Source organism: Virgibacillus xinjiangensis, from assembly GCF_042643145.1.
Taxonomy (GTDB): Bacteria; Bacillota; Bacilli; order Bacillales; family Amphibacillaceae; genus Virgibacillus_O; species Virgibacillus_O xinjiangensis.
In genome coordinates this window covers 1-55,875 of record NZ_JBHRSA010000057.1, presented here as the reverse complement: position 1 = coordinate 55,875, position 55,875 = coordinate 1, and the positions used below count along the sequence as shown (strand labels likewise).

The window sequence follows — 55,875 nt, the reverse complement described above, 5'->3', positions numbered from 1 at the left end:
ACGGTATCTGCGCGCCCAGATAGTTGGTGGAACCCGCAACATGCTTTGTTTCTAGTGATGATCGGATTGGTTTATGACAATTCGATTCTGGCCCTGGGGAGAGTCCTTGAGGAAGGCACCTTGTTGGAGAATCTAAGTTATGCAAGATACTGGATCCATGCTTTACTTACTCCGACACTTGTTCTCTATGGATGGAAAACACTCGAAAGAGCTGGTTTCTCCTGGGCATATAAGAGCTGGGTGGCCATGGTTGTTCCTTGGTACAGCTGCTATGTCTGCAGGAAGTGCAATCCGTCTGCCATTGGAGAGTGGGGCGGCAACGAATGCATTCGAGTTATTGTTCATCACGTCCCTTTTAGCAACGAAGGCCTTCCAGGACGGGAAGGTGGGTCCTCCTGGGAGCAGCAGTTGAGGAAACGAATAAGAAGATATCATTGGGTAAATTTGCTATACTTGAAAATAGCAGAAGTGATAGGAGGAGCAAACAACGATGAAGGAAGCTCAATTACAAAAAGAAGCCATGCGGGTTCTTAAAGAGACCAGCAGAACATTTTATATTCCTATTAAACTGTTGCAGCCGACACTGAAGCGGACAGTCGGGTCTGCTTATTTATGTATGCGTGCGATTGATGAAATAGAGGACCATGAACAGCTGAGTTCCGAGGTGAAACAGCATTTGCTCAGAACCGTCAGCCGTCTGCTTAAAAAAGATCGGTTCGACGACACAGTTTACCAGGAACTCATCCATCCATACAGAGCAATCCTTCCTGAGGTTACGCTGAGACTTGAGGATTGGATTGATTTCTGCCCGGAGGGAATTGTTCATAAAGTGAAGGAATCGACCGGCATTATGGCTGAAGGTATGGCAGACTGGGCCGAAAAAGAGTGGCAGGTGGAAACAAAAGAGGATTTAGATGATTACACCTATTATGTTGCTGGCTTGGTTGGTGTCATGCTATCTGATATTTGGGAATGGCATGATGGTACAAAAACAGACCGGCAACTGGCAATAGGGTATGGAAGAGGCTTGCAGGCAGTCAATATTTTAAGGAATCAGGAAGAAGATGCCGAGCGCGGTGTCAGGTTTGTGCCAAAAGGCTGGAGCCGTGACGACTTATTTTCCTATGCGAACGAAAACCTTAGACAAGCAGATCTGTATATAAAGGAGATCCGTGCCCGGAATATCCTGGTATTCTGCAGGATTCCATTGGAACTGGCCAAAAAGACGTTGCGGGCGATGGAGAAAGGCAGAGAAAAGATGTCCCGTGGCGAGGTGGAAGCTACCGTAGATAATATCCTGAAAGATTAGGGTCATACGAACCCATCGGTCATGGAGCAGATGAATCAAAGCAAAAGGGTTATTGATTGAATTGGGCAAGACAGATTGGCGGAGGGAAGCAGATGATAAATGAAGAGATGGAACAAATCGGAAAGCAATTAGAAGCTGTTCGAAATGAACTGTTGGAAAGGCTGTCGGTTGAGCCTGAAATAATGGGAGATGCTGGGAAGTTCCTGGATATTTTGGCTGATGCTTTGCAAGGAAAAGATGTATCGTCCAATGAACGCTCCCTTCTTTATGGAAAAAATACCGGGGAATTGGCATTGCGTAATGAAAAACATCTTGATGACTCCATTAAGCAACTGGCAGCAGCCAGAAGAGAGACCTGGCAGCAGCTGAAAGAGATCATGCTGGAATTGAAAGCTTCCGCTGTCGTCGCCTTGGAAACGGCAGATATCTTTGATGCTCTTTTTGACCAAGTCATTTCTTCATTTACAAAAGCATATATCGATTCATACGACGAACGCATGAAACAGGCAGAAGACGAATTTTTGCGTCTATCTGCGCCGGTGATCACTATTTTCAACGAAGTTGCAGTACTCCCGATCATTGGGGGCATTAATGAAAACCGGGCAGAACTTCTGATGAAAACAGCACTCGATGAGGCTAGCAAGAAGGATCTGAGCCATCTATTCATCGATCTCTCGGGTGTGAAACTGGTGGACACCATGGTTGCGTATAATATATATAAGATTATCCAATCACTGGAGTTGATTGGGGTAGAAACCATAATTGCCGGCATTCGACCGGAAGTATCCCAAACGATGGTGAGTCTGGGTGTGGACTTTTCCACCATCCAAACCTACAGTTCCTTGAAGCAGGCGTTGGATAGCCATATGCATATTTCTGTGCAGAAGTGAGGAACCCCACCTTTGTTGACTATTACATAAAACCTGCCTATAATAGTAAACTAATATAGAATCAGGGCAAGTTGATGGAGTCTGTACATGGTGCCTATGCCGGTGTTCATTCAGGCCACCTGCTCTCCATTCAACGGTCTTTATGACATGGCAGTATAGTTTTAGACACTTGCTTGTGAATCAACTTAGGAGGAAAAGTGTGGAATCAGAAAGTAAAAAGAAGAAGAATCGATTGGATTGGCCAGTATTCATTATAAGCGGCAGTTTTTTAATTATATTTATTGTCCTTTCCCTGATCAGCAATGAAAGGGTAGGAGAAACGGTCAACACATTGTTTGCCTATTCGTCTGACTTGTTCGGAGCATATTGGCAGCTCTTGCTGCTTGGTAATTTCTTAGTTGGACTGGGGCTGGCTGTCTCTAAATATGGAAAGGTCCGTCTCGGTAATCAAACAGAACCAAAGTATAATTACTTCCGTTGGGTTGCTATGATCCTTGTAACCCTTTTGGCGAGTGGAGGCGTATTCTGGGCTGCTTCCGAGCCGATGTATCACTACATGGATACACCCCCGTTGTTTGGAGGGGGAGAATTCAACAACCCTCAAGCAGCCTTTGCACAAGCTTTTTTGCACTGGGGATTCACGGCGTGGGCTATCTTAGGGACTCTTGCTGTAATCGTCATGATGTATGTGCATTACAGTAAAGGTTATCCCCTTAAGCCCAGAGGTCTTTTATTCCCTCTTTTCGGGGAGAAGATCTACCATAAGAACGCTTTGGGCTCCGCAGCAGATATATTTTCGATTATAGCTACGGTTGCGGGCACGCTTGGACCACTCGGATTCCTGGGTCTGCAGATATCCTATGGTCTGAACCATATGTTCGGTGTGCCGAATACCTTGACGGTAAGTATCCTGGTTGTCTTCGCCCTTGTCCTTATAGCGGCTGTGTCCGCAGCGACGGGTGTAGACCGAGGGATCTTAACGCTGAGCCGCTATAATGTCGGCTTCACCATCTTTTTGGCAGTAGTCGTACTGATTATTGGCCCTACCATGTTTATTATTGATGCTTTTGTTGGCGGCACCGGGTTTCATATCCAGAACTTCTTCACGATGAGCATGTATCGAGGAGATGAAGGATGGCTGTCATTTTGGACGATCTTTTTCTGGGGTTGGTTTATCGGCTATGCTCCGATGCTGATCGTTTTTATCAGCCGGATTTCCCGCGGCCGGACCATCCGGGAACTGATAATTGCTGTGTCCATCGTGGCGCCTATTGTCAATAACTTTTGGTTCTCCGTTGTAGGCGGGACCGGCGTGCATTTTGAGATGCAGAACCCCGGTTCAGTGTCCAATGCATTGAATGAGGGCGGTATGCCTGCTGCAGTAATGGCCATTACGGATCAACTGCCGATGGGCACTGTTATGGGACTAGGCTTTCTTTTGGTTTCCATCATATTTGTGGCAACTACTACGGACACTATGTCCTATACGGTAGCAGCGACCCTGACTGGGAATGACCATCCGAAACGCTGGCTTCGTGTCTTCTGGGCATTGATTTTCGGGGCAACTACGATGGTTATATTGACCATAGGAGAAGACAGCATTGCTTCTATCCAGAATTCAATCGTTATAACGGCTGTACCAGTTTCCTTGCTGTTGTTGCCGCCTTTATGGACGGCCCCTCGGATTGCGAAAAGGATGGCACTGGAACAAGGTTTGATCTGGCAGAGGGAAATTCATAAGAAAATGGATAAATAAGAACTTGAAAAGCCCTGGCTGCTCTTATGCAGCCAGGGCTTTTGATTGTTCCGCTCGTTTCATGTCAGTTAATAACACTGGAAGGATTCGATTCGGTCGAGGTCGATTCCGAAGTATACCCATCGGCGCCCCTGCCATCGGTAACCAGCGATGGAGTTTCGTCCGACAAAGGTGGGATAAAACCAAAAAGAGTCTGTCCTTAACCATATATAGGTAAAGCGGTACAGGCACCCTCGAATTCCCCCAGGGTCGACTGCATACAGCTGGAATTGAGGCTGTTCTGGAGTGAAAGGCGGTGGCGGAGTGCTTGGAGCACTAGCAGGCTGCCCTCCTGGCCCACCTGGAAACCCTCCTGGCCCAGGGGGACCGAAACCTGCCCCTCCCTGCCCGAATAACTGGTTCCAGATAAACTGCGGTAAATTGAATTGCCTCTCCTCATCTGAGGGCGGCCATGGACGATGATTCATAAAAGGTCCTCCCCTAAAATGTTCTCTTTATACTATATGGGAGGATGCTCCAGGTTGGGAGCGAAATCATCAAAATGGGCCGATGTGGGATCTTTAGCCTATCTATTTATAATTTCTCTACAACGGACTGGATATCGGCTGCCTGAGTGATTGCAGAGATCACGGAAATTCCATCTGCTCCTGCATGGATGACTGTATGTGCGTTCTCTGCAGTAATTCCTCCAATCCCTACAATGGGTAATGCAGGATGCTTAGTTCGTAGAGTTTTGATCCACTCGATCCCTACAGGGTTCTTTGCATCTGCTTTCGTACGGGTAGAGAAAACAGGACCTGCACCCACATAGTCAACAACAGAGAGAGGGCTGCCTGCTAACTCTGTGTCATTGGATACGGAAAGACCGAGAATTTTGTTTGGAAACATTCTCCTAACCTCTTCTGCCGATTTGTCATCTTGCCCGACATGAATGCCATCCGCGTCCAATTCTTCAGCCAGGGAGAGGTCATCATTTATGATGAAAGGAATGTGATGGGTTCGACAAATATCTCTCAGTTCCAGACCTAGAATCCTTTTTTTATCTCCTTTTAGGGAGCCAGCCCCTTTTTCACGGAACTGAAAGGCGGTTATACCTGCCGCAATTGCATCACGCAAGATCTCATCTGGAGGGCGCTGACAGTCTTGGCTGCCCATAATCAAGTATTTTCTGAGTGCGTGCCGGATTGGTTCACTCATTTGTGTTCCTCCTTATATGAAAGTCAGCTGGATGCTTGTGGAGTGCATCTATGAATAGAGGCATAAAAGTGCCAGGTCTATCCGTTCCTGAAATTTCTGCTGCATATTCGGCTGCTGTGCCATAGAATTCCGTAGCGGCAAGTGCCTGTTGTTGGATTGGATGGCTGGTTGTTAAGCAAGCCGTCAAAATGGATCCCAGTAAACAGCCAGCTCCGGTTATTTTTGCGAGAAGGGGATGTCCCGTATTATTTTCGGAATTTCTGTTGCCAGTACAAATAATATCCTTTGCACCGGTAACAATCGCAGTCGTTTCATAAGTTCTTGCGACTTGGGCGGCGATATGCTCTGCATCACCTCCTATAGAGTCGACACCTTTTGTTTCCCAAGGAAGTCCCACCAAATGGGCCATTTCTCCGGCATTTCCTTTAATGGCCGTCGGCTGCACTTCAGCTAGTAACTGTTCAACAGCATTGCGCCGGAAGGAGGTAGCCGCAACCCCGACAGGATCCAGGACTACCGGGATGCCTTTCTGGTTGGCGGTCCTCCCTGCAAAGATCATCGCTTTTAAGTCGGATGCTGTAAGGGTTCCTATATTTATAAGCAGCCCGTCGGCATGGGCAGCCATTTCTGCAGCCTCTTCCTCAGCTTTGGCCATTACGGGGGAAGCCCCAAAAGAGAGCAAGCCATTTGCTGAGAAATTCATGACCACCTGGTTGGTTAAATGGTGAATCAACGGTTGCTGCTTTCTGACTTCTGTAATAATAGCTTCTTTCATTGTTTCACTCCCTCTTCTCTGAGAGCCCAATGGTTTGTCGGCCCATTTCCCTCCCCAAGTCCGGATGCATGTTGGATGGCAGCTGTTATAAACTTTTTCGCAATCTTTACAGACTCTACCAAAGGAATTCCTTGACTGAGAGATGCAGTGATTGCTGCTGAATAGGTGCACCCTGTTCCATGTGTGCTGGTTGTGTGAATTCTTTCGGCCGAAAAAGCATACATATCGTGGCCATCATACAAGAAGTCTGTGGCATCTCCTTCGATATGCCCTCCTTTAATTAGAGCGGCTCCGGCTCCATACGTATGGACAAGTTCCTTAGCTGCCGACTTCATATCCTGTGTGCTATCAATCCCTTTGTCTATGAGAAATTCAGCCTCTGGTATATTCGGTGTAATCAGTGACGTCAATGGAACAAGATGTTTACGAAGAAAAGCTCTGGCCTCCCTTTCTATAAGTGCATCCCCGCTGGTCGCAACCATCACTGGATCCATAACATAAGGGATGCGGAGCGCGGCCATCTTCTGTTCAATCACTTCCATCATGGGAATATTGCTGATCATGCCGGTTTTATAGGCATCTACCGGCATATCTGATAGAACAGATTCAAGCTGACTGGCAATCATGTCTGGTGGTATGTCTTGGACAGCCTGCACTCCTGTCGTGTTTTGTGCAACTACCGAAGTGATGACAGACATGCCGTAGCTTTTTAATTCCTGGAAAGTTTTTAAGTCAGCCTGGATTCCCGCTCCACCACTGGGGTCCGTGCCGGCAATCGTTAAGGCGCATGGTATATGTTTCATTATGAGTTCCTCCCTGTAAGCTCTAAGGCATTATTGGTGGATAGCTTCGTAACGATAAACCATCCGATGATTGCTCCAGTACTGCTGCTAACGACAAATGGCGGGATAAACGCCAGGGCACCGGCAGAGCTGCCCATCAAGATATTGGCAAAGGGAACGGCAAATAAAGCCCCGACAATGCCGCTGCCAACTGCTTCTCCTGCAGCAGCCCAAATTTTCCGACCCAACCAGCGGTATAGAATTCCTGCCAAGAATGCGCCCACCATCGCTCCAGGAAAGGCAAGTAGTGTACCAAGCCCCAGCATATTCCTTAAAAGGCTGATCATAAAAGCGATGACTATTGCCGGCCCCGGGCCGAGGATCACAGCGGCCATAACATTGATCGCATGCTGTACTGGATAAGCTTTTGCTATGCCGGCAGGAAACCAGAGCAACTGGGAAGTTATTGTCCCAATTGCAATGAAAACAGCCATTACTGTAAGTAAATGTGTACGGTTCACATCTTTCTCCCCTTTTGGGGCACCAAAAAAGCCAGATCCCATATAGGACCTGGCTTGAACAAGCTGAAAATAGATGACATTTTGTCTGACTACTTCCCTCCGCTGGTATGATCCAGATCAGGTCCATAAGGGTCGGAAAATTCATCTTTCCTCTCAGCCTGTGTTTCGGCACCCCTAGTAGTTTTACGTTTATTGAGTTTTCTGTTTTATCATAACAAAGAAGTGAGCGTTTGTCAGTAGAATCTTCCCATTTACAAAAGGATAAGTTGGATAGGTGTAAGAAAAGAATCTAAAAAAAGAGAAGCTTCCTTATCATATAAGGAAGCTTCTCTTTTTTTGATGGAGCATAGCGGGCTCGAACCGCTGACCTCTTCGCTGCCAGCGAAGCGCTCTCCCAGCTGAGCTAATGCCCCATATTGGCTATCACAAATATAAATTATAAAGGGTTACCAACTATTTTTCAAGGGTTTTTTACAAAAAATCTATATCTTTTACAGAGACCGGGAGGTTCAGCATGAATAAGATGGCTGACAATTGAATGAATTTACGACATAACTACACTATCATACCCACTGAAAGAAGGAAAACGTGCAAACATGCAAGGATATTAGATATACTTATGGCATAAGTACAGGATATTTACAGATAAAACTTGATAGGTTATATTCGAAAGAATAGTATAACTTTTTAGAAATGGGGGATGAAAAGTGTCCAGCAAGTCGGAAGGGAAGGATGAGCGGTTTAAGGTAGCCAATAGGGAAGCTCTTATCGGAGTGGCCTTGGTTATTTTCAATTTTATCTGGTGGTATGGGTTTGCCTATGGGCTTGGCAGCAAGGACCCGGAAGATTATTCCTATGTTTTTGGGTTTCCCGCTTGGTTCTTTTACAGTTGTGTGCTGGGGTTTATTGTCATGGCGGTTCTGGTGACGGTGATCGTCAAAAAGTTTTTTGTCGAAGTTTCATTGGATGATGAGGGAGAAGAGACATGAACTGGCAGGCATTGATTCCGTTAATTGTATTCTTAGTTTTAATGTTCGCAGTCGGCATTTGGTCGAGTAGGAGTGTGAAATCGTCTGAGACATTCCTGGAGTCCTACTTTCTGGGGGACCGGAGTATGGGCGGATTTATCTTAGCAATGACCATGACTGCTACATACGGTAGTGCAAGCAGTTTCATAGGTGGTCCTGGTACTGCATATACAGAAGGGTTGGGCTGGGTCCTATTGGCGATGACTCAGGTGGTGACCGGCTATTTTGTCCTAACGGTTTTGGGAAAAAAATTTGCCATCGTTACCAGGAAATATAAAGCAGTAACAATGGTAGATTTCCTGAAGGAACGCTATCAGTCAAAATGGGTGGTGCTGTTTTCCGCTTTAAGCATCATTATTTTCCTATTCTCTGCCATGGCAGCACAATGGATCGGTGGAGCCCGCCTGATTGAGTCATTGACAGGCTTGCCATATACCACGGCATTGTTCATCTTTGCTTTATCTGTCCTGGTTTATGTTGTTATTGGCGGTTTCCGGGCAGTGGCATTGACGGACGCCATCCAGGGAAGTGTGATGTTCGTCGGTACGTTGATCCTCCTAATAGCAACTATTTTTGCAGGGGGAGGAATTACGGCCATTATGGAGGATCTAGCCAATGAAAATATCAATCTGGTTACACCTTATGGAGCGGAAGGGACATTGACCCCAACATTTGTATCCTCTTTCTGGATTCTTGTCGGGGTCGGAGTCGTCGCACTTCCTCAAGTTACCGTACGCGCTATGTCCTATAAGAATTCAAAGTCGATGCACCGGGCACTGATTATAGGGACCATCGTCGTCGGGTTCATTATGCTGAACATGCATTTGATTGGTGTATTTGCCCGGCCGATTTTACCTGGTATTGAGATTGCCGACCAAGTAATGCCGCTGATCGCTTTGGAGGTACTGCCGGCATGGGTAGCGGGCTTGGTGCTCGCCGCTCCGATGGCTGCCATCATGTCAACGGTGGACTCCCTGCTGTTGCTTGTCAGCTCGACCATTGTGAAGGACGTCTATTTGAATTACATAGAACCAAAGGCATCCCAGCAGAAAGTGATGAAGTTGAGCATGGGGGTGACCGCTATCCTAGGAATTGGGGTGTTCCTGCTATCGTTGGATCCCCCAGATTTGATCATCTGGCTCAACTTGTTCGCTTTCGGCGGATTGGAAGCAGCGTTTATTTGGCCAATCATATTGGGTCTCTATTGGAAGAGGGGAAACAAATATGGGGCGATCGCTTCCATGGTTACCGGGGTAGGGCTGTACATATTGTCAGACAGCTTTTTTCCGCAGCCGTTGGGGCTTCATTCCGTAGTCTTGCCTGTTGTATTTTCCCTAGTGGCCTATATACTGTTCAGCTTAGGAACACAACATAAACAAACCGCTGTACCGGAAATCTGACAAGGAGTTGCCCAGTGTGTCTGTACTTCTTGGATGGCCAGTAAGAATGAAAAAAGACAGCCTTCGCGCGAGGGCTGTCTTTTCCTGTATTATTTTTTCTTCATCTTCTTTGCAAACTCGATAAAGTATTGCAATGATTCTTTGTTGCGCAATGAACCTAAATTGACCACTTTTTCTGATGGCTGCCCCATCAATATCTTCTTGACCGGTATTTCCAGTTTCTTGCCATTCAGTGTCTTCGGAATATCGTCCACTTCATGGATTTCCGTGGGTGCATGGCGTGGGGAGCATTGCTGTCTGATATGCTGTACTATTTTCTTTCTGATTTCATCTGTCAGTGTTGCTCCGTCCTTCATCACAATAAAGAGCGGGGTAGAGGAACTGCCTTCTCCATCTGGGATATCTACAATCAAGCTGTCCTCCACTTCATTCACTTGATCTACTGCCCGGTAGATTTCACTGGAGCCGATACGTATGCCGCCGCGGTTGATCGTGGCATCAGACCGTCCATATATAACCCCGGTGCCGCGTTCGGTAATCTTCAGATAATCACCATGGCACCAGATGCCAGGGAAAACATCAAAATAGCTATGGTACAGACGAGTGCCGTCAGGGTCATTCCAGAAATAGATCGGCATGGAAGGGAAGGGTTCTGTCAACACCAGTTCTCCCACTTCCTCGATCCTGGGTGTCCCCTGTTCACTGTAGCTCTCCAGTTTTGCGCCCAACCCCCTGCATTGCAGTTCTCCAGCATAGACGGGAAGCGTAGGGGCTCCCAGTATGAAAGCTGTGCAGACATCAGTCCCGCCGCTTACCGAAGCAATCCAAAGATCTTCTTTCACGTTTTCGTAGCACCACTGGAAGCCTTCCGGCGGCAATGGGGAACCAGTGGAGCCGATGCTCTTCAGGTGGAACAAATCATAGGTGTTCCCTGGCTCCAATTCATCTTTCATGCATCCTGTAATATAACTTGCACTGGTACCGAAAACGGTCATTTGTGTTTCTTCTGCGAACTTCCAAAGCATCTGTTTATCAGGGTAGGCAGGACTGCCATCGTATAGGATAACCGAACTGCCTGTGAGAAGCCCGCTTACCAGGAAATTCCACATCATCCATCCGGTGGTAGTGTACCAGAAAAAACGGTCTTCTTCTCCGAGGTCCTGGTGAAAGGTGAGTGCCTTCAAATGCTCCAGAAGTATTCCGCCCTGGCTGTGTACAATAGGCTTGGGTTTACCCGTTGTTCCAGAAGAATATAGTACCCACAGAGGGTCATTGAAGGAAACATGCTCGTAGTGGAGTTCACCGTTTCCACTTCTGTCCACAGCTTCTTCCCATGTTGCTGCATCTATTAGGTTGCTGAAATCTGTGTTGCTGTTCAGATAGGGAACACCAATCGTTTTTTCCAGTGTCGGTAATTCTTTCTGGATTTCCTCTGCAACCTCCATGCGATCGAAATCCTTCCCTCCATATCTGTATCCATCTATAGTGAACATAAGCTTTGGTTCAATTTGCTTGAATCGGTCGATGACACTTTGTGTACCGAAGTCAGGAGATGCACTGGACCAGATGGCTCCAAGGCTTGCTGTTGCCAGAAAAGCCACAATGGTTTCATATATATTCGGCAGATATGCCGCTACGCGGTCTCCTTTTTGAATGCCGTAATCCTTTAGTGCCTGCTGTAAAGAGGCGGTATCTCGATAGAGCTTTGCCCAAGATACTTCCGTTTTATCCCTCAATTCAGAAGCATGTATGATGGCTGTCTTATTTTCCTTCCGTCCTCTGAATATATGTTCAGTATAGTTGATCTCAGCTCCTTGGAACCATTTGGTTCCAGGCATCTTACGGGGAGATAAGATGGTATGGTAAGGTTTCTTTGATTGTATGTCAAAATATTCCCATTGTGTCTCCCAAAACGCTTCCAACTCATGGACAGACCAGTCCCAGAGGGAAGCATAGTCCTCAAATCTCAAGTTTTTATGTTCCTTCAGCCAGTTTCTATAATCAGTAAGATTAGCTTTCTTCTTTCGGGACGCATCTGGTTCCCATAATAACGTACCTTCTTCCACCCGACTCATCCTATCCCCTCCCGAATTTTACGATAATTACCACTATTATATGAAGTCGGTTCCCGTATGTAAAGCTTGCTTCTGTGGAACGGAAAAAAACCCCCTTGATGAAGGGGGAGTCTCCTATTGACCTGCCAGTTTGTCTATGAACGCCTTCATATAGGATGGCAAATCCGGCGGTCGGCGGCTCGACACAATATGGCCATCGATGATTACTGGCTCGTCATGCCAGTCAGCACCAGCATTCTTCATATCATCCTTGATTCCAGGGGTGCTTGTCACGTTTCTCCCATTTAAGATGTCTGCTGAGATGAGTACCCAACCGGCATGGCAGATCTGTCCAATGGGCTTGCGTGCTTTATCCATATCCTTTACCAGGTCAATGACCTCTGGATAGCGTCGCAACTTGTCCGGCGCCCAGCCACCTGGTACAAGGATAGCATCATAGTCATCTGCTTTTATATCTTTCAGAGCGACAGAAGATGTCGCAGGTACTCCATATTTACCTGTGTAGACTTTTTCGGCTTCTTTTCCGGTTATGTCCACCGTCGCACCCTCCTCCTGCAGACGGAGGACAGGGTACCAGTGCTCCAAGTCTTCGAAGTCATCTTCTATAAGGGCAATGACTTTTGAATCCACTAGCCGCATACAGATCCCTCCTATTCATGATATGCCAATTGTAACAGAGGGCGCCCGCTGAGGCGAACCATCTGCAGACGGATCAATCTTGACGCTGTTGGTATTCTGCAAATTTTATAAAGCTCTGTTCATCTTCAATCAGACCACAGGCACCACATTGTATCTTGTGGACGGGACCGGTGTATAGAGTGTGAAAGACTTCAGGAGATTCATTGGTGTAGGCGATGATGGTTTCTCCTGTCATCGGATCGAGCTTTACGGGGGTGGCCTTCTGCTCTATAATGTTAAATCGTGTGCTATTTGTCTTGCAATTGGGACAGCGGTAAGGCTGCGTCATACATACACCTCCTAGAAGGTATTATCTCCATCTTTCTCTGGTCGATGAACTTATGCAATATCCATTTTGTGTAAATCTGATCCACATAGAAAAAGCTAAGTTAAAGGAGAGTTTTTATGAAGAATGTGACAAGCGTTTTTTGGTATTCTATTGCTATTTGTTTGGCTGTAGTCATATGGGGCTCTGTAGCACCTGTTCATCTGGAGGACATCTCTGCTGCAGTGACCACCTTTATTTCTGTTCGTTTCGGGTGGTATTATCTGCTAATTGTTGTACTTATGCTAGCTTTCTGTATCTATATCAGTTTTTCCAGGTACGGTAAGGTGAAGCTAGGAAAGGAACATGATAAGCCGGAATTCAGCCTTCCTACTTGGTTCGCTATGCTTTTCAGTGCAGGTATGGGGATGGGGCTAGTATTCTGGACGACGGCTGAACCTGTTTCCCATGCGTTTATCAGCACGCCTACCGCGGAACCAGGGTCTGATGAAGCAATCAGGGAAGGCCTGCAGTACTCGTTCTTCCACTGGGGTGTCCATGCATGGGCCGTTTATGGAATTGTGGCGTTGGTATTGGCCTATTTCAAATATCACAAAGATGCACCAGGCTTGATTAGTTGCGACATTAGTGTCGGTCTTTGGGGAAAAGAGCATGGGAGGCATACCCGGGAAGTTGATCGATACCCTGGCGGTCTTTGCGACGGTGGTTGGTGTGGCTGCCACGCTGGGTTTCGGTTCTGCACAAATTACAGGAGGGTTATCCTTCCTATTCAATACACCGGAAAACTTTACGATCCAACTGCTGGTACTGGTGATAGCCACCGCATTGTTCATTTTTTCTGCTTGGTCCGGAATTGGCCGGGGAATCAAGTATCTCAGTAACGTCAATATGGGTTTGGCCACCGTTCTCGTGCTGATGCTCTTCATTGTCGGGCCGACGCTTTATATATTGAACATGTTCACCAGCACGCTGGGGAGCTACCTATCGGATTTCTTTGATATGAGCTTCCGTCTAGCTCCACTTAATGAGGAAAATCGCGGGTGGATTAATGCTTGGACTGTCTTTTACTGGGCATGGTGGATTTCCTGGGCTCCATTTCTAGGTATCTTTATCGCAAGGATCTCCAAAGGCCGCACAGTAAAAGAATTTATGCTGGGTGTGCTGCTGATTCGGCTACGTTTGTGCTGGGAATGCTGAGTACCAATGGATTGCTTAACCCGAAGAATTCCGTGAAGATTACATGGGGGCTGACACAATCAGCTGTGGCAGCAATTATTGTATATTTCGGAGGAACCCAAGGTTTGCAGAATATGCTGATTATCGCTGCACTCCCATTTTCCTTGGTCATTCTCTTGATGGGGGGATCTTTTTATAAAGCAGTACGGTCTGAATATGGGCCTAAAAAGTAAGGTTATGAAGTGCTTCAACAAAGCCCCGACCAAGACTATGGAAGCTTGGCGGGGCTTTCTCCTTTGTTGGCTAACTAAAAGTGGGTGAGTCAATATCCGTTCATTACGAAAACCATTTTTTCAGTCTGGATAGTAAGGAAGGGGATTCTTTTGAATCGCTTTTCTGCTCGTCTGATTCCTCATCCATGAATATATGTTCTTTGTCGATTGCGTAATCGTAAGTAAGGACTGCTCCAATATCGGTATCATTTTCTTCATCCGTCAGGGTGGTATAATGTATATTATATTTCTTGGCAAGTTCCTTTTCTTCCTTGAGAAAGCGATGGGAAACATGGCCATTGATCAAAAGACTTGCTTCAGGGTTGGCCTTCATTTCACTCTCCAGAGCCTTCAAGCCTGAATCGCTCATAACCTGCCCTTTGGTCAGGGCAAGCACAATTCTTTCTCTTAAGGTTCCAAGGTATTTCTTCCTTTCCTCATCCTTCGGCAGCCTGACCCCATACATACCCTCTGTTAAATAATCGTCCACATTCTTTTTACTCATTGAAAATTCCTCACTTTTCACGCATTTTTGCCCATTTTAACAGAAATAACAAAAGGCATAAAAGGGTATCTCCTTTATGAGATACCCTCCCTTTTTCAGTGGAAAACTATTTTCGCTTCGCTCGACGGTCAGCTTCCCTGCTCCTTTGCTGGGCAACCTTGTCGGCTGTATCGGCAAACTCTTCAGCGAACTCAATATCACGGCCGTCTGACACTTGGTTTTTCGGTGTCTGCGCCAAAAAGTTATTTTTCTTTTTATTATGCTCATCTCTGCCCATCATGATCACCCCTGTTAAGTGGTTACATCTGTAGTATGGCTTTTATCATGGGGGCCATCCCTGCCATTATTTTCTGTCTCCGCCTAATATATCAAATAAGCCGCCAGCAATGCTTCCTTCTCCTTGCTTACTATTCGATCCATCCCGTTGTGGGGTGGCAGCAAAAATTCTGCTCGCAAGTCTACTGAAAGGCAGGGACTGGACCCATACCGTTCCTGGACCTCTCAAAGTGGCAAAATATAGACCTTCGCCTCCAAACAGAGCCGTCTTTATTCCCCCTATATACTCGATATTGTAATCAACCTGCTCTGTCATGGCGACTAGACATCCAGTATCCACACGAAGTGTTTCTCCTGCGGAAAGTTCCTTTCTCTGAATCGTCCCACCGGCGTGGATGAATGCCATGCCATCACCTTCCAATTTCTGCATAATAAAGCCTTCTCCACCAAAAAAACCGGCTCCCAGTTTTTTCTGGAACTCCACCCCAACAGATACACCCTTGGCTGCCGCAAGAAAAGAATCCTTTTGGCAGACCAGCTTACCATTTACCGTGCTTAGATCCATAGGAATTATTTTCCCGGGGTATGGAGCAGCAAAAGAGACCTGTCTCTTACCGTTTCCTTGATTGGTAAATGTGGTCATAAATAGGCTTTCTCCTGTCAACACCCGTTTTCCTGCTCCGATCAACTTTCCGAACAATCCATCTTGCTGGCTTGTTCCATCACCGAAAATGGTTTCCATTTGGATGCCGTCTTCCATCATCATCAAGCTGCCTGCTTCTGCAATGACCGTTTCTTGGGGGTCAAGCTCAACCTCGACAAACTGCATGTCATCTCCATGAAGTTTATAGTCAATCTCATGATTATTCATCTTAGCCATCTCCTTTTATCCCAATAATGTATTCATACGTTTCATCCTTCATTTGGATTCATATAAATAGGTGATTCAGCAATACTAAGAGAAAAAGGAGGAACTATTATGTCTGGGAAAGATGAACGTTGCAGAGCATGTGAGGGAACAGGAATGCTGGCAGATGATGAGGGCTGGCAATATACATGCAGCATTTGCAGGGGAGATGGTTCCTATAGCCAGGATGATGCAGCTAAAGGGGCTAGGATAATGGAAGTGGATGAAACAAACCGGCTTCTTGATTGACCAACCTTATTTGGAGAGGTTCTTCATTGTCTCAGATACAAATGGGGGAGGTCTGAAAAAGGGACTTGCTCTCTTCTTTATAGGGAAATGCTCCGGGCAAAAAGCTCAGAGCATTTTTTAATGTCAAATGCCTGGTCTTTATCAGGGGTGAAGTCAATGATAGAATGACCAAAAACAGCAGTCCAAGCAAATGGCCGGTCGGACTGCTGTTCAGGCTAATTTCCATTAATGGGACATCGGGTTTTGAATTGGGGCGAAACTGTTCATATATGCCTGCATATCCTGTTGCTTCAATTGAGGCACTTGGTAATATTGGTTTTTATTCTGATATTGGAATACTTCGTACGCCATTTCGATGACATGGGGGATACTGTCGGCAAACACTCTGCGAAGGACAGGGTTTGTCGCTTCCAGGGCTGTCATGGTAAAGGCGGAAGCACAAGTTTTTAGGTGTCCCATCATGAAACTGGAGATGCACTGGTCATTCAGCTCATTGACAGATTGAGCAGGTGTTTTTGGCGAAGAAGGCTGCATGCCATAAACGACATCATTACCTTGGGCCATATTATAAGTCTGTGTCTTGACGGATGGTTCTTTTCCAGTCTGGAGTGTCTCCACGATGGTGTTATATGTCTGGGAAAGATAGGCTTTGTGCTGTTGAAGCATGGCCTTCAGTTCAGGATCTTGGATATGGTCCTGATACAACAGGTAGTGTTCCAACGTTCCAACGACCCCGGAAATCGCCTCATGGGCATCCAGCATTTCATGGCCGCCATGACTCTCCTGTGCTGACATTTGGGAAGTACCCTGTAAGTTCTGGTTTTGTTGCTGATTATCCATTGCCATAACCTCCTAATCATTTTCCTGTTTATTTTAAGCAGATTGATGCAAGTTATTCATCCGAAATGAGGGAGGAGAATCGTTATTTTACTGGATAGGAAAATGAGGAAAAGTACGATCAATTCCTTGAAAACTGTGCTACTATGGGGTAAGAGACCGAATACATAGGAGGCTGCATATGGAGGAAAGAGAGCCTATACGGCTGGATGATCGGATATACCTTATTGATGGATTCGATTTAGGGGTGCCTGACCGTACTGGTACTTACGTGTTGGATGAAGCGCAGCTCACCATTGTTGAGACAGGACCGAGTCCTTCTGTGAAGCATGTCAAAAAAGGGCTGGAATCACTTGGCTATTCTCTTGATCAGGTGCGGTATATTATCGTGACCCATATCCACTTGGACCATGCAGGAGGTGCAGGACTGCTATTGAAGGATTGCCCGAATGCCAAAGTGGTTGTCCATCCGCGGGGAGAAAAGCATTTGATCAATCCCAAAAAACTTGCGGCAGGAGCGAGAGCAATCTATGGTGAGAGCTTTCAAGAACTGTTTGAGCCAATCATTCCTGTTCCAGAGGAGAGGCTGCTATTGAAAGCCGATGGTGACACCCTTCAGATTGGACCTGAATGCCGATTGGAATTTTTGGATACGCCAGGTCATGCCAAGCATCATTTCAGCATTTTTGATCCTGTAAGCAAGGGAATTTTCACCGGTGATACAGTAGGAATCCGCTATGAACATCTGGCGAGGGATGGGGTGCAGTTGTTTCTGCCTTCTACTTCACCGAACCACTTTAATCCGAATACCATGCAGACATCTATTGAACGTATTTCTGATTTGAACCCACGAAGGATTTATTACGGCCATTTTGGAATGACCGAGCAGCCACAAAAAGCATTGGACGAAGTCTCCAAATGGCTGGATGTATTTGTGGAAGAAGGGGAACAGGCTTTGACGGAAGGAAAGGGCTATGATGAATTGTCACGCCGCATGCTTGGCAAAGTGAGGAAGTATTTGCAGGATGAAGGGATTCCGGATGACCATGAGGCATATATCATTATCAATTTGGACATGCAGGTCAGCGCTCTTGGCATCATCGATTATTTTAAAACAATTCAACAGTAGAAGTGCGGAACCATTCGTGAGACTCATTTGGATGAACGAAAGATTTACTGTTCCCTGGAGAAAAGGCCCGGAGATATATCCGGGCCTCTTCCATGTAGATTAAATTACCTATTACTTCTCCTGTGTAGACCTCAAAAAAGTAAGGATAAGAAAAAATAAAAAGCTGAGTAAAAGGACGGTGCCGCCTGCAATGAAATAGACAGTTACAAATGTCTCCGGTAAAGAAAACGGACGGAGATAGTAGAGCCACATTCCACTGGTCAACCCGACGGTTCCTATGATTGCGCTCCAGACATGAAGGGCAGCCAAAACATGGGAAGACGGGGTGAACACCTTGTAATAGACCGCCCAAGAAAACAGGGATAGCCAACCGACTACAAGAACGTGGGCGTGGATGGTTTTAAATTCCAAGCCGCCAGCACCAGCCATATGAGAGCCAAGTACGGCACCTAAAAAGGCAAACACAGCGGAAAAACGAAGCAGGACTTTACTGTAGCTTTGCATAGAATCACTCCTTATTTTTTATATCAGCTATTTATCTCAAGCATAATCGGGCAATGGTCGCTTCCCAGCACTTCAGTGTGAACTTGGGAATCAACCAGGGAATTTTCCAATCGATTGGAGACAATGAAGTAATCGATCCGCCAGCCCACATTTCTTTCCCGGATGGTTTTCATATAGGACCACCATGTATATAGGCCATCTGTATCCGGGTAGAAGTAACGCAATGTATCAATGAATCCTGCATTAAGCAGGCGGTCCATCTTTCCCCGTTCTTCTGTAGTGAATCCAGAATTGCCATGGTTTGTCCGATCATTCCGCAGGTCGATCTCTTTATGGGCAACGTTCAAATCACCACAATATATGACAGGTTTTTTTTCGTCCAGCTCCATGAGGTGTCGGTACAGTTTATCTTCCCATTGCAGCCGGTAGTCCAGACGGCTTAAATCTCTTTTGGAATTTGGTGTATAGACATTGACCAGATAGAAGCCTTCAAATTCAAGGGTGATTATCCTGCCTTCTTCTTCTATATCTTCGTTTCCCACTCCATATTTGACGGATAAGGGCTCTTCCTTTGTAAAGACTGCAGTTCCAGAATACCCCTTGCGTTCAGCATAATTCCAATACTGGTAATATTCTCGGAGTTCCAAGTCGATTTGCCCTTGTTGAAGCTTTATTTCCTGAAGACAGAAGATATCTGCATCTACTTGATGAAAATAGTCCATGAAGCCTTTGCGGACACACGCCCTTAATCCATTCACATTCCAAGATACAAGTTTCATAGATAGCACCTTTGCCCTTTCTGTTTTATATGGCTGCTTTCCCTCATTTTAGCATATAGATATGACCTCCTCGAAATCTGTCGAGGGTTTTTCTATGGAAAACTATTGACCTCGCAAGTGTATGAACCGTATAATACATACCAACAGCGTATTACCCTATTAATACACCTATTTTTTTGCGTTTAGTGTATTAAGGTCATAATACACTTGAGGAAGGCATCTGAACGAATGGTTAGGAGCTGTTGCTATGGAAGTGAAATTGAATAACCGAGACCCTGTATATGTGCAGGTGATCCGGCATTTCAAGGAGCAGATTGCAGTGGGGCAATTGGAGCCAGGGCAGGAGATACCCTCTCGGAGGGAGCTCGCCAACAAGCTGAAGATCAATCCAAACACCGCACAGCGTGCATATAAGGAAATGGAGGAAGCTGGTTTGATCTACACAGAGAGGAACCTCCCAAGCAAAGTGACAAAGGATCAGGCTACACTGTTGGCGGTAAGGGAGGAGCTCATTACAGAGGCGGTCGATAGTTTCGTGGCATCTGTCCGGCCAATAAATGTGCCGTTGGAGGAACTGATCGGACTGATTAAAGCAAAATACAATTCGTAAATGATCAAGGGGGGAGCTTAGGTGATTGAAGTCCATGGAATTACCAAGAAGTTTGGAAGAAAAATAGTATTGGAGGATGTCTCCTTTACAGCAGAGAAGGGGGAGATTACCTGCTTGATAGGAATTAATGGAGCAGGTAAGACAACTATCATGAATGCCATTATGTCCATGACTCCAGTGAAGGGAGGACCTATCCTGGTGGATGGCTGTGAAATGGATAAAAGCAGTTATGAGAAGGTTACATTTATACCTGACGCTATTACCATGCTTCCGCAAATGACCATTGCAGACGCTATGCAGTTCATGAGCGACTTTTATAAGGGGTGGAACGAAAAGCGGGCAGCAGAACTATTGACCTTTTTCCGTTTGAAACAGGAGGAGCGGATTTCTGACCTTTCCAAAGGGAACAGAGCAAAGGCTAATTTATTGCTGGGTCTGGCTCTTGATGTGGATTACCTGTTGATGGATGAGCCATTTTCCGGTATCGACATGTTCAGCAGAGAGCAAATTGCTGAGGTGTTTACCAGCCATCTTGTAGAGGGAAGAGGGGTGCTGATTACTACGCATGAAATCAATGACATCGAACATCTGATAGATAAAGTTGTTATGCTGGACGGCGGAAAGGTCGTCAAAGAATTCCGGACAGAAGAAATGCGGGAGGAAGAGGGTAAATCAGTGGTCGACGTCATGAGGGGGGTATACCAAAAATGAAGTTTTTGAAATTGGTAAACTTTGAACTAGGCCGGTTTATGAAAATCTATGTAGCTTTGGCAGCTATTACAGTGATTTCCCAATTCACTGGAGTCATCGTCAAATCCAAAGAATACTTAGAACAAGCGGATACAATCATGCTTGAGCAATCGATCAATATTGGAACGTATGTGCAAAATTATAGTGCCATGACTATGAAGCAAGTGACACAGAGTTTATGGTTTATGGGGCCGATCGCCCTTTCTGCAGCAGCACTGATCTTCTATTGCTTTTTCATCTGGTACAGGGACTGGCTTGGAAAGAATACCTTCATTTATCGCCTGCTCATGCTGCCTACTGCCAGGCTGAATATTTTATTGGCAAAGGCTGCAGCCATCTTTCTGATGGTGCTTGGCTTAATCTCATTGCAGATCGTTTTGTTGCCAGTGGAAAGTACCTTGTTGCAATGGATGGTACCGACAGATCTCAGAATGGATATGAATACACATGCAATCATCGAAAGTTTCTTTCTTTTGCGGATAATCATTCCTGATACTTTCACAGGTTTTCTGGTTGCCTATGGAATCGGCTTCATGGCAGTCTTCATTCTGTTTGTTGCCGTGCTCTTGGAACGGAGTTTTCGGCTGAAGGGGGTTTTACTGGGAGCGGGTTATGCCATTCTTGCGGGCCTATGCTTTTTGGCCCCGCTGATCCTGCATATAATTCCGGAAACCCGTTGGCTTTACCCGGGAGAATTATTTGCAGTTGAAATAGTATTGCTCATGCTGGTTACAGGTGTTTCCATCTGGCTGGGGAACTTTTTGCTAAAGAAAAAAGTCACTGTTTAACAAAGGGGGAGAAATGATGCGTTATTGGAAATTGATTGCTCTTCCTGTCATAATCATCCTGGTTACAGGAGGCTATTATGTGCAGAATGCTATGGCAGGGAATGATTATCCGGATTTCAGTTTTAACAAGGTAGATGGAGCGGAAGAGGCAGTGGAAGATGTGACCTTATTAGCTAATTATCACGAAGGCAGGTATGGAGATGCTGTCAAAATATCTGGGGATGGATCGGTGTATTATCAAGATCTTTCCTATATCGACCGTCTGGCAGGCAACCTGCACAAGGACCCTGCGATTGCATCTCTTCAGAAGGAGTACCGGGGGTTCATGAGGGGTAAGCATGCCAATGCTAGTTATTTCAGTCAATATAAAGATGTCCTGGCGTTTGCCTCGGTTGAAGAGTCTGATAGCCGATATTCAGTAGTAGTCGATACACTTCATACAGAGTCAGAAGAGAGCTCTTCCTTCCGGGTGAACTTGCCTGACAGCGAGGAATACCGGATGATGTATACGGAATCGGTGGAACTCACTGACGGAGTATTGACTATATTTGCCAGGAGTTTCCGGGCAGGCAACGATGAACTCCATTACTACCGCGTGGATATGGACAGCGGGAAGCTGGTTGGTTCCGGACAATTACATGATGATACAGGTTCTCCGGGAGAAGGAAGCTGGACGGAAACGAGATCTCTTTCTCAAAATAGGCAAGGCATCGCTGCTGCTGAATATAGCGTATTCCAGGTAAATGAATGGGAAGAGGTGCCTGGACCGGATGGCAACACCCAACCTCAATCAGCAGTCAGTGAACTTGTCCTGTTTCACCATGCCACAGGAGATAAGGAAGTCTTTGATGTTCCAGAAGATCTAAGAGGTTCACTGCATACAGCTGTATTGGATGGTTCTACTCTATATCTAAGCAGGCCGAGTCAGGCGGGGACGGAGATCATGGCTTTTGAGTTGACAGACAGGAACATGGAGAAAAGTAAAAAGGTTGTCCAGCTGCCACTGGCTAGTGCTGATAGTGGGGAGTCAGTAGCTGATCTTGCTGTTAATGATGGGAAAATGTATATCGCAGGTAACGGAGTATCAGACCCACGACTTTTCATTGTAGAACTAACAAGTGGTGAAGTACTCTATGAAGGTGTAATCGATGCAGGCCAACATCAAGGAGAGTTGATGGTCCATGAATTGTTGATTCCATAAGCGGAGGGGCCGGGAATAATTATCCGGCCACATGGTTATATAATTTGTCCAACTTTTCTTCCAAAAGGTCCATATGGACGATGCGTGCTTCACGGATATACTCTTTTCCTTCCCAGAAAACAAGCAGGACCGGCACAGTGAAAATGGAGAAACGACCGGCCAGTTCCTCTATTTGTTGGGCATCTGCATGCCCCAACTGCATTTTGAGATAATTATCCATCAGATTCTGAACTTGCGGTTTGAGGCCGTGGCATACACTGCAGTTCGGGCGCGAGATATAGAGGAGTGCCAACTGATTTGTACGTATCCATGCATCTACTTCTTCTAGACTGTTGAGCTCATGAAATTCTCTCACAGAACTAGCACCTCCTATCAGGTATTGAGCAGATTATAACAAAGAACTCGTCCCCAGGCATGTCTGGAGGTTTATATTCTGCTGATAAAAGGAAAATGTCTATAAAACCTGAAGAATGGGGTGACACAATGGCTGAAAAAGGCAAGGAACGAATCAAGGATAATAAAAGCAGGGCAAATGAAGAAGATCGCAGTGAACTGGATGGCTTCAAAGAGCAGCAACTGGTTGATGACGTGCCAATGGAAGATTTAAAAATAGAACAGAAACATGAAAAGGAAAAGTCCAATTCCCAAGATGCTTCCCAAAGTGAACGAAAGTATACGACAAACGACGGGGAAGACAATTAATCGATAGAAATGGAAGCACCCCCCTGTATCGAATCAGATACAGGGGGGTGCTTCTTAATGATGGCTTACCATGGATTAAATGCAATTTTAGGTCAATTGTGTTATCTGCCTATTTTTTGTATAATTGTACTTCATGTAAAATCAGGGAGGAAGAGAAGAAAGATGGAGAAAGAAAATGGGAAGCGTAGAAGGAAATTTGAATTTCCTCATGTATTTGTCATTTTATTCAGCTTTATAATTGTCGTAGCTATTACTACATATTTTATACCTGCTGGAGAATATGAACGGGAAGTTAGTGAAACGGGCACTGAAACAGTAATCGATGGAACCTATTCCACCGTGGAAAAGACTCCGGTCGGGTTCTTTGATATATTCCAGTCTGTCCATGCAGGGATGGTCAACTCCTCAGCAATTATCTTCTTCATTTTTATTGTAGGAGGAGCTTTCGGTATCTTGAACGCCACCAATGCACTGAATAGGGCATTCGGTTCATTATCCAGGAAGCTTTCAGGGAAAGAGATGCTGATCATCCCGATTACCATGACTGCTTTTGCGCTTGGCGGTGCCACGTTTGGGATGGCAGAAGAAACCATACCATTCATCCTGGTCATGGTGCCGGTCGCCATGATGGTGGGCTTTGACTCGATTGTCGGGCTTGCTATGGTACTAGTCGGTGTTTATGCCGGGTTCATTGCTGCTTTCATGAATCCTTTTACGATTGGAGTGGCTCAGGGGATCTCTGGACTGCCGACATTCTCAGGTATGGGAGTACGTGCAGTGTTCTTTGTCATTTTCCTTGCAGCCAGTATTATCTATGTCATGCTTTATGCCAGGAAGATAAAGAAAGACCCATCGAAGAGTATCGTTTTTAAAGAGGATGCCAAGAGGAATGATAAAATAAATTTGGATGATCAGCCGGCGATGACCAAGCGCCATGTTCTGATCATCATCGTTTTGATCTTGACAGTGATTGGCCTCGCCCTTGGGGTTACTCTCCAAGGATGGTACATGCAGGAGATTGCCGGATTGTTCCTGTTAATGGGGATCATTGTCGGCTTTATTGCCAAGATGCGGGTGAATGAGATAGCACAGTCTTTCCTTAAAGGTTGTGAGGAACTTGTGGTAGGAGCACTTGTTGTTGGCTTTGCTTACGGGATTTTAGTTATACTTCAAGATACCAATACCATTGACACTTTGCTATACGGCATATCATCGATGGTGTCCGGCCTGCCTTCAAGTCTCGCGGCACTAGGCATGCTTTTCACACAAGGTTTGCTGAATTTCATCGTACCATCTGGAAGTGGACAGGCAGCCTTAAGTATGCCGATTATGGCACCTTTAGGAGATTTGTTAGGGGTCGATCGCCAGACAGCTGTATTGGCTTACCAATTCGGTGATGGGATTTCCAATATTCTCACCCCGACAGCAGGAGTTCTGATGGCTTCCCTGGCTGTTGCAAAAATCTCTTGGGTGAAATGGGTGAAATGGGTTTGGCCGCTCATTCTCATCTGGTATCTATTGGCAGCAATCTTCGTCACTGTTGCACATTTGTTTATCTGGTAGGAGGAATGGGAAATGGTGGAAAATGTTTATCATAGGCTGGAAGAAATTTACCCGGAGATGGTGGAGCTTCGCAGGGATTTTCACATGTATCCCGAGCTATCTCATCAGGAAGAGATAACACCTGAAAAAATAGCTGAATATTTGAAGAGCCTTGGCATAGAAGTGAAAACCGGTGTAGGCGGCCGTGGAGTGATTGGTGTTCTAAAAGGCGGGAAGCCCGGACGGACGATCGCTTTGCGTGCTGATTTTGATGCTCTCCCGATTCAAGAAGAGAATGATATCGATTATAAATCCCGGATCCCAGGTGTTATGCATGCATGTGGCCATGACGTGCATACGGCTTCCTTGCTCGGTGTAGCGAAAGTATTGAGTGAAGTCCGGGAGGAAATCAGCGGTACCGTAGTCTTTGTCCATCAATTTGCTGAAGAAGCTACACCAGGCGGCGCTCATAAGATGATGGAAGACGGCTGTCTCGAAGGTGTCGATGTTATTTATGGCGCCCATGTGATGTCCACAGAAGCATTTGGTTCCTGTACAGTGAAGGAAGGCTACTTCTCTTCAGCTCAGGACGACTTTCACATTAAAGTTTATGGGAAGGGAGGCCATGGGTCCGAACCTCATAACACGGTCGACCCGCTCGTAACCGGAAGTCAGTTGGTCGTGAATCTTCAACAGATTATCAGCCGAAGGGTAAGTCCGCAAAGTGCAGCAGCTCTTACGGTTGGTTCCTTTCATAGTGGTAAAGCAACGAATGTGATACCCGATACAGCTGTAATCAAAGGAACAGTCCGCACGTATGACAGGGAAGCTCGGGATATCATCGAGCAATCGATGAAGCAAATTGTCAAAAACACTTGTGAAGCAGCTGGGGCAGAAGTGGAGATGGACTATGTGAGAGACTGTCCGTCCATTTGGAATGACCCGGAAGAGACGAAACTGGTCCGGGAGAAGGCTGTAAAACTATTTGGAGAGAATGCTGTCAACACAGAGGAGCCGATGTATGGAAGTGAAGATTTTGCCTTCTATCAGCAAGAGGTGCCGGGAGTCTATTTCACAGTAGGTGGAGGAAATCCTGAAATAGATGCTGTCTATCCGCATCATCATCCTAAATTCAAAGTGGATGAACGAGCCATGCTTCATATCGGCCGGATGTTCATTCATCTAACATTATCCTCATAATAGCTTCGTTTTTAGTGTAGGAAAAACACCAGCCGTCTGGGCAAGCAGGGCTGGTGTTTTTCTTTTTTATGCTTAGTTAGAATTGAAAATCGACCTCTGTCTTTTCTTGTTCTTCAACGCCTTTCATATATTTAACCCGGCGTTGGGCTGATGCGTTGCTGACTTGCTCATCGGCGTGGTAGGAGGAACGTACCAGAGGACCGGCTTCACAGTGAGTGAATCCTTTTTCGAGCGCAATCTTTTTCAGTTCTTCAAATTCATCCGGATGATAATAGCGCTCTACTTGCAGATGTTTTTTGGTTGGCTGGAGGTATTGACCAATTGTAACAATATCCACGTTATGTGCACGCAAATCATCCATTGCTTCGATAATCTCCTCTTTGGTTTCTCCGAGCCCCACCATGATACTGGATTTAGTCGGTGTGTTTGGAGCAATTTCCTTCACTCGTTCAAGGAGCTGAAGGGAACGGTCGTACATGGCGATAGCCCTTACTTTTTTAGTAAGACGGCGAACCGTTTCGATATTATGATTGAAAATATCCGGTCCGCTGTCCATCAAGGTATGAAGACTTTCATAGTCACCCTTCATATCGGAAGGAAGTATTTCAATTGTCGCTCCTGGATTTCGTTTGCGGATCTGACGGACGGTTTCAGCAAATACTGCCGCCCCTCCATCTTTCAAATCGTCTCTTGCGACCGCGGTGACCACTACATGTTTCAATCCCATTACTTCGACAGATTCGGCTACCCGCTGTGGTTCTCCCCAATCGAGCTCATTTGGGAGTCCTGTCTTCACAGCACAAAAGCGGCATCCTCTTGTACAGGTATCCCCCAAGATCATGAAGGTAGCTGTTTTTCGTTCACTCCAACACTCATGCAGGTTTGGACAACGAGCTTCCTCACAGACAGTGTTCAGCTTTTTATCACGCATCAAGTGTTTCAGTTTCCTGTAGGATTCATTTGTGTTGATTTTCGTCTTCAGCCATTCAGGTTTACGTATGTACTCTGCTTGCTTCGCCATTGTTAACACGCTCCTTGGATGTATTATGTGTCCATGCTTCCGATGAGTATTTTGTTTCCGCCAGCTGGTGAACTTCCTCCCACTGTTCCTCGGATAGGGTGAATGGATGCAGATGGATTCCAAGACCATCCTCGAATCCTTTCTTGAACGCTGATGTCATTTCCTCATAAGACAACTGTTTACCTGTCAGTTGTGCAATATCTGCTGCTTTTCCGGCAAAGGCCTTGCGCTTCCGTTCCCGGTGCTTTTCGGAGGAGAAACGAAACAAGTCGAAAAGCATCCCAGTATTCATGCTTATTGGTATAGAACCGTGCTGGAGGACTACTCCATCTTTTCTTGTCTGGGCATTGCCAGAGATTTTTTTACCATCTACGACCATCTCATAGAATGCTGGCTTTTCAAAGCAGATGGATGTTCTCTCTCTATCCCGCTTTTTTTCTGGAACAGAAAAGTCTGCAGCAATTCCAATATTTTTGTACCCTTCCAGGACACCTTGAGAAAGGACATGATATGCTTCCTGGACAGAGGTCGGGATGGAGGGATCCTGTTCATTGATGACAAGGCTATAGGTCAGTTCATTGTCATGAAGGACAGCGCTTCCTCCTGTCAGCCGCCGTACAAAATGGCAGTTATGCCTGTGCACAGCATCCAGGTCGATCGTGCTCGACTTTTGAAACCGTCCGAGGGACAGGCTTGGCTTAGACCAACCGTAAAATCGTAATGTCGGAGGAATCTCACCTTTGCTGTGCCACTTCAACAATGATTCATCCAAAGCCATATTGATGGCTGCATCCTGGATACCGCTGTCCAGGTAGGCCCATTCTTTCTCCACATCGTTACCTCCTGTTCCTCATTAAACTGGGATACGGCATTTGTACCCTTTGCGCCCCCATAAAAAAAGAGACTGCACTCACGGAGAATGCAGTCTGACAATATATGAAAAAAAGAGTACATATATAATCAACTGCACTTTCCCACGCTAGCATTATCTAAATCGGGTGCAAGGGTCAGGGCATCTTGCCCCTCTCAGCCGTGGTCCAGCTCCCCTAGTGCTTAAATGGTTATTCGATACTATGCTAACCTATATTCGTTCAATTGTAAATGTTGGTAACAGTGCAGTAATTAATTTTATAACTTTACTTTTGGTTGTGTGCTTTCCTGGATGAGCTGTTTCACGGTCTCTGTCTCTCCTTGATGGAGGAGGTCCACAATTCTGCTGCCGACAATGACACCATCACCCGCATTGCTAAGCTCTCTTGCTTGTGCGGCGTTGGAAACTCCGAATCCTGCCAATACAGGAACATTGCTATATTCTTTGAGCTTTTCCAAGAAGCCTTTCACTTTTTCGTTATGAGTAGCTCTCACGCCGGTAGTGCCGATAACAGAAACAGCATAGAGGAATCCTTCTGATTTCCCAGCAAGTTCTGAAAGCCTTTCATCCGGACTCGTCATGGCAGCAAGCTGGATGAACGCTATGTCTTTTTCGTTCAAAAACCCGTTGATGGTATGCTGTTCCTCCAGAGGGAGGTCGGGAATAATGACACCATCCACCCCTGCTTGATCACAAGCATTGGCAAAACGCTCTGGCCCGTAAATTAGTATGGGATTGAAATAGGTCATGAGAATGACTGGAATGCTGCGTTTTTCTTTAAACGAGGAGAGGTGATCCAATACCATGGAAAGGGATACCCCTTGTTCCAAGGCTCGGATTCCCGCTTCCTGAATGGTTGGTCCATCTGCCACTGGGTCGGAGAATGGTATACCCAACTCCACAGCGGAAGCCCCGCATTCTTGCAAAAAGGTGATACGTTCTTCCAAGATATCCAGACCACCGTCACCAGCCATAATGTATGGAACAAACAGATTTTGGCCTGTATCCTGTTTTTGCTGTAATGTTTTCTTCAATTTTTCTTTCCCCATTTATTAATCCTCCTCGATTCTCTCTTTTACTTGGTCTACATCTTTATCTCCTCGGCCGGATAGGCAGATCACGAGAGATTGGCCTTTGCCCATCTGCTGTGCCAGCTTGACCGCATATGCAACAGCATGAGCACTTTCCAGGGCTGGGATAATTCCTTCCGTTCTGGACAAGTATTGAAACGCCTCCAAGGCCTCTTCATCCGTGATGGAAGTATATGTCACTCTTTCTGTTGCATGCAGGTGGCTGTGTTCTGGACCGACCCCTGGATAGTCAAGCCCTGCAGAAATGGAGAAAGCTTCCTCAATTTGGCCATTGCTGTCCTGCAGCAAGTGTGTCATCGTACCGTGCAGAATACCGACTTTCCCTCCAGAGAGTCCAGAGAGGGTAGCTGCATGTTTATCCGTATCCAAGCCTTCTCCGCCTGCCTCAACTCCATATAGCTTTACCTCGCTGTCTTCAATGAAAGGATGGAACATCCCCATGGCATTACTGCCGCCACCGACACATGCCACGACTGCGTCGGGAAGGCCGCCTGTTTGTTCCTTCATCTGTCTCTTCGTTTCTTTTCCGATCACCGATTGGAAATCACGGACAATCTGTGGAAAGGGGTGTGGGCCTACCACGGAGCCAATGATATAATGAGTATCCTCTACATGACTTACCCAGTATCGCAATGCCTCGTTCACTGCATCCTTCAAGGTGCCGCTGCCTTGGGAAACACCGCGCACCTCAGCACCGAGCAATTCCATACGGAACACATTCAGCTTCTGGCGCCGGATGTCCTCTTCTCCCATGAATACCACACATTCCAGGTCAAGGAGGGCACAAACTGTTGCAGTCGCTACACCATGCTGGCCTGCGCCGGTCTCAGCAACCACTTTCTTCTTTCCCATCCTCTTTGTTAACAAAGCTTGGCCGATAGTGTTATTGATTTTGTGGGCGCCCGTATGGTTCAAATCCTCCCGTTTCAAGTAGATATCGGCGCCACCAAGTTTCTTCGATATATTTGCTGCATGATACAAGGGGGTCTCGCGGCCGATATATTGTCTCAGATAATAATCAAGTTCATCGACAAAGCTCGGGTCTTTAACTGCGTTGATATAGGCTTCCTCTAATTCCTTCACGGCGGGCATCAAAAGCTCCGGTACAAATTTTCCACCGAAATCTCCATATCGCCCTGATTTGTCAGGCATGGTATATATGGTCACTGGGCTCATCCTTTCTAGTCTGTTTTGCTTTCTTAATGAATTCTCTTATTTTTGCCGGGTCTTTTTCGCCATTGGTTTCCACACCACTGGAGACATCCACTGCTGCCGGGTTTACCATTTCAATTGCCTGTTGAATATTGGCAGGTGTCAAGCCGCCGGCTAGTATGGTCTTGTTTCTGCTGACTGGCAGGGTTTCCGTCATGGACCAGTTGAATGTCGTGCCATTACCACCACGATTCTGTCCCTTTGGACTATCGATCAAATAATAATCACAAGGGTATTTTTCCATCCCCTCTAATTCCTGCGGAGAGAAAGGGAAGGCCTTGATTGTCTTATAAGGCAGTTCTTGCACCTTTGATTCTGATTCGTCACCGTGCAACTGGATGTAATCCAACCCCACCTGGTTGGCAATCTGCAGGATGTTTTCGGTACTCTCATTTACAAAAACTCCCACAGTATTGGCATGCGAGGGGAGGGAATGGGCAATCAATGCAGCATCTTCAGGGGTGATCCTTCGTGTGCTCGGAGCAAAAACGAATCCGATGAAATCCGCTCCAGCCTGTATAGCGGTATGTGCCGTGCTGATTGTCTTCACTCCACAAATTTTCACCTTCATACTATTTCACCTCTTTCTCTTGGGTTGTCAGCTGCAATTCGTGAAAGGTATCCTGCAGGTTAACGGATCTCATCAAGGTTTCACCGACCAGTATAGCGTTGGCTCCTGCTTCCTTGGCACGGAGCACATCGCCACCTGTTCGAATTCCACTTTCTGATATTAGGATGGTATCCGGGTTGGCAACCATTGAAGCCAGCCTCTCCGTTGTTGCTAAATTTACTTCGAAGGTGTTGAGATCACGGTTGTTGATTCCTATGATTTCAGGATCCAGTTGAAGTACCTGGTGCATTTCTTCTTCATTATGCACTTCGCATAACACTTCCAAATCCAGGCTGCATGCATACTGGTAGAGACTATGCAGCTGTTCATCCGATAGTGCTGCTGCAATCAGAAGAATAATATTGGCCCCTGCATCCTTTGCCTGATCTATTTGGATAGGGTGAATGATGAAATCTTTGCAAAGAATAGGTAGTTCAACCGCTTCTCTGACTGCTTTCAAATCTTCCATGGAACCATTGAAAAACGTACGGTCGGTTAATACGGAAATCGCAGAAGCACCTGCTGCCTCATATTGCTTTGCCTGCTCAACAGGGTCAACATCCAATCGTATTTCCCCTTTGGAAGGAGATGACCGTTTGATTTCGGAAATGATGCACATCCTGTCGCTATCCTTCACCCTTTCCCTGAAACTAGTGACGGACTTAGGGTGCGATCGATGGAATTCCTTCTTTTTTAATTCTGCTACTTCTTTTTCTTTTTCCGTGATGATTTTATCCAGTATGGACATTTAAAGCACCTCGCTTGGGATTTTACTGCTATATTCAACCAATTGGTTCAGCCTTTCCAATGCCGCCCCTGATTCGATACTTTCTCTGGCTGCTTCGACACCTTCCCGGATGGTCCGTGCCTCCCCGTTGGTGAAGAGGGCGAGACCGGCATTCAGCAGAACTGTGTCATAGTAGGCTCCTTTTTTGCCATGTAGAACGCCCTTTAAGATCTCTGCATTTTCTTTGGAATCGCCTCCGCGAATGTCGTCCATGGTATAGGTTGGCAAGCCGACATCTTCGGGATAGAGAGAAATGGCTTGTTGTTTTCCGTTCTCCAAGACAATTACATGGTTCTCTCCGGCCAAGGAAGCTTCATCCATATTGCCTGCTCCATTCACTACCACCCCGCGTCTTCTTCCGAGTTGATGCATGGCCTCGGCAAGGAGGGGAAGAAGTTCTTTTCGATAGACACCTATCAGTTGGGTTTCAAGGTTTACCGGGTTGGTCAATGGACCGATTGCATTGAAAATAGTAGGTACACCGAGGCTTTTACGGACCTGGGTGAAAGGTTTCAATGCTGCATGGACATGGGGGGCGAAGAGGAAAGCTATGTTGTTTTCCTCCAGCATTTCTTCTACTTGTTCCTTGGAGAAGGAGAGAGACACACCGAGATGTTCCAAGACATCTGCACTTCCAGTCCTGCTGGAAATGCTGCGGTTCCCATGCTTGGCAATCTTCACCCCTGCACCGGCAATGACGAAAGCGGAAGTGGTGCTGATATTAAAGCTGTATGATTGATCTCCACCTGTTCCGCAGTTGTCCATGGCATGCAACACCGGACCTGTTTGGAAAGAGGATCGGGACCGGATGACTTCCACCATGCCGGTAATCTCTTCTGCAGTTTCTCCTTTAGCTTGCAAAGCAGTAAGGAAGGAGGCTATTTCAGCTTCTGTAATCGAGTCCGTAAAGCATTTATTCGTTGCCTCCTTCATTTCCGCGAGACTTAAGTTCTGTTGGTTAATCAGCTTGTTAAGATATTGTTTCACTTAAATTACTCTCCTCTCTAATCACGTTCAAAAAGTTGCGGATGATATCCTTGCCTGTTGTGGTTCCTATTGACTCTGGGTGAAATTGGACACCGTACACAGGATACTCCTGATGTTTTATCCCCATGATCTCCTGATCATCATCTGATTTGGATTCAATCTCCAGCTGAGTGGAAGCAGGCAGACGGTCGATGACATAGGAATGATAACGCATGACCTCCACAGGGTTTGGCAGACCTTGATACAACCCTGATGCATTATGGGTGATGGGAGAAGTCTTTCCATGCATAATGACCTTCGCTGGTCTCAAGGAGCCCCCCAAAGCCTGGGCGATACATTGTTGACCAAGACATACACCGAGAATAGGGATGCTTTGATGAAAGTGCTGGACGGCCTCCAGGCAGATTCCTGATTCATTCGGAAGGCCGGGTCCTGGTGAAATGATCACTGCCTCGGGTTTCATCTGCTCTATTTCTTCCAGAGTAATCTGATCGTTTCGTTTAACCGTCACATGTCTGGATTCCTCTGATAGATATTGATAAAGGTTGTAGGTGAAAGAATCATAATTATCCAGTAATAAAATCAATGTTATTCACCTCCATGAGTGATTTGGCCTTCTGCATGGTCTCTCTGTATTCATTCTCTGGCAGAGAATCATAGACAATGCCGGCTCCGGTTTGCAAATATGCTAGAGAGCCTTTGATTACCAAGGATCGGATGGCTAGCGCGATATTCACATCCTGATTGAAGTTAATGAACCCCACACCGCCGGCATAAACGCCCCGTTTCTTCTCCTCTAAGTTGTTGATAATTTGCATGGCTCGGATCTTAGGAGCACCAGATACAGTGCCGGCAGGGAGACAAGATGCCAGAGCATCGAGGGGCGAAAGTCCTTCTCTCAACCGACCTTTCACTTCTGAAACGATATGCATGACATGTTGGTATTTTTCTATTTTCATATAAGTCGGTATGGTGATGCTGCCTGTTTCGCATACCCGGCCTAGATCGTTTCTGCTTAAGTCTACGAGCATACGATGTTCTGCGATTTCTTTCTCATCCGCAAGCAGTTCCTTTTCCAGAGCGATATCTTCCTCTCCCGTTCTTCCGCGCGCCCGGGTTCCAGCGATTGGATTAGTGATAATATCGCGGCCTGTTGTCTGAACCAGACTTTCCGGAGAAGCGCCCAGGACGAGGTAATCGTCAAAGTCAATGTAAAACATATAGGGGGAAGGATTCGCTTTCCGAAGCTTCCGGTAGAAAGAGAAAGGGTCACCTGAAAATTCGGCCTTCATCTTTTGAGATAGCACTATTTGGAAAACATCACCCCGCTGTACATGCTGCTTGGCTGTTTCCACCTTTTTATGAAAATCTTCCGGTAAAGTGTCTGGTTGGAACTCGATATGATCGACCGGACGCTCTTTGGCCGGTGAAGGAGAAGCAAGCATGTTTTTCAGCCCTTCCAATCGACTGGCTAGATCTTCCTCCGTGTGATTATCGTCAGCGTTTATGGCAATCAAATAGATATTTTCCTTGCTGTGATCATAGACGATTGTATCCTGATATATCATGAAGTGTATGTCAGGCATTTCGAGTTCATCCGGCAAACCCTCTCCAATATACTCATACTGCCTGATGGCATCATAGCCGATATAACCGACAGCTCCTCCAAAAAAAGGGAGGGGGAGATCGATATCAATGGTCGGAAGGTTTTCCTGTATGTAGGTGAGTGCACGCTGTTCGAATGTCCGGGTTGTACCATCCGAGTGTCCAATATCGGTAGTTGTACTGCCGTGACTCAGTATTTCCCTGTAGGGGTCAGCTCCTATAAAGGAGTACTTTCCTTTTTCTTCATGTGGAAAGCTGCTCTCCAGAAGAAACTTTTTTCTACCTTCAACCCTTTTGAAAATCTCAATAGGGGTCAGTGTGTCTGCATTCATTTGAATCATTTTGTATGGAGGCTGTCCCATCACCTTCATCCTTTCTGAATTAAATTAAAATGCCCTCTGCAGATACATTCCATTGTATCTGCAGAGGGCGTCGGGCCGCGGTGCCACCTCTGTTGAAAAGGGAAATTTCCTTTCCATCTCTTTGGATCAGGATCATGATTGATCCCCTATCCTATCCCTGTAACGGGGGAAACCGAGCTTCCCTACTGATACGGGCTGTGCCCAAATGTTAAGGAAACCACTCGTAAGCCCATTCGGTATTGTTGCGTACCGGATTCCCAGCTTCTCCGGCTCTCTGTAACGCATTGGCAATACGTACTATTCTTACTCGTTGATTTGCTAGCTATCAAATTATAGACAAAAAGACCCCTCTCCATAAAAAAAGGACGAGGGGCCGTGGTACCACCTTTATTAGCTGAAAAACAGCTCACTTTGGGACAGGAAACGTTGTTTCCTGTCTTTCCCGGGTAACGATGGGATGAAATCGCCAAAGCCTACTGCTGAACGGTTCGGTTTGGAGCTCGGAAGTCCATTCATCTATTGAAGCACACTGGTTTGCACCGGCCACCAGCTCTCTATAGAGATCCATATAGATTACTAATCTTCTTCATCGCTTCATTCATTTATTGTTAATAATGTTAGAATAATTGGAAATAAAAGTCAAGGGGGAATGAGAAAATTAATAAATATTCTTCATTTGTGCTAATCCATTCAATTCTTCATTTCCCGGGAAATACCGACAGAAATTCCCTATACTATGTCGAACTGTGATTAAGAGCCTACGTGAAAAGGGAAGGATAAAAGCAGAGGTGATGTTATGTTGACGGAAAGTTTTGTTCGAGTGATATTGACCTTTATTGTACTGATAGCAATCATTGTTATCCTTGTCCGTTTCCGTGCTTCAAAACCGGGCAGGAGGTCTCGAGATTCATTGGATATTCTCAAGGAAAAGATGGAAAAAGGGGAAATAAGCAAGGATGATTATGAGGAGGCAAAGCGGAAGAGGGGAAAGTAGACCTGCTCGGATCGCCTAATGCTGCTCGTCATGCAGACTTATCACCGCTCTGTTGAAATCGGCGTCTTGCTATAATCATAAAATCCCTTATTTCACTTCTATGTCCAGGCTCTTTTATGCTATTTTAAGTATAGGTTTTTTGTTTCGTGGGTGGCTGCCTACGTAAGATATAAAAACTTGTATGCAGCCAGCCGATTTTGAGAAGGAAGGTGTCGTGATGGGAAAGATAAAAGTAGGAATTATTTTTGGCGGCAAGTCTGCAGAGCATGAGGTATCCCTGCAATCTGCCAAAAATATAGTGGAGGCCATAGATAGAAAAAAGTATGATATCGTGTTGATTGGAATAGATAAGAACGGAAAGTGGCAGGTGAATGATCCATCGTCCTATTTAGTAAATGCCGACAATCCGAAACAAATCAAGCTGAGTAAGTCTGATGAGAATGTTGCCATAGTTCCTGGTGCCACAAGGAACCAATTCATTCATCAATCCACTTATGACCAGCTGGATCAGCTTGATGTTGTATTTCCAATTGTTCATGGGACGTTGGGGGAAGATGGCAGCCTCCAAGGAATGCTTCGCTTGATTAATCTGCCGTTTGTAGGCCCCAGTGTACTTGGATCCTCTGTATGCATGGACAAAGATGTTGCGAAGAGACTATTGAAGGAATCCGGAGTCAATGTGGCCAAGGGGCTATCCTTTACCAGAGCAAAAAAAGAAAAAATCGATTACGACGAGGCGGTAGATTATCTGGGAACCCCGATGTTCATCAAACCGGCCAATCAAGGATCTTCTGTTGGTGTCAGCAAGGTGTCAACTAAAGAAGAATTTGAAAAAGCAGTAGACGAAGCCTTCCAATACGATCGCAAGCTGATTATCGAAGAAGGCATTGATGGACGGGAAATTGAATGCTCCGTCCTGGGGAATGAAGAGCCAAAAGCATCTAAATTGGGAGAAATCCTCCCTCAATCTGATTTCTACTCCTATGAGTCCAAATATATCGATGAAAAAGGAGCAGATTTGGCCATCCCTGCAGACCTCCCACAAGATGTAACGAACAAAATGCAGCAGGTGGCTGTAGACGCATTCGAAGCATTACAGTGTGAAGGACTTGCACGAGTGGATTTCTTTTTGACTGATGATGGGGAGATTTATGTGAATGAAGTGAATACCTTGCCAGGGTTTACGAAGATCAGCATGTATCCTAAACTTTGGGAGATCAGCGGGCTGCCCTATGAAGAATTGATCAATCGTTTGATTGAATTAGGTTTGGAGCGTTATCAGCAGGAAAAGAGCCTACGGAGCAGCATGTGGGATCAATAAATGAAAACACCAAATGTCCAGGACATTTGGTGTTTTTAGCTACTGTCACGATTTATCCTTCATAGCGGGTGAATTTATCATCCACACTGATTCTGTCCTTGGCAGGTGGCTGTTCGTCAAAGTAGCCCATATGAATGAAGCCGACAATTTTTTCGTTTTGGCCCACGCCGAGAACTTCCTTCACCTTCGGGTCAGAGATATGTGGATTTGTTTTCCAACATATGCCCAGCTGTTTTTCCCAAGCAAGCAGCCAGAAATTCTGAATCATGGCGGCTGTTGCTGCAAAATTTTCTTCCCATTGCTTGGAGGCTTCTGGTTCCTCCATCACTACTACGAGGATGGCATTCGGTTCGTTCAGATAATCTTCCCTGTTCTGTTGCCTTTCTTCCGGATAGGTAGATGCAACTTTCTTGGAAAAATCAGGTAGCTTATCCTCTCCGACAAAAATAAACCTCCAAGGCTCCCGCATTCCATGATTAGGTGCCCAGATAGCATCGTCCAACAAGTTGCGGACGTCTTCCTCTTTGACCTCTTTATCTGTATATCCTTTTTTCACCGCACGGCGATCACGGATCAATTTGGCTAATTCTGTACTATTTGCTGCTTCCATCACGTTTTCCTCCGCCCCTTTAATAGGATTGAATATCCTTAAGAAATTTCAGTTAAGATTTTAGCTGAAATACTCTAGAAAAGCAAATGGAGGTGGCTCTGTGACAGGCAGGGTGAAGGAAGGCATGGTACCGCTCAAGCATTTCATCTTGATAAAATACAGATAAATAGTAATATGAATATATATTTGGGATACATGATGGAAGTATTGTGAACGATTTCACTAATGAGAGTGGGAGGAGAATGGATATTGAGAACTTTCTTAGCTCAAAAGGGTGTTACTTTATCGGTTAGGGAGTACACCATTACGGCCTTGAGTTACATGGCATTAGGGCTATTTTCATCCTTGATCATCGGCCTGATCATAAAGACGATTGGTGAACAGGTGGATATGCTTTCCTATATGGTTGAGATGGGCGAATTTGCCATGGATTCTAAAATTATGGGGGGAGCTATTGGCGTAGCGATCGCTTATGGATTAAAGGCTCCGCCGCTTGTGTTGTTCTCTGCATTATTTGCCGGTGCTTTCGGTGCAGAGATAGGGGGGCCAGCCGGCAGTTATGTATCTGCGCTTTTTGCCACTGAAATCGGGAAAATGGTATACAGAACAACAAAGGTGGATATCATCGTTTCTCCATTGGTAACTATATTTGCCGGTTTTACAGCAGGCAGCATAATAGGGCCGCCCATCGACTCATTTATGGTCGGGTTCGGTGAATTGATCAATTGGGCAACCGAACAGCAGCCGGTGCTAATGGGGATGTTGGTTGCAGTTTTGATGGGACTTGCCTTAACTGCCCCTATTTCTGCTGCCGCTATTGCTATTATGCTTTCATTGGATGGGATGGCAGCTGGTGCAGCAACGATAGGATGTGCAGCACAGATGGTTGGCTTTGCGGTATCAAGTTACCGGGATAATGGCTTTGGAGGTCTCATTGCTCAAGGGGTGGGGACATCCATGCTTCAGGTAGCCAATATTATCCGCAAACCACTGATCCTGCTCCCGCCAGCCGTTGCTGGAGCTGTTCTTGCCCCGGTTGGAACTGCATGGTTGGGAATGGTCAGTAATGCCGAAGGTGCTGGTATGGGGACGAGCGGATTCGTCGGCCAGATCATGACATTCCAGTCCATGGGTTTCACGCTCGAAGTATTTTGGAGTGTGCTCTTTTTGCATATCGTCGGTCCGGCAGTCATCAGTCTTTTGTTATCGGAATGGTTCCGGAAGATGAGGTGGGTCGAGGATGGAGACATGCGGATAACCTATGAATGAAACAGGTGTGACCGAAGTCACTTTTCATTGGAAAGGGCCTATGTATAATCGGGGTAACCACTATTTCAAAATTAAACCATTAGACATATTTACTTGTCGATGAGGAGATAGTAAAATTTTGAAAAAATGAAACAATAGTGTTATGGAAAGGAGCTTGATATGAAGCGGATCTTTTTCATCAGTGACATTCATGGCAATTACTGCGTCTTTAAAAAGCTGATAGAATATGTGGAGTTCAATCCGGAAAAAGACCAGCTCATCCTTGGAGGAGATCTGATCAATATTGGGCCGAGGAGTGCCCAAGTCCTTCAATGGGCCAAAGAAAACAGCAGGAAATACCCGGAGAATGTACATGTGATCGCTGGCAATCATGAAGAGATGATGATCTGGTTCATGAAAGAACTCTCCCCCATATGGATGGAATTTGGCGGAGATCAGACCATCAAAAGCTTCAAAAAGGTATACGGTGATGAAAATGGCTGGGATGTTGCGGAAGATTATGCTTCCTGGCTGGAGACGCTTCCCCTTCTGCATGAAGATGAGCATGCTGTCTATACCCATGCAGGAATTGAGCACACAGCAGGCAAGGAGGAGCAGCCAAGAGAAATATTATGGCTGAATATGAAAGAACTCAAGGAATTGGACAGCCGGAAGATCAGGGAATGGACGAAAGGAAAACCTATTTATCGCGGTCACAATCCTCAGCCCTCTGTAAATATGGAATTCCCATTTGTCCATTGTGACCTGGGGATCGAAAACTACCCAGATAAAGAAGGGGCTTTAGCTTTGGTGGATGTGCTGGAAAATCGATATTTTTCCTGTACCACCGAAGGGGAAGTTTCTGTTCATGCCATCGAGGGTACCGAACATATATCTTCTGCTTCCAACTAGAAGGAGTTGAGCACACAACACAGGTGATTGCCTGTGTTTTTTGTTGGCAACAGAATCAGAAGGAGGATGAAAATGGACAAAAGACTGGCAGGACAGGCACTTTATCATGCTGGCGACCGATCTCCAATACATGTCATACAACCTGTACAGGGAGGTTCGATCAACAGAAGTTTTTATTTGGAGACTGATGAAGGGCGGTACTTCTTGAAGTCCCACCCGAGTTCACCGGAAGGTTTTTTCCATGCCGAGGCACAGGGTCTGCAAGTGATACGAGAAACTAATACCATACAGGTGCCAGAAGTTTTTACATACGCAGACCAACCAGGGGAAGCATTTATTCTATTGGAGTGGATAGAAGGGAATGCATCTGAGCAGACAGAAAGACTTTTGGGTAAAGGCATAGCAGAAATGCATCAGTCACATACAAGGCTTCATGGTTTCCACGATCATACCTTTATCGGACTGCTTCCCCAGCAAAATGGACTGTATGAAAATTGGGTTGATTACTATAAAAGAAGCAAGCTGTATACCCAGTATGAATTGGGTGTACAAAGCGGGAAGATATCAGGGAGAAGAAGGGAAAGGATGGAAAAATTGATGGCAGAAATGGAGCGGTGGATACCATTGGAGGTCCAGGCCTCCTGTCTGCATGGAGATTTATGGGGAGGGAACTGGATCACTGGACCAGATGGTGCCCCGTTTGTCATTGATCCCTCCGTATTATACGGAGACCGGCATTTCGATTTGGCTTTTACAGAAGTATTCGGCGGGTTTTCCAGCGATTTCTACCGCGCATATGAGGAGGTCTTCCCTATAGAAGATTATTATCACGATATTAAGCCCTTGTACCAGCTGTATTACCTGCTTGTCCATCTGAATCTTTTTGGCGATTCCTACGGCAGCAGTGTAGACACTGTACTTAAAAGATATACGGGATGATATACGGTTGTACCTGTGTGTGCGGAATATCACAATCCAATTGGGGAAATTGGTGTATGATGATGCTGGATAAATAAAGAGGGGGCCGGCATCATGGCATTTTATGAATTATTGGTTTTTGTGCATGTATTCTCAGCGATTCTCGGAATGGGCCCGGGGTTTGTAATGATCTTCATTGTAAGACATGCATCAACTATGACGGAATTGAGACACGCTTATGTGATCCGTGGCAAGCTGCATATCTTTAGCATGGTCGGAGGGACATTGCTGTTAATTTCAGGGATATGGATGGGGTTCCTGAATACCTATTTGTTCTCTGAGGGGTGGTACTTGCTCAGTTTGATTCTTTTTCTTTTCGCACTTGCATTCGGACCGCTTCTTCTCTCACCGCGGTCGAGGCCTGTAAAAGCTTTTCTGGCAAGCTATGAGGGGGAAGAAATACCAGAAGAATACTACAAGTTAACCAGGAGACTATTTACTGCTGAAAGAATGGAAAACGTCATATTCCTAGTGGTGATAGCATTGATGGTTTTGAAACCATTTTGAAAAGAGCGTACCGGCTATTCAGCTGATACGCTCTTTTCTTTATTCTGCTGTTTTCTTTTTCAACAGTCCAGCACTAAAGGCGGTGATAATCATACCTGCGATGATGGCCATAAGGTAGAGTGCAACAGACATCCATCCACCTTCTGCCAGGCCGACGACAAAAATGCCTCCGTGTGGTGCGGGAATCCCGATATTGAACATCATGGTCAAGGCTCCCGTGACTGCTGAACCCGCAACTGAGGCAGGAATTACTCTGGCTGGGTCTGCAGCAGCAAATGGGATAACCCCTTCGGTGATGAAACAGGCTCCAAGGACGTAAGCTGTTTTGCCTGCTTCCCTTTCCGTTCTATTGTACTTATTCTTGAAAAGCGTCGTGGAAAGTGCCATCCCAAGAGGAGGGACCATCCCGCCTGCCATTGCTGTTGCGATAAAGGAATAGTTACCTGCATCGAGCATGGCGATTCCAAACGTATAGGCAGCTTTGTTGACTGGTCCACCCATGTCCACTGCCATCATTCCTCCAAGGATAATTCCGAGGAGAACTTGGTTGGTTCCGCTCATTCCTTCGAGAAATGAGGTCAATCCGGAATAGATCTGTGTCAACGGTGGGTTGATCAGCAACATCAGTATACCGGTGATCGCAATGCTGAAAACCGGGTAGAACAGGACGGGTTTGAGCCCCTCCAGAGCCTGAGGCAGAACTGTGAATGCCTTTTTGACCAAAAGAGTAATGTATCCGGCAAGGAAACCTGCAATAAGTCCGCCTAGAAAACCGGATCCACCATCGATATCCGCTGCAGTCACAGCAATGAGGCCACCGACCATGCCAGGTGCAAAACCAGGACGTTCTGCTATGCTGGATGCAATAAACCCGGCGAGCACAGGGACCATCAGGAAGAAGGCATTGCCACCACCGATGATATTCAGCATTTCAGCAAATCGGTTGTATTGGTCACTGGAAGGATCACTTGAATTAATCCCCCAGAAGAAAGATAAAGCAATAAGGATACCGCCACCCACTACGAATGGAAGCATATTGGATACACCATTCATCAAATGCTTATAAAACCCACTCTTTCCTTCCTTTTCGGTGGATTCTTCCTGTCCTTTCTCATGCTGATAGGTTGTGGCTTCATTGTTCGCCGCACGGTTCAACAGTTCTTCCGTATTATGAATGGCTTTCCCCACTGGCACTTCAATGACAGGTCTTCCGTGGAATCTAGCCATCTCTACCTGTGTATCGGCAGCCACGATAATGGCATCAGCATTCTTGATGTCCTCATCGGTCAAGCGGTTCTTTACGCCACTGGATCCATTTGTCTCTACTTTGATGGATAACCCCATATCCTTCGCTTTTTCATTTAACTTTTCTGCTGCCATGTAAGTATGGGCTATACCGGTTGGACAAGCAGTGACCGCAAGGATTCTCTGGTTATTCGACTCCTCTGCGACATCTTCGGGACCTTCGACTTCTTGTTCTTTATCATTAACCGCCCGCAGCACCTCTTCTTTAGAGGTGGCTTTCATAATATCAGCCCGGAACTTTTCATCCATAAGGAAAGTGGACAGGCGCGATAAAGCTTCCAAGTGGTCATTATTGGCCCCCTCGCTAGCTGCAATCATGAAGAAGAGGTGGGCCGGCTGGCCATCAAGCGATTCATAATCAATTCCTTCCTGTGATCTTCCAAATGCGATGGCCGGTTCTTTTACTGCTGCAGATTTAGCGTGAGGAATGGCAATTCCTTCACCAATCCCTGTGGTACTTTGTTCTTCCCGATTAAGGATACCTTCTTGGAAGGCCTCTTTATCCTGAAGCCTTCCTGCCTGATCAAGCTGGTTGATCAATTCAGAAAGCACGTCTTGTTTCGTATTAGCTGCCACGTCCAGAATGATCGTTTCTTCTTTCAGTAGTTCAGTGATTTTCATTATTTTAATACATCCTATCCTATAAAATTTTCACGGACACTCGGTCCAGTAGTTCTTCCGCATCTTCTTTCCGACAGAGATCTGTTTGAAAAGCAGTAGCACTGCCACAGGCAATCGCAAATCGGAAAGCCTCTTCCGCATCCATGTTCTTCTGATAAGAAGACAGGAACCCAGCAACCATGGAGTCACCCGCTCCAACAGTGTTGACAGCGGTACCCTCGGGAGAAGCAGCTGTCCAAGTGGTTTCCCTGTCGACAAGGATGGCACCTTCTCCGCCCATGGATACCATTACATAAGTAGTTCCATCCTCCACTAGTTTCTTTGCATAATGGATGGCTTCTTCCTTATTGGAAATTTTTGTGTGAAACAACTCTCCCAATTCTTCTATATTCGGCTTGATCAGAAAGGGCTTTTTGGAGAGCAGAGACCTTAGTGTCGTACCGGAGGTGTCCAGAACGAAATGAACACCTTTTTTCCGGATGGCTTCTGTAAGTTTTTCGTAGAATTCGGCAGGAATGGATGCTGGAAGGCTTCCCGCTAAAACAAACCAGTCATTTTCCTTCATCATGTCTACCTTCTGCAATAACTCTTTCAGATGTCTCTCATCTAAATGGGGGCCCGGTCCATTCAGCTCTGATTCATTTTTCGCTTTGATTTTTACATTAATACGGGTGATTTCTCCAGTATCAATGAAATCGGTACGTATTCCCTCGCCCTGTAGAAAATGGTTTAGGTATTCACCAGTAAAACCACCGGCGAATCCTAGCGCAATACTGCCTGTTTCGAGACGAGTCAATACTCGGGAAACATTGATACCTTTGCCGCCCGGGTAATAATAGACCGTTTCTGCTCTGTTCAGCTGTCCTGCCTCGAAGTCCTTCAAATAGGTTGTATAATCAATCGATGGTGTAAAGGTACAGGTGTAAATCATCAATATGTCCTCCTGATTTCTGTTAGTTCTTGGAGTATCTTTTCTGCTTTTTCCGGCAGACCGCCGGTAACAAGTACTGCATCCGACATGGGCGATATTCTCGCAAAATTGACAGTACGGTATTTTGAATGGTCAGCCAGAACAAAGGAAGCCGTGGATAACTGCTGGGCGGTACGCTTTAATATTGCCTCTTCGGGATCAGGAGTAGTATACCCTGCTTCCGCTGAAAATCCATTCACACCAATGAAGCACTTGTCAAAACGGAAATTCTGAAGCGTTTGAACGGCCTGAGGCCCAATCAATGCAGCAGTTTTCGCTTTAATCCTGCCTCCGGTAATATAGGCAGTCATGCCATGCTCGATTAGAGCATCTACATGTGTTAGCCCATTTGTCACCACTGTAATTTCCTTTCCATGTAAGCGGGGGATCATTTTCAATGTAGTGGTGCCGGCATCAAGATATATACAATCCCCGTGTTGCACCAGGCCAGCTGCCTGTCCAGCGATCTGGATTTTCTCGTCTAGATTCCTGGAGGATCTTTCCGTAACTGAATATTCCTCTTGTTTCTGTTCAGGAAGAACAGCCCCGCCGTGAATTCGCTGCAGCTCGTTTGCTTTCTCCAGTTCTGTAAAGTCACGGCGTATGGTGGAGATGGAAGCCCCTGTAATACGCGCAGCATCTTGTATGGTGATTGTCTGATTCTCTTTCAGCAATTGAATAATAGCTTTATGGCGTTCTGTGGTAAGCATTGACGTATCTCCATTACTAGTTATTGTCATTTGAAGTATAAGGCAAACGGTTGCATATTTCAATCAAATTCAATCAAAAACATTAAAAAACGCTCATTTTTTCTCATAGGGTTTATCAGGTAGGAGAAACGGCAATTATCCATTGCAAAACCGTTGGATTCGTGGTATATTCGTAAAAATTTATGAAAGGGGAGGCGGCCATGAGAAACGTTACACTGGAGCAGATATTTGTCCATCCCATCACACAGAAATACTTGAAACGGTCGGGCATCGCCCATGCGATCGCTGTGGCTGAGTTTGCATATATATTTGCAAAAAGGTATGACGTCAACCCTGACTACGCAGCGAAAGCAGCTCTTTTGCATGACATCGGACACTATACTTGGTATCGGAACGGTGAATGGGATTACGAGCTCTATAAAGAAAATGATATTCATGCAATAAAAGGGGCAAGCCGGGCTCATAAACTGCTGATCCGGATTGGAGAAGACAGGCAAACGGCCAAGGAAATTGCCGTGGCCATTTTGCTGCACACTGATTCCTATCTTCCGGAAGGGAAGTTGAACTTGAAACCATTACAGGAAGTGGTTGCCTTAGCGGACGAAGCTGATGAGGAAGCAGGGGGGAACCATCATTATAAATCCATTGATGACCAGTCGGCGTTGGTGCGTATAAGAGCATTGGATGCTAGAATTGATCAAGAATTCCATGCTTATGAGGGGCAGTCAAGTCTATAAATCCGCCTCGGGCAAACCAGTGCGACTATGGTCATGAAACAGGTAGGGGTGGCTGTTTGCAGCTTTCACTCCTTCTCCTCTTTTTTCGTCTGGCCTTCTTTGTTTTCCTTGTCCTCATCATCCTCATCTTTTTCCTCGTCTCTGAATTCATCTGTTGATGCTGCCATTTGCGGGTCACCTCGTTCAAAATCGCTCCGTTTGCCATATCTCAGCAAGTCATAGATCACTCTGCCGTTACTGGGCTGTCCATCGGGATAATAAAGAGGGATAGCATCGAATAATACAAAATACAGTGCATAAAAAATAAACCTGCTCCAAAATGTCTCCATCTCGAGGAGTCCATTGGCTAACAAGGCATTGATGACAAAGGCTGTTATCAGATTGGCGAGCATTGGGGATGCGTAAAGTAGGATATGGGCCCACTTTGTATCTTTGCGAAGCTCATCATAAGAACACCAGCTGTATATGAAGTAATATTTACGGATTTCAAATATAGAGAACTTAAACAGGTTCGGCCCGGATCCAATGGTTATTTTCGCCTCTTTGGCACCGAGAATCTTACTTGTAAAAAGATAGCCCAACTCTCTGATGATGGAAACGATAGGAAGGATGATAAATACAGAAAATACGAGAGAAATGAAATCTACAATGCCAAACATTTGATCACCCCGCGAACTGGTTCTCCTATAGTTCTTACCCAGATTGCCCCCCTTAAAACCTACGACTAGAGAAAGCATTACAATAGAGGAAGCCTGGTAGATTCATATACTGAAAGGGGAGGGGGTGAAGGGATAGATACCGGTTTGTGAAGCGCCGTTCTACAGGTGCAGAAAGGGGAAGCCACGAAGAGGTGATGCTTCTTCGCGGATTCCCCTTACGTTTGGGACAACCCTCTTATTCCTCATTCAAGTATTCTTCCAAAGTGATCTCCTGATTCCTTATGCCTTTAGCAGTTTTTTCCCCTACATAACGCAAATGCCAAGGCTCATACTGATAGCCGGTGATCTGTTCCTTTCCCTCCGGATATCGGATGATAAAACCGTATTCGGCTGCATGTTCCTTAACCCATTTTCCCTCTTCTGTTTCTCCGAAGTCCGTTGTCAACTCAAAGTCCACCGAAGCACTGGTGATATCCATGGTCAATCCTGTTTGATGCTCGCTTTCTCCTGGCCGGGCACTGAATTTATTGGCGGCTTCTTCTCCATTCGCCTCCACGTAAGAGGCGAAAAGGGAATCTTGCCTATCATAAGATCTGTATCCTGATTGGGCAAACAGTTCCAAGCCATCTTCTTCGGCAGCCTCAAACAAATTTTTCAACGCCTCTGCAGCAGGTTCTCTCATTTTCTTCTTGGGCAAATCCTCCTCAAAAGGAAAACGTACATCCGGGACTACCATATCACCTGGCACATAATCAGAGGGCAGGGCTTGCTGTTTATTTACTAAGGCCAATTGATCATAGGGGTTGGAAAGGACTGGTGTGCCTCCGTCAGAAGCTGCTGTTTCTGTTGGCTGCGGCAGTCCTTTGCCGGCTTCTCCTGAAAAACCTTCAGAAAGAGCAACATTCAACGCCTCTTTTGTCTGTTCATTATAAACGCCAAGCGGTGTTAGCCCATCATGCTGCAGCTGAAAATCGGTTATGGCCCAAGTGGTCATTTCATCATAGACACCGCTGATTTGGACGGGGTATCCAATGGCTTCTAAAGCATGCTGTAGATCAGTAACTTCCTTTCCTTCATCTTTCTTAATGAGGGCCATTTCTGGCAGGCGTATTTCCTGTTCATTCTCTGTCGTCTCTGGTGAAGTTTCATTTGAGGCTTCGTCCTCTGGGGCTGTTTCCTGTTCTTCCCCACCGGTATTTGTACAAGCTGCGGCAAACATCAGAAGGAAGCAGGCGCCCATTATAGCTGTAATTCTCACGTTGTTCATTATTTTTTCTCTCCTTCATCCCAGGCAATTAATACTGTCTTTTATTTTCCCATACAGACAAGGAAATGGGCAACATAATTTTGAACCAGCGGCATGGTGGCAGGTGAACCATTGATCGTCTGTTGACATATCCATAAAAAGAGGATCTATGAGGGGGATATCACAGTGGAACATAGAGCAGCTGAAACAGTACATGGTTTGGGTGCGTTGACAGCCCTTCTTTTCTGGTGTGCCATGGTGGTGGTTTCCAGTGTCTATATTACCCTTCCGCTTGTTTCATCACTAGCGGAAGAATATGAAGTCACCATGAGCGTCGCTTCCGCTGCAGGCAGTGTTTTCTCATTATTTTATGCCTTCGGTTTCTTGCTGTTTGGGCCGCTTTCTGACAGGTATGGCCGTAAATCTGTTATTCTGTTCGGCATGGGTATGCTTGCTTTGACTACTGGTGGGGTCGGGGTGGCGGATAGTTTTTCTACGGTACTTATACTGAGAGGGTTGCAAGGATTTTTTGCCGCCTCTTTTGCCCCCACGGCGTTGGCTTTTGTTTTTGATGTATATCCACCTGAAAAAAGAACAACGACTGTCGGTTGGATCAGTTTTGGCTTTGTTACTGCAGGAATCTTTGGTCAGGTTCTAAGTGATATTATTGATCAAACGTTTGATTGGAAAATTGTCTTTTTTTTCATGGCAATCCTATACGCAATTAGTATGGCAGCTATACTGGCCAGGTTTCCAAGTGCAAACAATACTTATATAGGCCGCCCGCAAAGAAAAAACGGATATTTCAGACAGGTGTATGGAGTCTTCCATAACAGAGGACTGCTCTTCTGCTATGTCATTACATTTACCCTTCTTCTCACTTTTATTGGTATGTATACGATATTAGGGGAATATCTGCAGTCTGTTCACCTAGTTGAGGAGGAAAGAATGGTTCTCATTCGTGCCGCTGGATTAGTTGGAATGGTACTTTCACCATTCACAGGACTGTTCGTGAAGCGGTTTGGGTTACTGGCGGTGTTGAGAACTGGACTGGGAATGGCAGTAGTGAGCCTCGTTTGTCTTGGGCTCACAGGGGGACACATCAATTTATTGGTCATTTGGAGTATTCTATATGTGGCAGGAATTTCTTTGACTTTTCCCTCCATCATGATGCTTGTCGGAGAAATGGGAGGAGAGAGCAGGGCAGTAGCAGCTGCCTATTATGCGTTCATCTTGTTTCTTGGTGCCACAGCCGGCCCTCCAATAGCTGTAACTTTGATCAAAATGTGGGGGTACTCAGGAGGATTCTTGGCATTGTCTGGGTTCAGTACGATCAGTTTTATAGCTTCCTACTTTATATATCAAGGCAGGGCGGAAGGATGACTCCGCCCTTTAAAAGGTCATTTCTGTTTGCCGAATAAACGGCAGATTTCTACAATAACATGGACAGCTTTAATCATATTATCTATGGAGATGTACTCATATTTGCCATGGAAGTTCTCTCCGCCAGTGAAAATATTGGGGGTTGGAACTCCCATATAGGAAATCTGCGATCCGTCTGTTCCTCCTCTTACGGGTTTGATCATAGCCTCAATTTCAAGGTTCTTCATCGCCTGTTCGGCAATGTCCACGATTTCCATGACAGGTTCAATTTTATCGCGCATATTGTAGTACTGATCGTTCATGTCCAACTCGGCCCTTGCTTCTCCATATTTTTGATTGATTTCGTGAACAAATCGCTGAACTGTGTCTTTTCTCATCTGGAAGTTATCCCACTCAAAGTCCCGAATGATGTAAGAAACCTGGGTTTGCTCTACATCCCCCACCACGGAGATAAGATGATAAAAACCATCGTACCCCTCGGTGTGTTCAGGAGTTTCTTTCTCGGGAAATTTTTGAATGAATTCGGCAGCCATTTTACCTGCATTCACCATTTTGTCCTTCGCTGTACCGGGATGGACACTGTTTCCTTTGAATGAAATGGTGGCAGCGGCAGCATGGAAGCTTTCATACTGAAGTTCCCCGAGCGGCCCGCCATCCACGGTATAAGCAAAATCCACGTTGAATTGATCGACATCGAATTTATGCGGTCCACGGCCAATTTCTTCATCTGGAGTGAAGGCGACTCGTATCTTGCCGTGTTCAATATCCGGATGTTGAACCAAGTAATCCATAGCAGTTATGATCTCGGCGATTCCAGCCTTATTGTCAGCTCCCAGGAGAGTGGTTCCATCTGTTGTAATCAAGGTGTGGCCTTGGTAATCCGATAGTTCGGGGAACTCCTCAACGGAAAGGACAATCTCTTTCTCGCTATTCAAGATGATGTCATTCCCGTCATAATTTTCGTTGATTCTCGGTTTTACACTTTTCCCTGTAAAGTCGGTAGCTGTATCGAGATGGGCAAGAAAACCGATGGTGGGCATCTCTTGATCGGTATTTGCCGGAAGGGTTGCCATCACATAGCCATACTCGTCGACTGACACATCAGACATACCGATATCTTTCAGTTCTTCAACCAGAAGGTGGGCAAGTTCCAATTGACCTGGGGTCGAAGGGATGGACGTATGATCCGCATTCGACTGGGTATCTATTTTTACATATGCAGTAAAGCGTTTGATGATTTCATCTTTCATTCTCATCCACTCCCTCATTTATTTAGTTGATTTTAGCATAAAGTGGGACATACATCAGCTTCCGCTGATACGGTTGTGCTAGAGGCTTTGACTTGGGAAGGGGGGAAGAAGAAACGATGAGATGAGATGGAATCTTTGGAAAATTTTAAATATAACTATGCATGTTCAGAGGCATACGGTAAAATAAAGGTATGGAAATGGAGAGGTGCCACAGGCGTATTAATCAATAGGAGGAATTACATGCCTTATATAATAAATGTTAATAGATTGAAGAACAGGCTGCAGAATAGGCAGGGCAATACGGTCATCATCGACGTACGATTTGACCTCAGCGATCCGGATGCCGGAAGGAAAATGTATCTGCAGAATCACCTTCCAGGAGCTGTCTACTTGGATTTGGAGAAGGACCTTTCTAGTAGACCGGAAAAACATGGGGGAAAGCATCCTCTGCCGGATCTAGAGTTGTTTGCGGCGAAAATTGGGAATATAGGGATTGGCCATGAAACCACAGTAATCATCTATGACCAGGAAAATGATATGTTTGCTGCTAGGCTGTGGTGGCTGCTTCATATCCTGGGGCATGAAAGGACATATGTCCTGGAGGGAGGCTATAATAAGTGGGTGGAAGAAGGAAATGCGGTTACCAAGTCCTTGCCGGTATTGGCAGCAAAAGAATTCCGCCCTCATCTCAAAGAGAACCAGACAGTTGATATAGAAGAAGTGAAGGAAAAGCTGGAGAACGAAGCTGCCGTTTTGATTGATTCCCGTTCCAAGGAACGTTACTTAGGGAAGGAGGAACCATTGTACAAGAAGGCAGGTCATATTCCGGGTGCGAAGAATTACTTTTGGAAGGATATATATAAGAAGGATGGCACCTGGAAAAGCAAAGGAGACTTGCAACAACACTTTTCTTCCCTGCCGAAAGATAAAGATATTATCGTTTCGTGTGGTTCCGGAATTTCAGCATGTCCCAATATCCTTGCCTTGAAAATGGCGGGTTTTAGTAAAGTGAAACTTTACCCTGGCAGTTTCAGTGATTGGATTTCCTATGAAGACAATAAAATAGAAACAAAGGAAGAGTGAGGAAATGAATCGGTGTGAATGGGTGACAAATGACCCGGATTATATACAATACCATGGCGAGGAGTGGGGAAGAGCCGTTCATGAGGATCGTAAGCTGTTCGAGATGCTTACATTGGAAGGTGCGCAGGCGGGATTAAGCTGGTTGACCATCCTTAAACGCAGGGAGGCATATCGCGAAGCATTTGATCACTTCCGACCCGAAATGATTTGTAATTATGGAGATGAAAAAGTGGCCGAGCTCCAGCGGAATGAGGGAATTATCAGAAACCGGCTGAAGATTCGTTCCGTCATAACAAATGCAGGCAACTTTTTGAAGGTTCAACAGGAATTCGGAAGCTTTGACCGGTATATTTGGCAATTCACCGGTGGAGAAACCATCCGGAATCACTGGAAGCATTCTTCAGAGATACCTGTTGCTACGAAAGAGTCCGATGAAATGAGCAAAGATTTAAAGCGAAGAGGCTTTAAGTTTGTCGGCCCGACCATTTGTTATGCTTTCATGCAGGCAGTCGGAATGGTGGATGATCATACAGAAAACTGTTTCTTGTATCATAATAGTTCATCCACGAGGGGTGGTTGAACGTGTCGTTCATATTTGATAGAATTGCTGACTGTGTGTTAGTACACCAACAATAAATTCTATCAGGTGATTGATATGGTATATACAGCTTTTCTTGAGGAAGAGAAGAGCAAAGACGAATTGCAGGAGAAACTGGATACACTGGAAATTCAATTGTTCCGTATGCAGAATAATATTAAAGAGATAGCCAAACGATCGGAAATCATCAGCATTGACCAGACAAATGATGAACATTGGATGGTCATCTTTGCCGATAAAGACAGCACCACCTTCCAATTAATGCTCCATGACTGCAGAAAACCTTTCCGGGGTAACTGGGATTCCGCCATCCAGGCGGAATATAGGGACGAGAGAACTCTCCATATCGCCGACATAAAAGGAGAAGAAAATAAAGGATATGGGTCCGTATTGATGAAGCATTTGAAAGAGATGGCACGTGAGGAAAATTACCAGTACATTACCGGAGATATTGTGAAGCGTGATTTTGACCATGTGGAGCGATTGAAGCATTTCTACAGCAAACATTACTTCGATGTTAAAATTGACCACCAGACCCAACAGGGGGAGATTATCTGGAATGACAGCTGAACCGGGTTGGTCATTTGTTATTTCTAATGGAGACGCAGATGATTCTGCGTCTCTTTTTCATCTGAACACCCGCTTGACCGTCTCTTCAAATTCATAGAAATAATGAGGAACATCTTCATCTATCAATCCCTCATACATATGTTCAGCGATCGATTCGTTGTACCATTTCTGCTCCTCATAACCTGCATTGAAATTATCCCAGATCCTCTCTCCTTGTTCCGCAAGGTCTTGTTCGAGTCCAAGGAGATTATCTAGCTTATCGGCAACAATCAGGTATTTTATCTCTTTATCGGAAAATTTGAGGGTATGGATGGTATGCTGTTTTCTTTCTTTCCAGGACTTTGATTTGTCTTCCGTATGCGCTTCTACCAATGAAGCGACCCTATCACCAAACTCCACTCTAATATCCTCCACCGTATAGGCGGTGTCTTCAGCTACATCATGCAAGTAGGCTGCGCATACGAGTTCTTCCGGGAATCCGTTCCTCTCCAGCTGTTCAGCTACACGGATAGGATGGGTGACATAGGGTATATCTCTGTTTTTCCTTTTTTGACCCCGATGGGCCTTTTCGGCAAATCTCCTTGCACGTCGTTTCACCTTGGTTCCTCCCGATTCTTCATTGATATGTTTAGCTATACCATGTTTTCCGTATGGAGACAAGCATTTTTTGGTGGGAACACTTCCTTTTTACTGTGAAGATGGATAATGGTAAGATATGATTAAACAAAGAAGGGAGCCTCATCAACCATGGAGAAGGGTATCAACCAGCGTAAAACTGAACACATTCGCCTTTGTTTGACGGACAATGTAGAAGGGGTAGGTAAGTCGACCGGTCTGGAAGGAATATCCTTTCTGCACAATGCTTTGCCTGAAATCAATTTTGATGATATAGATCTAACTGCCCGTTTTTTGGATAAACCACTGAACGCACCTTTCCTGGTCAGTTCTATGACAGGCGGTTCGGAAATGGCTGCAGAGATTAATCAGAATTTGGGGGCTGCCGCTGAGGAAAAAGGATGGGCAGTCGCTCTCGGATCTACTAGGGCCCTGCTGGAAAGTGACGCTCATAAGAAATCATTTCTTATACGGCGGCAGGCTCCACATGTCCCGATTATAGCCAATCTGGGAGCGGTACAGCTTAATTACGGATATGGAGCGGAGGAAGCGCAACAGATCGTAGATAAGACAGAGGCTGATTCATTGGTGTTGCATCTTAACAGCCTGCAAGAGGCTGTCCAGGACGGTGGAGATCTCAACTTTGAAAACCTGCTCCCAAAAATAGAGAAGATTGCTGAATCACTCGATGTTCCTGTAGGGGTTAAAGAGGTAGGGTTTGGTATTGACGGAAAGGTTGCACAACAGTTGTACAATGCAGGCATTTCCTATATAGATGTAGCCGGTGCTGGAGGCACTTCCTGGAGCCAGGTGGAGAAACTTCGCTCGCGGGACCCGTTGAAAAAAGCTGCAGCAGAAGCTTTCAATAATTGGGGGTTGCCAACGAAGGACTGCCTCGTATCTGTTCGCAGCAGGCTGCCGAATGTGCCTCTAGTTGCCAGTGGCGGTATGAAATCAGGTGTGGATGCCGCCAAAGCGGTAACGATAGGGGCGGATATTATCGGTTTTGCCCGACAGCTGCTCCAGGCGGCGACGGAATCAGATGAAGCGGTGGCCCAGGTGATGGAGCAGATCGAGCTTGAGATGAAGATGGCGATGTTCGGAATCGGAGTAAAGAATCTTCAGGAGTTAAAGAATACTGACCGGGTAAATGTTATGGGCAGGTCGTTAATGGAAGAAATGTCTGATGACTGATGTGGACGGCAAATGATACCATTATCTATCCGTACGTCATAGCCTGGGTGAGTAATCACTACGCGTCCTACTTTTTCAGCACGATCGGTGACAAATGAATGAGATCTGTTAGTAAAGGCTTAGAGGGATCTCTAGGCCTTTTCCTATAAGGTATAGGCGGCGTTATAAACTTCATGAAGTTATTTGCGCCCAACTCTGCTGGTTTAGAGGCGGGATAGCGACTGGCAAGGGTGGAAGGAGTTTTATTTTACAGCAAGCGGGGAATACATAAACAAAAGGATGTTCCAAAGGAGAGGTGCTAATGCCTTGGACGATGAATGATTATCCGTCATCTATGAAAAACTTGAATACTATCATAAAGAAGAAAGCGATTGATATTGCTAATTCTATGGTAGATGAAGGATATGAGGAAAATCGTGCAATCCCCATTGCAATCGAGCAGGCAAAGGAGTGGCATGAAAATGCCAGCCAGGAAGAGCTGGATGAATATAAAAGCCACGGAAAGCCGACGAAAAGATCCTCCACAAAGAAGCGTGAAAACAGTCCGGAACGCATGGAGGAAGAGGAACAGGTAATTTCCCATGAAGACGGCTGGGCAGTTCAGTCAGCGCATGCTAAAAAGCCGGATAAGGTATACCGTAATAAGAAAGAAGCAGTTAAAAGAGCAAAGGAAATAGCCCGTAATAAAGGAACCTCATTGAAAGTATTTAAACATGATGGTTCGGTACAGGAGACAAAATCCTATAAATAGAAGTAAATTCTACGACTGTTTTCTACACCAATACCCAATAATTACCGCAGTATACAATGTTTCAGGGACATCATAAGCTATGCTACAATATTCCAGAAATGAGGTGCATGAGAAATGAAAATAGAAGTATGGTCAGACTTTGTTTGCCCATTCTGTTATATGGGGAAGCAAAGATTGGAAAACGCTCTAGAAAAATTCACACATAATAATGATGTTATCTTGCAATATAAAAGCTATGAACTGAACCCTGCAGAAGATACAGTGCCCGGGCGGAACATACATGACTACCTAGCTGAATCTAAAGGTATCCCGAGGGACCAGGCAAAATCCATGAATGAAAATGTTGGCAGGCAGGCTGCGGAATTGGGTCTTATCTTTAACTTTGAAAGTATGCAGCCTACAAATACATTCGATGCCCATCGTGTTGCCCAATACGCCGGGGAACAAGGAAAAGGCAGAGAGATGACTGAAAGACTGCTCAAGGCATATTTCACAGAAGGCAGGCTGATCAGTGACCATGCAACCTTGATTGAGTTGGCAGAGGAAACAGGCCTTGACCCGGATGCTGTTACAACCTTGCTTAAGGTAGACGATTATGCGATCCATGTACGGGGAGATGAAGAACAAGCTCGCCAGATTGGAGTGCAAGGTGTGCCGTTTTTTGTTTTTAATGAGAAGTATGCCGTATCAGGTGCACAACCAGAGGAAGTATTCGTGGAAGTGTTGGAGCAGGTATGGGAAGAGGAGAATTCCCAGCCGGATCTCGAGGTGTTCAAACCGAAGAAGAAGGCAAAAACAACCTACTGTACAGATGAAGGTTGTGAAACCATATAAGAATGTAAAGCCGGAAGAGAAGAGTGCTTCTCTTCCGGCTTTTTTGTGTGCCCGGCATGTGCGCACGCTTTAGGGTTCGAGTCCCGAGCGGTGAAGGTCATTGTAGCCG

Annotated in this window: 60 protein-coding genes, 1 tRNA gene, 1 pseudogene, 2 riboswitches and 2 other annotated features (1 of these 66 only partly in view); of the genes and pseudogenes, 30 read left to right on the top strand and 32 right to left on the bottom strand. The window is 45.7% G+C overall.

Annotation, left to right across the window (positions count from 1 at the left end; all coding sequences use genetic code 11):
- The 4 genes from ACFOGI_RS15765 to ACFOGI_RS15750 all read left to right on the top strand — a co-directional run.
- Window positions 1–534: the 3' portion of a hypothetical protein gene (locus ACFOGI_RS15765; RefSeq protein ID WP_390274658.1), read on the top strand. 60 nt of this gene lie to the left of the window's left edge; only the last 534 of its 594 coding nucleotides appear in the window; its start codon lies beyond the left edge, outside the window; it ends in the stop codon at window positions 532–534.
- Window positions 491–1,309 (top strand): squalene/phytoene synthase family protein, encoded by an 819-nt coding sequence (locus tag ACFOGI_RS15760; protein WP_390274656.1) that lies wholly within the window; start codon window positions 491–493, stop codon window positions 1,307–1,309. Before ACFOGI_RS15765 ends, ACFOGI_RS15760 begins: the two co-directional genes overlap by 44 nt.
- Before the next feature lie 92 nt (window positions 1,310–1,401).
- Complete coding sequence (locus ACFOGI_RS15755; protein ID WP_390274653.1) at window positions 1,402–2,199, top strand: STAS domain-containing protein; 798 nt, start codon at window positions 1,402–1,404, stop codon at window positions 2,197–2,199.
- Between the two features lie 199 nt (window positions 2,200–2,398).
- Complete coding sequence (locus ACFOGI_RS15750; protein ID WP_390274651.1) at window positions 2,399–3,955, top strand: BCCT family transporter; 1,557 nt, start codon at window positions 2,399–2,401, stop codon at window positions 3,953–3,955.
- Window positions 3,956–4,528: 573 nt separating this feature from the next.
- Here the strand turns inward: ACFOGI_RS15750 and thiE are convergent.
- From thiE to ACFOGI_RS15725, 5 genes are all read right to left on the bottom strand, one after another.
- Entirely contained in the window at window positions 4,529–5,152 is a 624-nt protein-coding gene (gene thiE, locus ACFOGI_RS15745; RefSeq protein ID WP_390274649.1) for a thiamine phosphate synthase, read from the bottom strand.
- Entirely contained in the window at window positions 5,145–5,927 is a 783-nt protein-coding gene (gene thiM / locus ACFOGI_RS15740; RefSeq protein WP_390274647.1) for a hydroxyethylthiazole kinase, read from the bottom strand. The genes thiE and thiM overlap by 8 nt, the downstream gene beginning before the upstream one ends.
- A complete protein-coding gene (gene thiD, locus ACFOGI_RS15735) occupies window positions 5,924–6,730 on the bottom strand; it encodes a bifunctional hydroxymethylpyrimidine kinase/phosphomethylpyrimidine kinase (protein ID WP_390274644.1) in 807 nt (268 codons plus the stop codon). The genes thiM and thiD overlap by 4 nt, the downstream gene beginning before the upstream one ends.
- Complete coding sequence (gene thiW / locus ACFOGI_RS15730; RefSeq protein WP_390274641.1) at window positions 6,730–7,230, bottom strand: energy coupling factor transporter S component ThiW; 501 nt, start codon at window positions 7,228–7,230, stop codon at window positions 6,730–6,732. The genes thiD and thiW overlap by 1 nt, the downstream gene beginning before the upstream one ends.
- A gap of 77 nt (window positions 7,231–7,307) precedes the next feature.
- A riboswitch (TPP riboswitch) is annotated at window positions 7,308–7,416 on the bottom strand.
- Window positions 7,417–7,570: 154 nt separating this feature from the next.
- Window positions 7,571–7,643, bottom strand: a tRNA-Ala gene (locus tag ACFOGI_RS15725).
- A gap of 294 nt (window positions 7,644–7,937) precedes the next feature.
- On the opposite strand from ACFOGI_RS15725, the gene ACFOGI_RS15720 reads away from it, so the two are divergent.
- Together ACFOGI_RS15720 and panF are read left to right on the top strand one after the other, a co-directional pair.
- Window positions 7,938–8,219 (top strand): YhdT family protein, encoded by a 282-nt coding sequence (locus ACFOGI_RS15720; protein WP_390274637.1) that lies wholly within the window; start codon window positions 7,938–7,940, stop codon window positions 8,217–8,219.
- Window positions 8,216–9,658: a sodium/pantothenate symporter gene (gene panF, locus ACFOGI_RS15715; protein WP_390274634.1), complete on the top strand. Its 1,443-nt coding sequence runs from the start codon at window positions 8,216–8,218 to the stop codon at window positions 9,656–9,658. Before ACFOGI_RS15720 ends, panF begins: the two co-directional genes overlap by 4 nt.
- Window positions 9,659–9,747: 89 nt before the next feature.
- On the opposite strand, the gene ACFOGI_RS15710 is transcribed toward panF, so the two are convergent.
- The 3 genes from ACFOGI_RS15710 to ACFOGI_RS15700 form a co-directional block, all read right to left on the bottom strand.
- On the bottom strand, window positions 9,748–11,733 hold the full coding sequence (locus ACFOGI_RS15710; RefSeq protein WP_390274630.1) for an acetoacetate--CoA ligase: 1,986 nt from the start codon (window positions 11,731–11,733) through the stop codon (window positions 9,748–9,750).
- 114 nt (window positions 11,734–11,847) lie between these two features.
- Window positions 11,848–12,372, bottom strand: a complete 525-nt coding sequence (locus ACFOGI_RS15705; RefSeq protein WP_390274627.1) for a type 1 glutamine amidotransferase domain-containing protein — start codon at window positions 12,370–12,372, stop codon at window positions 11,848–11,850.
- 73 nt (window positions 12,373–12,445) lie between these two features.
- The gene (locus ACFOGI_RS15700; RefSeq protein ID WP_390274625.1) at window positions 12,446–12,700 is read right to left on the bottom strand and encodes a DNA alkylation repair protein; all 255 of its coding nucleotides are present in this window, start codon (window positions 12,698–12,700) and stop codon (window positions 12,446–12,448) included.
- 116 nt (window positions 12,701–12,816) lie between these two features.
- Here ACFOGI_RS15700 and ACFOGI_RS15695 point away from each other — a divergent pair.
- Window positions 12,817–14,106, top strand: a pseudogene (locus ACFOGI_RS15695) (BCCT family transporter).
- A 103-nt stretch (window positions 14,107–14,209) separates the two neighbouring features.
- On the opposite strand, the gene ACFOGI_RS15690 reads toward ACFOGI_RS15695, so the two are convergent.
- The 3 genes from ACFOGI_RS15690 to ACFOGI_RS15680 form a co-directional block, all read right to left on the bottom strand.
- Window positions 14,210–14,650 (bottom strand): YueI family protein, encoded by a 441-nt coding sequence (locus ACFOGI_RS15690; protein ID WP_390274622.1) that lies wholly within the window; start codon window positions 14,648–14,650, stop codon window positions 14,210–14,212.
- A gap of 106 nt (window positions 14,651–14,756) precedes the next feature.
- On the bottom strand, window positions 14,757–14,930 hold the full coding sequence (locus ACFOGI_RS15685) for a YfhD family protein (protein WP_390274620.1): 174 nt from the start codon (window positions 14,928–14,930) through the stop codon (window positions 14,757–14,759).
- Window positions 14,931–14,993: 63 nt separating this feature from the next.
- Window positions 14,994–15,797 (bottom strand): TIGR00266 family protein, encoded by an 804-nt coding sequence (locus ACFOGI_RS15680; RefSeq protein ID WP_390274617.1) that lies wholly within the window; start codon window positions 15,795–15,797, stop codon window positions 14,994–14,996.
- A gap of 108 nt (window positions 15,798–15,905) precedes the next feature.
- On the opposite strand from ACFOGI_RS15680, the gene ACFOGI_RS15675 reads away from it, so the two are divergent.
- Window positions 15,906–16,082: a hypothetical protein gene (locus ACFOGI_RS15675; RefSeq protein WP_390274614.1), complete on the top strand. Its 177-nt coding sequence runs from the start codon at window positions 15,906–15,908 to the stop codon at window positions 16,080–16,082.
- 225 nt (window positions 16,083–16,307) lie between these two features.
- Here ACFOGI_RS15675 and ACFOGI_RS15670 read toward each other — a convergent pair whose 3' ends face one another.
- On the bottom strand, window positions 16,308–16,922 hold the full coding sequence (locus ACFOGI_RS15670; RefSeq protein ID WP_390274612.1) for a spore coat protein: 615 nt from the start codon (window positions 16,920–16,922) through the stop codon (window positions 16,308–16,310).
- A gap of 178 nt (window positions 16,923–17,100) precedes the next feature.
- Here ACFOGI_RS15670 and ACFOGI_RS15665 point away from each other — a divergent pair, with 178 nt between their 5' ends.
- Window positions 17,101–18,048 carry an MBL fold metallo-hydrolase gene (locus ACFOGI_RS15665; protein ID WP_390274611.1) on the top strand — a complete coding sequence of 316 codons (948 nt, stop codon included), beginning with the start codon at window positions 17,101–17,103 and terminating at the stop codon, window positions 18,046–18,048.
- 111 nt (window positions 18,049–18,159) lie between these two features.
- On the opposite strand, the gene ACFOGI_RS15660 is transcribed toward ACFOGI_RS15665, so the two are convergent.
- Window positions 18,160–18,552 carry a hypothetical protein gene (locus ACFOGI_RS15660; protein ID WP_390274609.1) on the bottom strand — a complete coding sequence of 131 codons (393 nt, stop codon included), beginning with the start codon at window positions 18,550–18,552 and terminating at the stop codon, window positions 18,160–18,162.
- Between the two features lie 23 nt (window positions 18,553–18,575).
- Window positions 18,576–19,331: an exodeoxyribonuclease III gene (locus ACFOGI_RS15655; RefSeq protein WP_390274607.1), complete on the bottom strand. Its 756-nt coding sequence runs from the start codon at window positions 19,329–19,331 to the stop codon at window positions 18,576–18,578.
- Between the two features lie 247 nt (window positions 19,332–19,578).
- Between ACFOGI_RS15655 and ACFOGI_RS15650 the strand changes: the two genes are divergently transcribed.
- From ACFOGI_RS15650 to ACFOGI_RS15635, 4 genes are read left to right on the top strand one after another with little or no spacing between them, the layout of a single operon-like run.
- Window positions 19,579–19,941: a GntR family transcriptional regulator gene (locus ACFOGI_RS15650; protein ID WP_390274604.1), complete on the top strand. Its 363-nt coding sequence runs from the start codon at window positions 19,579–19,581 to the stop codon at window positions 19,939–19,941.
- Window positions 19,942–19,962: 21 nt separating this feature from the next.
- Entirely contained in the window at window positions 19,963–20,652 is a 690-nt protein-coding gene (locus tag ACFOGI_RS15645; RefSeq protein ID WP_390274601.1) for an ABC transporter ATP-binding protein, read from the top strand.
- Window positions 20,649–21,479: a hypothetical protein gene (locus tag ACFOGI_RS15640; protein ID WP_390274598.1), complete on the top strand. Its 831-nt coding sequence runs from the start codon at window positions 20,649–20,651 to the stop codon at window positions 21,477–21,479. Before ACFOGI_RS15645 ends, ACFOGI_RS15640 begins: the two co-directional genes overlap by 4 nt.
- A gap of 16 nt (window positions 21,480–21,495) precedes the next feature.
- The gene (locus ACFOGI_RS15635; RefSeq protein WP_390274596.1) at window positions 21,496–22,680 is read left to right on the top strand and encodes a hypothetical protein; all 1,185 of its coding nucleotides are present in this window, start codon (window positions 21,496–21,498) and stop codon (window positions 22,678–22,680) included.
- Between the two features lie 19 nt (window positions 22,681–22,699).
- Here ACFOGI_RS15635 and ACFOGI_RS15630 read toward each other — a convergent pair whose 3' ends face one another.
- Window positions 22,700–23,035 (bottom strand): thioredoxin family protein, encoded by a 336-nt coding sequence (locus ACFOGI_RS15630; RefSeq protein WP_390274593.1) that lies wholly within the window; start codon window positions 23,033–23,035, stop codon window positions 22,700–22,702.
- Between the two features lie 128 nt (window positions 23,036–23,163).
- Between ACFOGI_RS15630 and ACFOGI_RS15625 the strand changes: the two genes are divergently transcribed.
- The 3 genes from ACFOGI_RS15625 (at window position 23,164) to ACFOGI_RS15615 (ending at window position 26,124) form a co-directional block, all read left to right on the top strand.
- Window positions 23,164–23,382: a hypothetical protein gene (locus tag ACFOGI_RS15625; protein ID WP_390274591.1), complete on the top strand. Its 219-nt coding sequence runs from the start codon at window positions 23,164–23,166 to the stop codon at window positions 23,380–23,382.
- Window positions 23,383–23,544: 162 nt separating this feature from the next.
- Window positions 23,545–24,945, top strand: coding sequence for a YfcC family protein (locus tag ACFOGI_RS15620; protein ID WP_390274589.1), 1,401 nt, complete (start codon window positions 23,545–23,547; stop codon window positions 24,943–24,945).
- Between the two features lie 12 nt (window positions 24,946–24,957).
- Complete coding sequence (locus ACFOGI_RS15615; RefSeq protein ID WP_390274586.1) at window positions 24,958–26,124, top strand: M20 metallopeptidase family protein; 1,167 nt, start codon at window positions 24,958–24,960, stop codon at window positions 26,122–26,124.
- Window positions 26,125–26,200: 76 nt separating this feature from the next.
- Here the strand turns inward: ACFOGI_RS15615 and lipA are convergent, their stop codons facing one another.
- The 9 genes from lipA to trpE all read right to left on the bottom strand — a co-directional run bounded on the left by lipA (window position 26,201) and on the right by trpE (window position 34,670).
- Window positions 26,201–27,145 (bottom strand): lipoyl synthase, encoded by a 945-nt coding sequence (gene lipA / locus ACFOGI_RS15610; RefSeq protein WP_390274584.1) that lies wholly within the window; start codon window positions 27,143–27,145, stop codon window positions 26,201–26,203.
- Window positions 27,117–27,977: a lipoate--protein ligase family protein gene (locus ACFOGI_RS15605; RefSeq protein ID WP_390274582.1), complete on the bottom strand. Its 861-nt coding sequence runs from the start codon at window positions 27,975–27,977 to the stop codon at window positions 27,117–27,119. Before ACFOGI_RS15605 ends, lipA begins: the two co-directional genes overlap by 29 nt.
- 122 nt (window positions 27,978–28,099) lie before the next feature.
- A riboswitch (TPP riboswitch) is annotated at window positions 28,100–28,203 on the bottom strand.
- Window positions 28,204–28,273: 70 nt separating this feature from the next.
- Complete coding sequence (gene trpA / locus ACFOGI_RS15600) at window positions 28,274–29,065, bottom strand: tryptophan synthase subunit alpha (RefSeq protein ID WP_390274579.1); 792 nt, start codon at window positions 29,063–29,065, stop codon at window positions 28,274–28,276.
- 3 nt (window positions 29,066–29,068) lie between these two features.
- Entirely contained in the window at window positions 29,069–30,274 is a 1,206-nt protein-coding gene (gene trpB, locus ACFOGI_RS15595) for a tryptophan synthase subunit beta (RefSeq protein ID WP_390274576.1), read from the bottom strand.
- Window positions 30,252–30,890 carry a phosphoribosylanthranilate isomerase gene (locus ACFOGI_RS15590; protein WP_390274574.1) on the bottom strand — a complete coding sequence of 213 codons (639 nt, stop codon included), beginning with the start codon at window positions 30,888–30,890 and terminating at the stop codon, window positions 30,252–30,254. The genes trpB and ACFOGI_RS15590 overlap by 23 nt, the downstream gene beginning before the upstream one ends.
- Before the next feature lies 1 nt (window position 30,891).
- Window positions 30,892–31,677 carry an indole-3-glycerol phosphate synthase TrpC gene (trpC, locus tag ACFOGI_RS15585; protein ID WP_390274572.1) on the bottom strand — a complete coding sequence of 262 codons (786 nt, stop codon included), beginning with the start codon at window positions 31,675–31,677 and terminating at the stop codon, window positions 30,892–30,894.
- Window positions 31,678–32,703, bottom strand: coding sequence for an anthranilate phosphoribosyltransferase (trpD, locus tag ACFOGI_RS15580; RefSeq protein WP_390274570.1), 1,026 nt, complete (start codon window positions 32,701–32,703; stop codon window positions 31,678–31,680). It abuts the gene before it with no gap.
- Window positions 32,687–33,289, bottom strand: coding sequence for an anthranilate synthase component II (locus ACFOGI_RS15575; protein ID WP_390274568.1), 603 nt, complete (start codon window positions 33,287–33,289; stop codon window positions 32,687–32,689). The genes trpD and ACFOGI_RS15575 overlap by 17 nt, the downstream gene beginning before the upstream one ends.
- On the bottom strand, window positions 33,270–34,670 hold the full coding sequence (trpE, locus tag ACFOGI_RS15570; RefSeq protein WP_390274566.1) for an anthranilate synthase component I: 1,401 nt from the start codon (window positions 34,668–34,670) through the stop codon (window positions 33,270–33,272). The genes ACFOGI_RS15575 and trpE overlap by 20 nt, the downstream gene beginning before the upstream one ends.
- Before the next feature lie 60 nt (window positions 34,671–34,730).
- Window positions 34,731–34,990, bottom strand: a binding site (T-box leader).
- 38 nt (window positions 34,991–35,028) lie between these two features.
- Window positions 35,029–35,269: a binding site (T-box leader), on the bottom strand.
- Between the two features lie 200 nt (window positions 35,270–35,469).
- Here trpE and ACFOGI_RS15565 point away from each other — a divergent pair.
- Both ACFOGI_RS15565 and ddlA read left to right on the top strand, forming a co-directional pair.
- Window positions 35,470–35,664, top strand: a complete 195-nt coding sequence (locus ACFOGI_RS15565; protein ID WP_390274563.1) for an SHOCT domain-containing protein — start codon at window positions 35,470–35,472, stop codon at window positions 35,662–35,664.
- Window positions 35,665–35,881: 217 nt separating this feature from the next.
- Window positions 35,882–36,985 (top strand): D-alanine--D-alanine ligase, encoded by a 1,104-nt coding sequence (ddlA, locus tag ACFOGI_RS15560; protein WP_390274561.1) that lies wholly within the window; start codon window positions 35,882–35,884, stop codon window positions 36,983–36,985.
- A 52-nt stretch (window positions 36,986–37,037) separates the two neighbouring features.
- Here ddlA and ACFOGI_RS15555 read toward each other — a convergent pair whose 3' ends face one another.
- Window positions 37,038–37,595 (bottom strand): nitroreductase family protein, encoded by a 558-nt coding sequence (locus ACFOGI_RS15555; protein ID WP_390274558.1) that lies wholly within the window; start codon window positions 37,593–37,595, stop codon window positions 37,038–37,040.
- A gap of 249 nt (window positions 37,596–37,844) precedes the next feature.
- On the opposite strand from ACFOGI_RS15555, the gene ACFOGI_RS15550 reads away from it, so the two are divergent.
- From ACFOGI_RS15550 to ACFOGI_RS15535, 4 genes are all read left to right on the top strand, one after another.
- Window positions 37,845–38,864, top strand: a complete 1,020-nt coding sequence (locus tag ACFOGI_RS15550; RefSeq protein WP_390274556.1) for a PTS transporter subunit IIC — start codon at window positions 37,845–37,847, stop codon at window positions 38,862–38,864.
- Between the two features lie 159 nt (window positions 38,865–39,023).
- Window positions 39,024–39,755, top strand: a complete 732-nt coding sequence (locus tag ACFOGI_RS15545) for a metallophosphoesterase (RefSeq protein WP_390274553.1) — start codon at window positions 39,024–39,026, stop codon at window positions 39,753–39,755.
- A 72-nt stretch (window positions 39,756–39,827) separates the two neighbouring features.
- Window positions 39,828–40,694: a fructosamine kinase family protein gene (locus tag ACFOGI_RS15540; protein WP_390274552.1), complete on the top strand. Its 867-nt coding sequence runs from the start codon at window positions 39,828–39,830 to the stop codon at window positions 40,692–40,694.
- A 93-nt stretch (window positions 40,695–40,787) separates the two neighbouring features.
- Window positions 40,788–41,240, top strand: coding sequence for a DUF2269 domain-containing protein (locus ACFOGI_RS15535; protein WP_390274550.1), 453 nt, complete (start codon window positions 40,788–40,790; stop codon window positions 41,238–41,240).
- Window positions 41,241–41,279: 39 nt separating this feature from the next.
- On the opposite strand, the gene ACFOGI_RS15530 is transcribed toward ACFOGI_RS15535, so the two are convergent.
- The 3 genes from ACFOGI_RS15530 to ACFOGI_RS15520 are packed head-to-tail and all read right to left on the bottom strand — an operon-like array spanning window position 41,280 to window position 44,846.
- Window positions 41,280–43,166, bottom strand: coding sequence for a PTS fructose transporter subunit IIABC (locus ACFOGI_RS15530; RefSeq protein ID WP_390274547.1), 1,887 nt, complete (start codon window positions 43,164–43,166; stop codon window positions 41,280–41,282).
- Between the two features lie 19 nt (window positions 43,167–43,185).
- Window positions 43,186–44,097 (bottom strand): 1-phosphofructokinase, encoded by a 912-nt coding sequence (gene pfkB, locus ACFOGI_RS15525; RefSeq protein ID WP_390274545.1) that lies wholly within the window; start codon window positions 44,095–44,097, stop codon window positions 43,186–43,188.
- The gene (locus ACFOGI_RS15520; RefSeq protein ID WP_390274542.1) at window positions 44,097–44,846 is read right to left on the bottom strand and encodes a DeoR/GlpR family DNA-binding transcription regulator; all 750 of its coding nucleotides are present in this window, start codon (window positions 44,844–44,846) and stop codon (window positions 44,097–44,099) included. Before ACFOGI_RS15520 ends, pfkB begins: the two co-directional genes overlap by 1 nt.
- A gap of 200 nt (window positions 44,847–45,046) precedes the next feature.
- Here ACFOGI_RS15520 and ACFOGI_RS15515 point away from each other — a divergent pair, with 200 nt between their 5' ends.
- Entirely contained in the window at window positions 45,047–45,583 is a 537-nt protein-coding gene (locus ACFOGI_RS15515; protein WP_390274538.1) for an HD domain-containing protein, read from the top strand.
- 65 nt (window positions 45,584–45,648) lie between these two features.
- Here ACFOGI_RS15515 and ACFOGI_RS15510 read toward each other — a convergent pair whose 3' ends face one another.
- Together ACFOGI_RS15510 and ACFOGI_RS15505 are read right to left on the bottom strand one after the other, a co-directional pair.
- Window positions 45,649–46,242 (bottom strand): hypothetical protein, encoded by a 594-nt coding sequence (locus ACFOGI_RS15510; protein ID WP_390274536.1) that lies wholly within the window; start codon window positions 46,240–46,242, stop codon window positions 45,649–45,651.
- Between the two features lie 235 nt (window positions 46,243–46,477).
- Entirely contained in the window at window positions 46,478–47,509 is a 1,032-nt protein-coding gene (locus tag ACFOGI_RS15505; protein ID WP_390274534.1) for a D-alanyl-D-alanine carboxypeptidase family protein, read from the bottom strand.
- A 165-nt stretch (window positions 47,510–47,674) separates the two neighbouring features.
- Here ACFOGI_RS15505 and ACFOGI_RS15500 point away from each other — a divergent pair, with 165 nt between their 5' ends.
- Window positions 47,675–48,871 (top strand): MFS transporter, encoded by a 1,197-nt coding sequence (locus ACFOGI_RS15500; protein WP_390274531.1) that lies wholly within the window; start codon window positions 47,675–47,677, stop codon window positions 48,869–48,871.
- 17 nt (window positions 48,872–48,888) lie between these two features.
- Here ACFOGI_RS15500 and pepT read toward each other — a convergent pair whose 3' ends face one another.
- Window positions 48,889–50,121, bottom strand: coding sequence for a peptidase T (gene pepT, locus ACFOGI_RS15495; protein ID WP_390274528.1), 1,233 nt, complete (start codon window positions 50,119–50,121; stop codon window positions 48,889–48,891).
- 240 nt (window positions 50,122–50,361) lie between these two features.
- Between pepT and ACFOGI_RS15490 the strand changes: the two genes are divergently transcribed.
- The 3 genes from ACFOGI_RS15490 to ACFOGI_RS15480 all read left to right on the top strand — a co-directional run bounded on the left by ACFOGI_RS15490 (window position 50,362) and on the right by ACFOGI_RS15480 (window position 52,372).
- Window positions 50,362–51,204, top strand: coding sequence for a sulfurtransferase (locus tag ACFOGI_RS15490; protein ID WP_390274525.1), 843 nt, complete (start codon window positions 50,362–50,364; stop codon window positions 51,202–51,204).
- 4 nt (window positions 51,205–51,208) lie between these two features.
- A complete protein-coding gene (locus ACFOGI_RS15485) occupies window positions 51,209–51,784 on the top strand; it encodes a DNA-3-methyladenine glycosylase I (protein WP_390274522.1) in 576 nt (191 codons plus the stop codon).
- Between the two features lie 75 nt (window positions 51,785–51,859).
- Window positions 51,860–52,372: a hypothetical protein gene (locus ACFOGI_RS15480; protein WP_390274519.1), complete on the top strand. Its 513-nt coding sequence runs from the start codon at window positions 51,860–51,862 to the stop codon at window positions 52,370–52,372.
- A 57-nt stretch (window positions 52,373–52,429) separates the two neighbouring features.
- Here the strand turns inward: ACFOGI_RS15480 and ACFOGI_RS15475 are convergent, their stop codons facing one another.
- Window positions 52,430–52,969 (bottom strand): HD domain-containing protein, encoded by a 540-nt coding sequence (locus tag ACFOGI_RS15475; RefSeq protein ID WP_390274516.1) that lies wholly within the window; start codon window positions 52,967–52,969, stop codon window positions 52,430–52,432.
- A gap of 150 nt (window positions 52,970–53,119) precedes the next feature.
- On the opposite strand from ACFOGI_RS15475, the gene fni reads away from it, so the two are divergent.
- The 3 genes from fni (at window position 53,120) to ACFOGI_RS15460 (ending at window position 55,766) form a co-directional block, all read left to right on the top strand.
- Window positions 53,120–54,181 (top strand): type 2 isopentenyl-diphosphate Delta-isomerase, encoded by a 1,062-nt coding sequence (fni, locus tag ACFOGI_RS15470; RefSeq protein ID WP_390274513.1) that lies wholly within the window; start codon window positions 53,120–53,122, stop codon window positions 54,179–54,181.
- A 301-nt stretch (window positions 54,182–54,482) separates the two neighbouring features.
- The gene (locus ACFOGI_RS15465) at window positions 54,483–54,932 is read left to right on the top strand and encodes a DUF2188 domain-containing protein (protein ID WP_390274510.1); all 450 of its coding nucleotides are present in this window, start codon (window positions 54,483–54,485) and stop codon (window positions 54,930–54,932) included.
- Window positions 54,933–55,046: 114 nt separating this feature from the next.
- The gene (locus ACFOGI_RS15460; RefSeq protein ID WP_390274507.1) at window positions 55,047–55,766 is read left to right on the top strand and encodes a DsbA family oxidoreductase; all 720 of its coding nucleotides are present in this window, start codon (window positions 55,047–55,049) and stop codon (window positions 55,764–55,766) included.
- Window positions 55,767–55,875: the final 109 nt, after the last annotated feature.

Bases quoted from the DNA above. Each gene is read 5' to 3' on its own strand.
- panF (WP_390274634.1), top strand. From the start codon at position 8,216: ATGAACTGGCAGGCATTGATTCCGTTAATTGTATTCTTAGTTTTAATG.
- thiD (WP_390274644.1), bottom strand. From the start codon at position 6,730: ATGAAACATATACCATGCGCCTTAACGATTGCCGGCACGGACCCCAGT.
- fni (WP_390274513.1), top strand. From the start codon at position 53,120: ATGGAGAAGGGTATCAACCAGCGTAAAACTGAACACATTCGCCTTTGT.
- ACFOGI_RS15710 (WP_390274630.1), bottom strand. From the start codon at position 11,733: ATGAGTCGGGTGGAAGAAGGTACGTTATTATGGGAACCAGATGCGTCC.
- ACFOGI_RS15620 (WP_390274589.1), top strand. From the start codon at position 23,545: ATGGAGAAAGAAAATGGGAAGCGTAGAAGGAAATTTGAATTTCCTCAT.
- ACFOGI_RS15625 (WP_390274591.1), top strand. From the start codon at position 23,164: ATGGCTGAAAAAGGCAAGGAACGAATCAAGGATAATAAAAGCAGGGCA.
- ACFOGI_RS15465 (WP_390274510.1), top strand. From the start codon at position 54,483: ATGCCTTGGACGATGAATGATTATCCGTCATCTATGAAAAACTTGAAT.
- ACFOGI_RS15635 (WP_390274596.1), top strand. From the start codon at position 21,496: ATGCGTTATTGGAAATTGATTGCTCTTCCTGTCATAATCATCCTGGTT.
- ACFOGI_RS15505 (WP_390274534.1), bottom strand. From the start codon at position 47,509: ATGAACAACGTGAGAATTACAGCTATAATGGGCGCCTGCTTCCTTCTG.
- pepT (WP_390274528.1), bottom strand. From the start codon at position 50,121: ATGAAAGATGAAATCATCAAACGCTTTACTGCATATGTAAAAATAGAT.
- ACFOGI_RS15660 (WP_390274609.1), bottom strand. From the start codon at position 18,552: ATGCAAAGCTACAGTAAAGTCCTGCTTCGTTTTTCCGCTGTGTTTGCC.
- ACFOGI_RS15520 (WP_390274542.1), bottom strand. From the start codon at position 44,846: ATGCTTACCACAGAACGCCATAAAGCTATTATTCAATTGCTGAAAGAG.
- ACFOGI_RS15640 (WP_390274598.1), top strand. From the start codon at position 20,649: ATGAAGTTTTTGAAATTGGTAAACTTTGAACTAGGCCGGTTTATGAAA.
- ACFOGI_RS15700 (WP_390274625.1), bottom strand. From the start codon at position 12,700: ATGACGCAGCCTTACCGCTGTCCCAATTGCAAGACAAATAGCACACGA.
- ACFOGI_RS15510 (WP_390274536.1), bottom strand. From the start codon at position 46,242: ATGTTTGGCATTGTAGATTTCATTTCTCTCGTATTTTCTGTATTTATC.
- ACFOGI_RS15690 (WP_390274622.1), bottom strand. From the start codon at position 14,650: ATGAGTAAAAAGAATGTGGACGATTATTTAACAGAGGGTATGTATGGG.
- ACFOGI_RS15540 (WP_390274552.1), top strand. From the start codon at position 39,828: ATGGACAAAAGACTGGCAGGACAGGCACTTTATCATGCTGGCGACCGA.
- ACFOGI_RS15680 (WP_390274617.1), bottom strand. From the start codon at position 15,797: ATGAATAATCATGAGATTGACTATAAACTTCATGGAGATGACATGCAG.
- ACFOGI_RS15705 (WP_390274627.1), bottom strand. From the start codon at position 12,372: ATGCGGCTAGTGGATTCAAAAGTCATTGCCCTTATAGAAGATGACTTC.
- ACFOGI_RS15760 (WP_390274656.1), top strand. From the start codon at position 491: ATGAAGGAAGCTCAATTACAAAAAGAAGCCATGCGGGTTCTTAAAGAG.
- ACFOGI_RS15615 (WP_390274586.1), top strand. From the start codon at position 24,958: ATGGTGGAAAATGTTTATCATAGGCTGGAAGAAATTTACCCGGAGATG.
- ACFOGI_RS15670 (WP_390274612.1), bottom strand. From the start codon at position 16,922: ATGGATAATCAGCAACAAAACCAGAACTTACAGGGTACTTCCCAAATG.
- ACFOGI_RS15485 (WP_390274522.1), top strand. From the start codon at position 51,209: ATGAATCGGTGTGAATGGGTGACAAATGACCCGGATTATATACAATAC.
- ddlA (WP_390274561.1), top strand. From the start codon at position 35,882: ATGGGAAAGATAAAAGTAGGAATTATTTTTGGCGGCAAGTCTGCAGAG.
- ACFOGI_RS15555 (WP_390274558.1), bottom strand. From the start codon at position 37,595: ATGGAAGCAGCAAATAGTACAGAATTAGCCAAATTGATCCGTGATCGC.
- ACFOGI_RS15590 (WP_390274574.1), bottom strand. From the start codon at position 30,890: ATGAAGGTGAAAATTTGTGGAGTGAAGACAATCAGCACGGCACATACC.
- ACFOGI_RS15480 (WP_390274519.1), top strand. From the start codon at position 51,860: ATGGTATATACAGCTTTTCTTGAGGAAGAGAAGAGCAAAGACGAATTG.
- ACFOGI_RS15535 (WP_390274550.1), top strand. From the start codon at position 40,788: ATGGCATTTTATGAATTATTGGTTTTTGTGCATGTATTCTCAGCGATT.
- ACFOGI_RS15650 (WP_390274604.1), top strand. From the start codon at position 19,579: ATGGAAGTGAAATTGAATAACCGAGACCCTGTATATGTGCAGGTGATC.
- ACFOGI_RS15675 (WP_390274614.1), top strand. From the start codon at position 15,906: ATGTCTGGGAAAGATGAACGTTGCAGAGCATGTGAGGGAACAGGAATG.
- trpC (WP_390274572.1), bottom strand. From the start codon at position 31,677: ATGTCCATACTGGATAAAATCATCACGGAAAAAGAAAAAGAAGTAGCA.
- ACFOGI_RS15685 (WP_390274620.1), bottom strand. From the start codon at position 14,930: ATGATGGGCAGAGATGAGCATAATAAAAAGAAAAATAACTTTTTGGCG.
- ACFOGI_RS15755 (WP_390274653.1), top strand. From the start codon at position 1,402: ATGATAAATGAAGAGATGGAACAAATCGGAAAGCAATTAGAAGCTGTT.
- ACFOGI_RS15665 (WP_390274611.1), top strand. From the start codon at position 17,101: ATGGAGGAAAGAGAGCCTATACGGCTGGATGATCGGATATACCTTATT.
- ACFOGI_RS15655 (WP_390274607.1), bottom strand. From the start codon at position 19,331: ATGAAACTTGTATCTTGGAATGTGAATGGATTAAGGGCGTGTGTCCGC.
- trpE (WP_390274566.1), bottom strand. From the start codon at position 34,670: ATGGGACAGCCTCCATACAAAATGATTCAAATGAATGCAGACACACTG.
- lipA (WP_390274584.1), bottom strand. From the start codon at position 27,145: ATGGCGAAGCAAGCAGAGTACATACGTAAACCTGAATGGCTGAAGACG.
- ACFOGI_RS15530 (WP_390274547.1), bottom strand. From the start codon at position 43,166: ATGAAAATCACTGAACTACTGAAAGAAGAAACGATCATTCTGGACGTG.
- thiE (WP_390274649.1), bottom strand. From the start codon at position 5,152: ATGAGTGAACCAATCCGGCACGCACTCAGAAAATACTTGATTATGGGC.
- thiM (WP_390274647.1), bottom strand. From the start codon at position 5,927: ATGAAAGAAGCTATTATTACAGAAGTCAGAAAGCAGCAACCGTTGATT.
- trpA (WP_390274579.1), bottom strand. From the start codon at position 29,065: ATGGGGAAAGAAAAATTGAAGAAAACATTACAGCAAAAACAGGATACA.
- ACFOGI_RS15460 (WP_390274507.1), top strand. From the start codon at position 55,047: ATGAAAATAGAAGTATGGTCAGACTTTGTTTGCCCATTCTGTTATATG.
- ACFOGI_RS15515 (WP_390274538.1), top strand. From the start codon at position 45,047: ATGAGAAACGTTACACTGGAGCAGATATTTGTCCATCCCATCACACAG.
- pfkB (WP_390274545.1), bottom strand. From the start codon at position 44,097: ATGATTTACACCTGTACCTTTACACCATCGATTGATTATACAACCTAT.
- ACFOGI_RS15490 (WP_390274525.1), top strand. From the start codon at position 50,362: ATGCCTTATATAATAAATGTTAATAGATTGAAGAACAGGCTGCAGAAT.
- ACFOGI_RS15545 (WP_390274553.1), top strand. From the start codon at position 39,024: ATGAAGCGGATCTTTTTCATCAGTGACATTCATGGCAATTACTGCGTC.